Source organism: Pseudomonas sp. D8002, from assembly GCF_013385695.1.
In the GTDB taxonomy this organism is placed as follows: Bacteria; Pseudomonadota; Gammaproteobacteria; order Pseudomonadales; family Pseudomonadaceae; genus Aquipseudomonas.
On the sequence record NZ_JACAPM010000008.1, the window covers coordinates 57,502 to 113,984 of the forward strand.

A 56,483-nucleotide genomic window follows, 5' to 3' on the forward strand; every position below is an offset into this window, starting at 1 on the left:
CACCCGGCCCTTGCCGTCTTCACGGGAACGGTCCACCAGCAAACCGCCGACCCACGCCACCACGGTCAACACCATGTGCAGGAACAGGAACAGCGGGCTCAACCAGCCGTAGAACAGCCAGCTGCCGATCAACAGGATGACGTTGCGCCAGCCCGGACGGGCCAGCGCATAAATCAACAGGAAGGCCGGCAGGAACAGCGTGAGGAATTCCAGTGAGGCAAAGACCATGGTGGTGTCGGGCCCGATCAGTTAGCGAGCGTGTCGGAGGTAAACAGCAACCTCGAACCGGCGGCCGATGGCAGTGCGAGCACGCTGTAGCGTTCGCCGGCCTTGAGGGTGAAGGTCAGCGGCTGGCCCACCGGCGCGTTGGCGCACTTGAGCTGCACCGACAGTTCCACCGGGTTGATCATGCGGCGCGAAATCGAGCCTTCGGCGACCTTCTTGAACAGTTCGGCTTTTTGCGCCACGGCTTCCAGGCTCGCGTCGACGCAGGCGGCGTCGGCGTTGATAAAGGCCAGCGAGGCCTTCAGTGCGTTGAAGTCATCCGGCTGTTCGTGGATCACCAGTTGGCGCGTGCCGCCCTTGGCGTCCGGCACGGCCACTACGGTGGCGAACTCGCCCGGCGCGACGGTCACGGCCAGCTCGGAATCCTTGCCGCCCTGGCTCAACACACCCTTGATCGGGGTCTTGCCGCCCGACACCGGCAGGTAGTCAGACACCAGTTTGTCGCCACCCAACACCAGGCTGGCCTTGGAACCCTGGGGCAGCAATTTCAGCTCGCCGTCGGTGCCGTTGGCCAGGCGCAGGAAGGCCGAATCCTTCTCCGGGCCGGTGGGGTAAAGCGGGATGTCGGCGCTGTAGGCGCTGACGCTGGCGAGCAAGGTCGCCAGGCCCAGGGTAATCCGTTTCATTATTGCGCTCCTTTGCCCACGGCGGCCGGTGGCAACTTCGCCAGGGAGTCGCCGATCGCCTTGGCCCACTTCTGGTAGCCGTCGATGGTGAAGTGCTGGCCATCGGTGGTGATCCACTGGCCCGGCTTGGAGAAGGTCAGCGAGTCAACGTAGGTGCACGGCGCCACGTTGGTGGCGAGGAACTGCGACATCACCTTGGTGCGCGCATCATCCTTCTTGTACTGCGAACCGACCTTGCCCCACGCCGGCCCGACCCACACGCACTTGGTGCCGGTTTCGGTGATGGCCTTGGTCAGGGAAGTCACGCTTTTCCAGGCCCAGACTTTCGGGAACTGCGGCTCCGGGTACGAGGCCATGGTGTCGGCGATGATGATCACCACCAGGTCCGGCTTGTCCTTGGCGATCAGGTCTTTGATCGGGGTGGTGCTCATGGCGTTCTTGCCGAAAATCTCGGCCTTGCCAACCGGCAGGCGCTCGGCACCGCACTCGACTTTCTTCGGCACGATCCAGTCGGCTGCACCGGCGCCGCACGCGCCGATGGAGTGAACCTTGGCGCCCTGGGCGGTGAGGTTGTCCTGCAGCGGGTTGAGCAGTGAATCAGGAAAGCTCATGTGACTTTCGCCCAATACCAGCAGGGTCAGGCCGGCAATAGCAGAAGCGGAAACAGGCATGGATGACTCCTATCAAATCAATTCGAATAAGGGGAACGGTACGGACTGACCGGCAAGGGCATAGGCCCGCTCAGGTCTTCAAACAAGTAGCGCAGGTAGGCGTTACCGACGTACTGGCGATAGTCCTGGGCGTTGTCGAGACCGACTTCGCCACCCAGGTAAAAGCGCGAGCTGAGGCGGTATTCGGCGGCGGCGTTGAAGCTGTAGCCGATGCCGGTCTTGCTGCTGGAGTCGTATGCTTGATTACCCAGCTCTTTGTGGCCTGGAAAATAAGCGACGCCATCTTGCTCGATATGCTGCACACCCACCGAGCTTTTTATCTGGTAGCTGAAACGGTCAAAACTCTGGGCCCAACGCACCGGAACACCTAGAGAGAAGAAGCGTTGCGGACTGAAGTACCCGCCTTGGCGGTAGGTGTAGAAACCCTGGTTCTCACTGAAGCCCATAGCCGAGCCACTGATACCTAACGTCAGGGTGTCGGACGGGTTGTTGCGCAGGTACCAGTAGATGCCGCTCCCCAATTCCAGACGGGTGTTGTCATCGACATGATTGCCCAGCAATTCGTGCAACGAACCATAGCCGTACACACCAAGTTTCTGGTTGTCATAGCTCAACTCGCCACGGCCACCATTGGCGGTGACGCCGCCCCACTTATTCCCATCGCCGTCTTTAGAACCCGCAAAGGACGTCACGCTATCGGTGACCGGACGCCGGGATACGTTGACGCCATAACGGAAGTTCGAATTGGCTTCAAACGGTCGGGCCACACTGACGCCACCGACCACGGTACTGTAAGTAAAGCCCAGCGGACTAACGCCGACGTCAGCCTTGAGCCCCTTGTCCGGATCTTCCACCGCCACAGCGAGACCTACACCGGTGTCGCTCTGCGAGCCGGCCGGTTTCGGGGTGCCCTTGCCAAAACGTGACAAGGCATCGTCGCTTACGCTACCAGCGCTCAAGTGCACCGGCGTCACGCGCAGCGCAACGTTCAGATCCCCCACCGGCATCCGCGCTTCAAACGGCGCCTCGACGTCAGTGATTTTGCTCAAGCCGCTTTCGCCATTGTTGCTGCGAACGCTCAAGCCCTGCACCAGGTAACCGGTGCGATCCCGCAGGATCGTATCCAGCGCACGACGTGCCGGGCTGAGGTTGGCGGTGTCGAGTGCAGCAATGCTCGACGGTGGCTCGAACGGCTCGTTCCAGTTGTTCGACGCTGGACGCGCGGAGGCTGCCAGGGCATTGTCCGGCACGACATTGGTCGGTGCATCAATCGGCGGCGGCACGGCGCCCGCAACGGTCAGGTCGGTGACCTGGCGACGCTGGCCCGGCAAGCCGACGAAGGGGTTGTAAGGCACGCCCTGGGAGCCGGCCTGAGCCAATTGCGTCTGGCTCTTCTGGCTGTTCTCAATCGCCAACGCCTTGCGCAGCAGTGCAGCGGCTTCGTTGTTCTTGCCCAGCCCCTGATAGATGCGCGCAGCCGAGGTGAGGATCTCGGGGTTACCCGGCTCCAGGGACAGCGCCTTTTCACTGGCGCTTTCCGCCAGGCCACGATCACGGCCTTGCAGCGCGATATCCGCCAGGCCCAGTTGCAGGCGAGCGTTGTTCGGGTTCTGCTGAATCAGCGGCGCATAAAGCTCCATGGCCTTTTTGCTATTGCCGCTGGCCGCGTACATCCGCGCCAGGGCACCTACCGCCATAGCGTCGTTGGGACGCTGGGCAAGGGCCGGCGACAGCATGTCGTAGGCCGCGACCAGGTCGTTTTTCTCACGCAGGGCATCAGCCTGTTTGACCCGGTACAGGTAGATCAAATCGTCGTAACGCTGGCGACCGGTTTCACTCAGCGGCTTGCCCTGCACTTCACGCAGGATGTCGCCCGCCTCGGTGTAGTGGTTGGCCTTGAGCAGCACATTGGCGTACAGCAGTTTCTGGTCGACGGTCGGGTTCGGATTGTTATCCAGAACCTTCTGCATGATATCCAGGCCCTGCTGCGTCGCGCCGACTTCCACATAAGCGGCCGCCAGCACCGCCAGGCGCTCAGGCTTCTGCCGGGTCATGGCTTCACTGCGGCCCAGCAGCGCGAGGGCTTCCGGGCGTTGGCCACGGCGGGCGGTCTCGATGGCGATGTCGGTCTGCTTGTGCAGCGCGATATCGATACCCAGCTCGTTCATGTCAGCGGTACGTTGCCCCGCAGGGATACGCGCGAGGGTCTCTTCAGCCTTTTTCCACTCACCCAGCTCCGCCGACAGCAGCGTGCTGGTGTACAGCGCGTCCGGCTGGTTCGGCTGCTTGGCCAGCAAGCCGTCGATCAAGGCACGGGCGTTGCGAATCTGGCCGTCGCGCAGGTAAATGCGCGCCAGGGCGAAGCGTGTCCACGGGTTTTCCGGGTCGGCATCAAGGGCTTGTTTGTAGGCGGCTTGCGCGGCTTTCAAATCGCCCCGCTGCTCGGCCAGCTTGCCGACCTGGGTAGCGCGCAACGCGGTGATTTTCACACTCGGCGCGAACTTCGCGCGCTCGGCGGGCGACACCGAGTCGATCAGCTTCAAGGCTTCTTCCGGCTGCCCGGATTGGGACAGCACGTTGATCAAGCCGCTCAGCGCGTCCGGGTCGCCAGGATGACGGGCGAGCACTTTGCGGTAGCCGGCTTCGGCGGTGTCGAACTGATTGTCCTGGGCCTGGAAACCCGCCAGTGCCACGGCAGCGCCGGGCTGGCCAGGGTTCAAGCGTTCGGCCTGGGCCACCAGGTCGCGGGCCTGGCTGCCGCGCCCGCCACGCTGGGCGTCACGGGCCTGGTTGAGCAGGTTCCAGTAGCGCACATCATTGAGCGCCGACTGCCATGCCGCGCCACCCGGCAAACGGGTGGCCTGAACCAGGTAGCTTTCAGCCTCGCTGAAGCGCTGCTGCTGTTGACGCAGCACGCCCATGCCGCCGAGGGCATCGACGTCATTGGATTTTTCATTGAGGCGCGCCGCCAATAGCGGCTCGGCGGTTTTCAGGTCGCCGTCATCCAGCGCCTTGAACGCCTTGGTCATCTGCGGATCACGCTGCCAACCGGCGCCGGTCTTGCCTTGGGCAATGCCCTTGTTCATCAGCGCACGGATTTCGCTGTCGTCCGGATGCGCCGCCAGAAACTGCTGGAACAACGGCACCTGGTCGCTCTTCGGCGGGCCGAGCCAGATCAGCGCAAAGCGCCAGGTTTCATCGGCGTTGCCGCCCACGTCGTTGTTCGGGGCCAGCTTGGCCAGGGCGCGGATGCCGTCGGCGCGGGTGGCCGGGTTACGCGCCAGATGCTTGGCCAGGAACAGCGCCACAATCGGGTCGTTCGGCCGCTCGCGAGACAAACGCTGCAAGCCGGCGATGGCCTCGTTCGTGCCCTTGGGCGTGAAGCCCAGGGTGTTGTAATACTCGCGGGCAAGCAGGCCCTGGGGCTGGCGCCCCTGGAAGATCTGGCGATACAGCGCCACCGCTTGTTCGCGCTCTTCTTCAGGCTCGCCGAGTTCACGGGCCTGTTCCAGCAACTTGGCGTTGGCCGGGATGTTGACGGTGATGTCCTGCTCCAGCAGCAAGGCCTGGCGCGGTACCGGGCTCAACGCCTGCAGGCGGGCCAGGTACTTTTGCGCTTCGGCCGGACGCTGTTGTTGCACCTGGATCAAGCCGATGCCGTACAGCGCATCCGGCTGTTCGGGGCTCAGGCGCAGCAGTTTCTGCCAGGTCTCGAGGGCGCGTTCCGGGTTCTTTTTCGACTGCCAGTAATAGCCCTGCTCGATCAGCAGGCTTTGCGGGTCAGTGGTTTCGGCAAAGCTGGCGCTGGAAGCCAGGGCCGCCAGAATCGCAATGGCTAGCGTGTGACGGCGCATGCAGACTCCCAGGATAATTTCACCGTGCCGTCTTGTTCGAAACGGTACTTTTGATCAGCGAAGCCCTGGCCGAACAGGCTGAGCATGTAGTCGTAGTAAATCGGCTGGGCGCTGTCCGGGGCCGAAGGCGCGAGCGCCTTGGCGAGGGCGTCGTCGACTTTCTGCTTTTGCAATTGCGCCAGGGCGGTTTCGCCCCGGGCCTGGAAGAAGGCCATGGTGGAGGCCGAGAAACCCGTCGGCGTGTAGCCGTTGTTTTTCTCGACTTCACCGGTCAGCACGTGGACTTTCTCCGGCGGCAAACCGCTGACCGACGCAGCAGTGGCACGGGAAATCCCGCCCAAGGCCTTGAGCATCGGCGCGGCCAGCGGGTCGCTCTTGGCGGTCATGCCGGCCCAGAGGTAAGTGCGGATCGCGTCGTAGCTGCCCAGGTCATCGGAAAACGGGTCGACGATAAACAGCCCGGTGTTCGCGCTGGTGGCGCGATAACCGACCCAGTTGGCCGCCAGGCCATGGGGATTGCTCGGCAGGTCGGCGAGCATCTTCGCGTTGCTCTCGGCCACTTCGTTCCAGCCGGCGTTCGGGCGCTCTTTTGCAAAACGGCGCAGTTGCGGCAGTACTTGATAGCTGGGGTTGAAGCGCCACAGGCCACCCGCGTGTGCATAGCCTACCGGCCCCGGCAACAGCATCTTGCCCAGGCCCGGTACGCGCACGATCAGGTTGCGTTCAACGTTGGCCAACACCAGTTGCGCGTCGCTGCGGTACTGCGGTGCGTTCCACACACGCGCGGCTTCGAGCAACGCATAGGCCATCCACAAATCGGCGTCGCTGGCGGAGTTGCTGTCGATCGCGCCCCACTTGCCATCGTCACGCTTGCCCCACAGCCAGGCCGGCAGGTTCTGGCCGATGTCGGCGCCCGCCATGTTGGACTTGGTCCAGGTCCAGAGCTTGTCGAAGGTCGCCCGGTCGTTGCCCACCAGGGCAAAGAACATCGCGTACGACTGCCCTTCCGAGCTGCTTTCCGTCGGTTTCATTGACGAGTTCAACACCCGGCCATCGTCCTGGATAAAGCGCTTGGCATAGTTCTGCCACAGCGGCCAATCGCAGGTCTGTGCCTGGGCGGCACCGGCAAGCAATGTGCTGCCAATCACCGCCAGGATCGCGCTACGCAAAGGGCTCATGCCAACCGCCGTTTTGCACGGGCACGCAGTGCCAGGTAGATCAGGCAGGTCAGCACCAGCAGCCCCAGGAAGGTAATCGCCAGCATCCAGCCCAGGTTCTGGGACAGCTGCCATTGCATGAATTTGAAGTAGTTCAGGTCGCCGACGTAGTACTGCTGGTCCGCGACCAACGAGCTGATCTGCGTGCCCTGCACCACCGCCAGGCTGCCCTGGATCGAGTCTTTGTAGTCGTCACCGCCAATCAGCGCCGAGGTCGCTTCAAGCAGGCCCTGAGGCTGGTTGCTGGCGATCAGCACCACGCTGCGCCCGGCCTTGAGCGGCGATTGGAAGCCGGCGAACCAGGTGCTGTTGCTCAGGCCGCTGAAGGTGATGCCGGCATTGGCCGTATGCTGGTTGGCCGCGGCGTCCGGGCTGATCCAGCTGCGCACATAACGTGGCAGGTCAGACAACAGGAAGTGGTGCTGCAGGCCGTCACTGGTGGCCGGCAGGTATTGCTGCCATTGCTGCAGCAGCGGCTGGTTGCCGCCGGTGGCGAGCACCAGCAGGTCTTTGTCGGCAACGCTTTGCACGTCTTTGGCCTGCACCACTTTGACGGCGGTGGCCGGGTAGCCGGTGGACTCGCCGAAGCGGCCCATCACAGTCAGGTAAGCGCTCAATTCATCGGTGCCGACGTTGTCCGGCATCACCACCGCCGACTCCGAAAGGTCAGCCAGGCGGGTGAACGGGAAGCCGGAATCGTTAAACACGCCGAGGTTCGGCATGGCGATAAAGTGCTGGTAGCTGCTCAGGTCCAGGCTCGAGTCCGGGTCAATCGCACCGCGCATGTTGTCGACGATGATGTCCCGGCATTCGCCTTCTTTGATGTAGTCGTACATGAAGCGCAGTTGCAGCTTGGACTTGGGCGAAGCCGAGCTGATCGGCAACAGGGTCGTCACTTCACGGGGCAGGGTTTCGTCTTTCTTCAGCTGGTCCAGCAGGCTCTGCCCGCCGCCCAGGTTGCTCACCGACGGCAACGCGACAGACTTCATGAACTGGTCATTCAGGCCGATCAGCAAGGAGGAGTTGGTGGACACCTGCTGCGGCGTGTAGCGGTATTTGACGTTGAGCGGCACGCCCTCTTCACGCCAGTTGAACAGGTCGGGCGGCAGGCGCAGGTCGACGCTGATCGGGCCCGGGTTGTAGCCGGAGACGTTGAGTTTTTTCAGTTCTACCAGCTCGCCAAGGCGTACCGGACGGTTGCTGGGCAGCCAGTTCGGCGCGTCGTAAGGGCTGCGCGGGGCCAGGGTGTCGAGCCTGGTGATGACCACGCTGTTGCCGGTCAACACCGGGTTGCCCAGCACCACGGCGGTGGCGGCACGCTTGAGTTCGGCGCCATCACGGCCGGAGACGATCAGCAGCTTGCCGTTCGGGTCGTTGGGGTTGGTGATCAGGGTCAGGGTGGGCCCTTTAGGCTCAGGGACCGCCACACCGTGTACGTCCACGGCCTGGGTACTTTGCACCAGCACGATGGCGTTGCCCTTGGCCGGAATCTCGCCAAGGGTGGTCGGGAACGTCGCACCCCGGTAGCTGGCCAAGCCGCCTACCCACGACGACAGCGCACCGGCAGCTTCCAGCGCGGCATTGTCTGGCGCGCTGGCAAACACGAATGGCAGGCTGACCTGGCGCGCATCACGCTTGTCGAAGAACGGCAGCGGCAACACCGACAGGTCGTCTTTCAAGACGATCGGCTGCACCTGCACTTTCAGCTCACTGCTGTTGCTGATCTTGGCCCACAGGCTGCTGTGCAGCGGGTCTTCACAGGACATGGTGTAGTGGCCGATGAACTGCAGGCTCAAGCGGTTGAATTCGGTGATCAGGTGCGCCGGAATCTGCACCAGTTTTTCCTGCTGGATGCCTGCGCCCTCTTTGGGCAGCGGCAGGCTGGCGGCGACTTCGTCGTTGACCAGCACGTTGATCTGCGACAGGTCCGCCAGCAGCGCCGGCGAGTAGCTGTACTTGAGCAACAGTTGCGCGCCCTTCACCACTTCATCGGCACGGATGTCGAAGTTGACGCTGTCGGACGCTTCCACGCCTTGCAGGTTCATGGTGTCGCGACGGCCCAGTTGCTTGAGGGTCAGGCTGTAGCCGTCGTCAGTGCTCTGCACCGCAACAGCGGGTGCAGCGGCCTGTGCCTGCGAGCCCAGGCCCAGCAGCGAAGCGATCATCAGCGCGAGCACGCCGCGCGACTGCGGGCGGGCAAATAGTGTGGAAGTCATGGCTTGTCCATCAGCGTATCGAGCGGTTGTGAGGGAGTGCGGCGCAGGGCCAGACGCAATTCATGCAGCGTGGCGCGACCCAGGGTAAACAGGCCGCCGATGCCGATGGCACCGACTTCACGCAGGGCTGACAACGGTGTATCGGGCTGGCCGGCGCCCCAACTCGCGGCCCAGGTGTCGGCGCGGGAAAACGTCAGGCGTACCAGTTCGCTTTGTTGGCGCAGGGACAGTGCATCGAATTGCGCGCCAATCTGCGCGCCCTTGCTGAACACCACCCGCGCCTGGAACAGGCTGTCTTGTCCGTTGCGCGACAGCACCAACTGCAACTGTTCGCCCCGGGCAATCTGGTGCCCGTCGGCGAGGATCAGGCCGAAGCCGTTCTGCGAGAAATCCTGGGTCGTGCCTTTGAGCACACGACCGTCGGCGCAGATCACACTGACCGGCAATTTCGCGCTGACCCGCGGCTCGGAGCGCACTTGCCGCGCTTCGGAAGCCACCGCCACTGCAGCGCTGGTGATAATCAGGTTGTAGAGGGTCCAGGTCAGGTTGATCGCCACGGTGACCGCGGTGGACTCGTCGCCCCAGATCAACTGATAAAGACCGAAGCACAGCCCGACCAGGTTCACCGCCAGCAGTACCAGGTACGGCCGGGCGAGTTTCCAGTCGAAGAACTGCTTGTCGATGATCCCGCCCTTGTCGGTGACGTTGAAGCCGCCCGCCTTGGGGTTGACCAATGCAACCAATACCGGCGGCAGGATGTACCAGGCCAGTACGGTCTCGTAGACCTCGTTCCAGAACGAGTGGCGGAAGCGCCCCTGGATCCGCGAGTTGGTCAGGCTCGAATGCACGAGGTGGGGCAACACATAGGCGACAATCATCAGCGCCGAGGCGTGGAAAATCTGCGCGCCGAAAATCAGGTAGGCCAGCGGCGCGGTGAGGAACACCAGCCGCGGCAAGCCATAGAAGAAGTGCAGCATGGCGTTGGCGTAGCAGATGCGCTGGCCCCACTTCAGGCCTTTGCCCAGCAGCGGATTGTCGGTGCGGAAAATCTGCGCCATGCCCCGCGCCCAACGGATGCGCTGGTTGATGTGGCGTGACAGGCTTTCGGTGGCCAGGCCCGCGGCTTGCGGGATCGCCAGGTAAGCGGTGTTGTAGCCCAGGCGGTTGAGCTTGAGCGCGGTGTGGGCGTCTTCGGTGACGGTCTCGACGGCCACGCCGCCGATTTCCAGCAAGGGCTTGCGGCGGATCACCGCACACGAGCCGCAGAAGAACGTCGCGTTCCACAGGTCGTTGCCGTCCTGCACCAGGCCGTAGAACAACTCGCCCTCATTGGGCACGGCGCGGAAGGTGTCGAGGTTCTTTTCAAACGGGTCGGGTGAAAAGAAGAAGTGCGGCGTTTGCAGCATCGCCAGCTTGGGGTCCTTGAGGAACCAGCCGAGGCTGACTTGCAGGAAGGAACGGGTCGGCACGTGGTCGGCGTCGAACAGCGCGATGTACTCGCCGTCGGTGACCTTCAACGCTTCATTGAGGTTGCCGGCCTTGGCGTGGAAATTGTTGTCGCGGCGGATGTAGTTCACGCCGATCTTGCGGCAGAAATCGCGGAAGTCGTCGCGACGGCCATCGTCGAGCACGTGGACGCGCAACTTGTCCTTGGGCCAGTCCATCGCCTGGGCGGCGAAGATGGTCAGTTTGACGATGCTCAACGCCTCGTTGTAGGTCGGGATGAACACGTCGACCGTGGGCCACTCCGACGGTTCGGTCTTGAGCCACACCGGCTCGCGGCGCAGCGGCCAGGCGGTTTGCACGTAGCCGAAGATCAGCACCACCAGCGCGTACAGCTCGGCGAGCACCAGGCCGTAGCCGAACAGCATGTCGAGCCAGGTTTCAAAACCCAGGGTGGAAGTCAGCCGCCAGTACATGTAGCGCAGCGACGCCACCAGCGACAACACCACCAGCGCGAGGATCGCCATGCGCCCGGGAATCTTGCGCAGCAGCAGCACCGCAAGGAAGCACACGGCGGCAAACAGGCATTGGCTATAGAGGTCCAGCGGGGCGCTGACAATGCTCACCAACAGCAAGGTGCCGACCACACAACTGATCACCACCAGCACTTTGCGCAGCGTATCGGGCCAGCGATTGAAGCGCGAAATCGCGGCGTCCAGCCGCTGCTCGGCGCGCCCCGGAGTGTGGGGCGTAGAGGACGTAGTGTCGGTCATGGAAGGTCCGAATCGATGCGTTCGAGCAGCGTGCGGCACAGGGCGTGAATGTCCTGGCAGCCGAGACTGTTGACGGTAGGGTCGAGGGGATCGCGGCCGCAGGCCTGGGCTTCACTGAACACCGGGTCACGGTGGACCGTGCCGAGCAGTGCATCGCCGAGGCGAGCCTTGAACACTTCGGCCATGTCCAGGCTGAAGCGGTGGGCGCCGTCGAGTTGGTTGATCACGTAGTAACGCAGTGGCGGTTTTTCGCGCTCAAGGTACGGCGCCAGCACACTGTCCATCTGGGCCAGGGTGCTGAATGAGGAAACATCCGCCTGCACCGCCACCAACACCACGTCTGCCAGGGCCATGGCCTGGTGCAGGTACACCGTGTTGCCGGCGGGCACGTCGATCACCACCGTGTCCTGGCCATTCAACTGCAAACCGGCCAGGTGCCGGGGCAGCCATTGGGCGTCTTCGCCGAGCCAGCGATTGAGGTTTTTTTGCTGGTCGTTGTTGGTCTCACCGAAGGCCACCAGACGGCAACCGGCAAAGCCGCGCTCAGCCAGGCCTTCCCAGGACTCATTGCTCAAGCTCGTCGCGCCGATGCCGGGCAAATTCAGGCCCAGGCACAAGTGATGACGCAGGGCGTTTTGCGGGTCCAGGTCCAGCGCCACGGCCGGGTGGCCTTGACGCTGCAAGCCGCTGGCAATGGCCGCGGTCAGCGTGCTGCGACCGACACCGCCCTTGAGCGAGACCACCACGATCACCTTGGGTGACGATTGATCCGAGTACACCTCACCGGTCGGCCCTTCGACCACTTCGGGAGGTTGCAGGTGATCGGCTTCGCCCTGGGTCAGCTCTTCGAGCAAGCGCAGCAATGGCGCCGACGGCGGCTCATCCAGCGCGACGGTGCAAGCGGTTTGGGCCGGGATGGGCACGGCGTCGAAAGGCTCGACCACCACGTCATCCTCAAGATAATCGTGGACGGCGTACATCTCCCGGTAGCCATTTGGATTGGCGCCCAGCTTATTGAATAGTTTTGAAATATCGTCTGCGCGACTCACCCACGGCCCTCCCCGGTTATTACGCTTTAAAGGCGTTAAAAAGGTCAGCCCGTTGAGCTGACCTTGGTTTTTCTAGTTATGTGTTGGCTGGCGGCATTCTGTGATATCAGATTGATGGTGTCAGTATTTTGATGCTTTTGGATGAATTCTTTCCGACGAGCGGCTGAGTGCCGTATTTTTGACTTATTTGACGAGTTTTTATCATTTTCTTTCAGATCAGAAGCTTGCGGCGGCTTCTAACAATTTTTCTGGCCGCCTGGTCAGGAAAAATTGCTTAGCTGACGAATCAAATTACAACTTAGTAATTAACCGCCAACGTTCCGTAAACCGGGTTAAACGATTCCGCTATTTATATGACGTTTAATATTTCGAAACAGAATACGGTAAGACTCACCTTATTCAAGGGAAAAACGATGACCGTTATGTCGAAAACATCTAAGAGAAAGACCTTGAGGCACTAATACCTCTAATGGATATGTTTCTGTATCAAGTTGTATGCAATCCCCTTCTCAACACATGCCGAGGCAAAACGCCGGGTGCATGACACAGGCCGGATACCTCCCGGGCGCTCAATAGGCTCCAACGCAACACACACCCTATTGAACCTCAGAGGACACCACCATGAACCGCAACACCCTCATCGCCAGCAGCCTGTTTGCCTTGCTCAACGTTGCCGCCTTTTCGGCCCAGGCCAGCCCCAAGCTGGATGTACAGCAGGTACTGTCGACCGTGGACGATGGAGGCGCGGCGTGTGGCGTGGTGAATGCGCGGATGACCTACCTGGATTCCCACGGGCAGAAGCGGGTGTTTGAGTACAAGAAATTTGCTGATTCGTGTAACGAAGGCAGCTAACACGGTGAACAGCAAAACCTGTGGCAAGGGAGCTTGCTCCCGCTGGAGTGCGCAGCGCTCCCACTGTTTTGGGCCTGCTGCGCAGCCCAGCGGGAGCAAGCTCCCTCGCCACAAAACCTCATCTGAAGCTAAATGGCTTTAACCGCGAATACGGTGCTCGGTGAACTCATAATCCTCCTGGCAATCGCCAGTCGGGTCCGCCGCCACACCAGGTGCCGTTCTCGGTTTGAATCGGCTGGGTTTGCTGCGCATCGCGGAAAAACGTGATGGTGAAGCGGCCGCCGGGCTTGAGGTTATTGTTCCAGGACAGGAACTGGCACTTGCCGCTTTCTGCACGCAGGCCTTTCCAGTGATCCAGCGCATGGGATTGGCGGGGCTGGGGTGGCTGAAACGAGGCCGCGCAGAGAAAACCCGGTCGGTTGCAAAAATAGTCAGAATTCAGGGGTTTACAGATGCTTGCCAATCGCTATAATCGTCGCCCTAACACGCCGGTATAGCTCAGTTGGTAGAGCAACTGACTTGTAATCAGTAGGTCCCGGGTTCGACTCCTGGTGCCGGCACCATACAAAACGAAGCCCTCGCAGAAATGCGGGGGCTTTGTTGTTTCTGGGGTGTTCATATTCTGTCTACGCCTGGCGCCCCAACTGAACAAGCCGGTGAGCCTCCAGAAAGATCAATTCCTGTAGCGAAGTCCCGCCTTCAGCGTTTTATGCAGAATTATGGGTAGCCAATAATTATGGCGTATCCATAAAAAGAGCTAATTCATGAGCACATGCCGCTGCGGCCCCGAATTTTCGTACACCCATATCAGCTTGCCTCCCCATCCTCCACCCCGCTAACCTCCCCCAGTCGCTGCAAAATCAGCGGCCGGATGTGGAAGTCCGTACTATGGCTAAAGGCGCTCAAACGCCCATGAACACCTGCCGGCGTTTTTTTTCGCCTGTATTCTTGTGTTATGGCGGCTGTGTGCGGGGCACTTCGGTGCGCCGGGTTCCTTTAGCCCCGGTCTTCCACACCTGCGCACAGCTGCCACCCTCATGTGGAAGTGAGATTGGCAGTTCCTGAATCGCTAAAGGAGCTTCGCCATGTTCAAGGTCACACCCAACCCGCCTCAAGCCCCAATCGACGCCAAGCTTCATGCCGCCGCACAGCGGGCGATTGATCATTACTTGCACCCATCAGACGATGCAGAACCTGCGGCGCGTCCAGGCAGTAATCTGTTCTCCGTTTCGCCCGATGTGGATACCGAAACGCTGCTGGCCAATGCCGCAGAAACCCTCTCATCAGCCAACGAGATGGTCTCGAATCTGGCATTTGAGTTGGAAGGATCACAAAGGGCAGTGGCATTGGGGATTCAGCAACTGATTGAGTTGAGTTCAATGCTGGTAGATCGAGCGTTGGAACAAGTCGCGCCTGCAACCCGTTAATTTCGACAGGCCAACAAAAAACGCCCCGAACGATCACTGTCCGGGGCGTTTTTATTCAGCCGTATCGCTTAGTGCCCAGCACTCTGCCCACCGTCCACATGCAGAATTTCCCCGGTCACAAACCCAGCCGATTCCAGGTACACAATCGCCTGCGCTATATCCCGCGCTTCACCCATGTGCCCCACCGGATGCAGGCTGCCCAACGCCGCATGCGTCTCTTCCCCATGCATCGGCGTTTTGATAATCCCTGGGCTCACCGCGTTCACGCGAATGCCGCGCTTGGCGTATTCAATCGCCAGCGATTTGGTGGCCGAGTTCAGCCCGCCTTTGGTCAGCGAGGCCAGCACCGACGGCACGCCATCAATCGCGTGGTCCACCAGGCTGGTGGTGATGTTGACGATGTGCCCGGCGCCCTGTTTCAGCATCTCGGTAATCGCCAGTTGGGTGATGTAGAAGAACCCGTTCAGGTTCACCGCCAACACGTTTACGTAGTCTTCGTGGGTGTAGCTGGTGAACGGTTTGGCAACGAAGATCCCAGCGTTGTTGATCAGGCTGTCGATGCGGCCAAAACGCGCTACGCCTTCGCGGATGACGCGCTCGGCGGTGGCCGGGTCGGCGATGTCGCCGGCCACGGTGAGGATGTCCGGATCCGTCGACGGTTTGATCGAACGGGAGGTGGCAACCACGCGGTAATCCAGCTCGCGGTAAGCCTTCACTGCAGCAGCGCCCAGGCCTTGGGATGCGCCGGTGATCACAACGACTTTTTTCGAATTGCTCATGATGAAACCTCTATAGGGAAAATGGGATGGTTCAAGCAGCCGCGGCGGACATTTCCCGCAGCATCTGTTCGTAGTAACTGACGGATTGCGACCCGGAGACCAACTGGCGGCCATTGAGGACCATGGCCGGTACGGAGTTGATGCCGTGCTCGCGGTAGAACGCTTCCAGCTCGCGCACTTCATTGGCGTAGGCGGTAGAGCCCAGCACCCGTCGTGCGCCTTCAATGTCCAGCCCGGCCTCGGCGGCCAGACGCGCCAGGGTTTCGTGGTCGCTGACGTTCTGGCCATCGCTGAAATACCCGCGCAACAGCGCCTTTTTCAGCTCGAGCTGGCGCCCTTGCTGCAACGCCCAGAACAGCAACCGATGGGCGTCGAAGGTGTTGTAGAAGTGGCTGCGCTTTTCCAGGTCGAAGGTGAAGCCGATGGCCGCGCCTCGCTCCATCAACATCCTTTTGCCGCTGGCAACTTCTTCAGCGCTGCGCCCGTATTTGCGCATCATGTGGGCAACGGCGTTTTCGCCTTCGGCCGGCATGTCGGGGTTGAGTTCGAAGGGTTTGAAGGTCAGTTCAACCGTCACTTCACCCGCCAGGTTGTCGATGGCTTGTTCCAGGGCGGTGGCGCCGAGGGCGCACCACGGGCACACCACGTCGGAGATGAAGTCGATGGTGACAGGCGTGCTCATGACGGATTTTCCGCGAGCTGTTTGCGGTACTGGGTGGTGGTGATGCCGGCGTAGCCCCAGTTATCGGTGTCGACTTCTTCAATGACGATGTGGGTCAGGTCGGGGCGTTTGTTGAGGACGCGTTCGAGGGTTTCGGTGATCTCGGCAATGACCTGGGCTTTCTGCTCCGAGGTAACGCCGTCGCGGGTGATACGTACGCTGACAAATGGCATGACAAGGCTCCAGTGACTTGCCCATCGACATGGTGGGCAGGCAGTGAGGCCAATTTAAGAGGTTGCCTGAGGTGGATAAAGGTGGGGCGGAGTACTTCATTAGTGATGCCATGTAATCAATCGAGACGTCCGGCGCTGCGTTTTTTTTACTGCTCCCTGGAATAACCCCCCTCCCCGCGCGTCTTGCCTACATGCTTAAGGCAGGCTGCAAACGCCTTGAGTGCTGGCCGATAACCCCTCACTTACGGACGTGCCCCACATGCTTAAATCCACAGTCAAAACCCTGTTGCTGCCTACACTGATGGCCGCCGCGATGCTCACCGGCCAGGCCTATGCCGCCACCCCGGCGCTATCGGACACCACCGTGGTGCTGGTGCACGGCGCCTTTGCCGATGGCTCCAGCTGGAACAAGGTGATTCCGCTGTTGCAGGCCAAAGGCTTGAAGGTGGTGGCGGTGCAAAACCCGCTGACGTCCCTGGCCGATGATGTGGCCGCCGCCCAGCGGGTGATTGATGCCCAGAGTGGGCGAGTGGTTCTGGTGGGCCATTCGTGGGCCGGCAGTGTGATCACACAGGGCGGCACCAGCGACAAGGTCAAGGCACTGGTTTATGTGGCCGCGTTCGCGCCGTCCGAGGGCCAGAGCTCTGCCGAGCCCGAGAAAGGCTACCCAACCCCGCCGGGTATCGAGACCATCAGTGCCGACGCTTCCGGCTACTTGTATTTGCCCGCCGCGTCCGTGGCGAAAAACTTCGCCCAGGACTTGCCTGCCGACCAGGCCAACCTGATTGCCGTGACCCAGGGGCCGATTCTGGGCAAGGCGTTCGACGATAAAATCACGGTCGCCGCCTGGAAAACCAAACCCAACTATTACATCGTCGCCGCCAAGGACCGCATGATCGACCCGGGCCTGGAGCAGGCCTACGCGAAGAAAATCAATGCCACCACCACCGTGGTGCAAACCAGCCATGTGCCGATGCTGTCGCAGCCGCAAAAGGTCGCAGATGTGATCATCGCAGCCGCCAGCAAGCGCTGATCGCAGGCATAAAAAAACCCCGAACCAGTCGGGGTTTTTTATCGCCTTGAATCAGGCGCGACGCCGAATCAATTAGAAAACGTTGATTGGGTAGTCGGCGAACAGGCGGATCTCGTTACCACCCACGTTGTAGTTGCTGGCGTTGTTGGAAACGCGCAACCACGACGCACGGGCACGCAGGCTCAGGTCTTTGGCCGGGCCGCTCTGTACTACGTATTTGAACTGGTTGAAGATTTCACGCTCGGTGCCACTGCCGCGGTTGGAACCGTCGTCAATGTTGGTGCCGCGCACGTAGGCGATGTTGTAGGTCAGGCCAGGCACGCCGAAGGCGCTGAAGTCCAGGCCGTAGCCTGCTTGCCAGGAGCGCTCGTCCTTGCCGTTGAAGTCAGACCAGTAGGAGTTGGCCAGCAGGATGGTGTTGCCACCGTCGCCGATGCCGCCTGCGTTGCGGTAGCCGCCGTACAGGTAACCGGTGTCACCGGTGCTGCGCTGGTGAGCCACGGTGAAGCTGTGCGGGCCAACGGCCCACGTGGCGCCCAGGCTCCAGATTTTGTTGTCGCGAGCGTCGGCGTCACCTTGGTTTTCCAGGGCGAAGCTACGGTCGAGCTTGGTCTTGTAGCCGTTGAAGTCGAAGGTCAACGATTGCTTCTCTGGCAGGGCCAGCACGTAGTTGACGTTGACGTATTGCTTCTTCAGCACGTCCTGCATGTTGGAAGCGTAGAGCGCTGCCGACAGGCTTTCGGTGAATTTGTAGCTACCGCCGATGTAGTCGATGCTTTTCAGCGCGCCACTGTCGGAACCCTCGGCGCTCTTGCGAGCTTCCTTGGTGAAGTGACCAGCGTCCAGCTGCAGGCCGGCGATTTCCTTGGAGACGATCGAGGTACCGGTATAGGTTTCGGACAACAGGCGGGAGTTGTCGTATTCCAGGACCGGCACGGCTGGCATCTGATCACCGTACTTGATCACGGTGTTGGAGATGCGTGCCTTGACGGCAGCGCCGCCCTTGGCCAGGTCGTTGGCCGCTTCGCCGCTGTCGCCTTGCTTGAAGAAGTCGATACCGCCAGCGCCGCTGCGACCTTTACCACCATCCAGGCGAATGGCGTATTGGCCGATCACGTCCACACCCACACCAACGGTGCCTTGGGTGAAACCGGATTCGAACTTGCCGATGAAGCCCTGGCCCCATTCGGCTTTGTCTTGCTTGCCGTTTTTGTAGTCGCGGCTGATGTAAGCGTTGCGTGCCGCGATGTTCAGGTGGCTGTCTTCAACAAAACCCTTCGATTGGGATTGGTCGTCAGCCATTGCTTGCGTAGCGCTCAAAATCCCCAGAGCGATCAGCCCCATCCGTTGCTTCAACATTTTCTTATATTCCTTATTACTGGTTGAGTACGCGCTGTGACACCAGGCTCCGTGTTGCTTTTCTGGTGTCGACTTTCCCAGATAAAAAAAGGCCCGCGGACGACGTGAAATGCCGCGGGCCTTTTTTTATTGGGGAAGTCATGGCGGTTAGCCACAGGCGTTGGGGCGAATCCTATCCGCGCCCTTTACTGTGTGTCAATTTCGTGAATCTTCTGTATTTAGGCTAAAAAAGTCTAAGAACCATTAAATAGCCATCATTGCGCAAGGCTCTATCAAGCGCTTCCTGGATCTGCACACCCCTGCAGGCCACACATTGGTGCACTCGATTGGGTGGGTTGAATCGAAATTGCGACTCTTTGTCTCAGCCACTCAACGAAGGCTTCTGGCTTGCCCAACCAGGGGCTGATATCGAGCAATTGCAGCTGCCCATTCTGCTCCAGGGCCAGTGTGGGGAAGCCCTGGCCGCCGACCTTTGCCAGCCATTGGCGGCTGTCATTGATGTGCGCTTGAGTTGCTGCGCCAAGGATTTCACTGAAAGCGGCGGTGAAGGCTTGGGGATCCAAACCGATGGATTCGGCCAGGGTCAGCAGCACGTCCTTATCGGCAATTCTGCGACCTTCGACGTAGTGCGCCGTTTGCAGACGCGCCAATAATTCCAGCCCGCGACCGGCAATTTTTTCTGCCGCCAGCACGGCGCTGGTCGGCGGGGCTGAATCGAACACCGCAGTATGGTCCCGCAACAAACCTTCGAAATACGCCTCGCCAAACGGTTGCCCGGTGTACTCGGCGATGCGCCGGTCGTGGGGCATTACGTAGTCACGCAACTGCGGCGATACGGATTGGCGATTCGCGCCGGTCATCATGCCGCCGCCGTGCAACTGGATCGGTAACACGCTCCGGGCGGCGCTCAGCAGCGGCTCGGCGCCGTAACACCAACCGCACAGCGGGTCGTAAATGTAGTGAAGTGTGGCTGCCGACATGACGGGCTCCGATGGATGTTGATGACCGGCAGATTAGTCTTACGCACAATTGGGAAAAACCCCGGATCGGTTTTCAGACTGTTTCGAGAATCGGTCGAATACCCTTGCAAAACATACGCCGTAACATTTTTCAGAAAGGTCCGCCCAGGAATAGATAACCTGCGCAAATAGTAAGCATTACCATTAACGCGCTTTTATTCTGCCAACCTTTTTGGATACACACCCCGATGCCTGCCCTTCGCCTGACGCCCATGACCCTTGGGCTCTCTGTCCTGCTGTCTGCCGGATTTACCTGCGCTGCCACTGTCCTGCCGGAAACCTCCGTGAGCGCCGAAGCTGAAGAGGACGACCCGCGCGTCAAGGAAACCAGCACCGCCACTCGCACGGCCACACCCGTGCGTTATGTGCCCCAGGCCATCGACTCGGTAAAAACCGACAACCTGCGTTCCTACGGCACCAATGACCTGGGCCAGGCCTTGAGCGGTATACCCAACGTCAGCAGCGGCGCCGACACACGGTTCGACAGCCTGCGCATCCGTGGCTTCGACGCCAGCAACGATTTCTACCTGGACGGCGTTCGCGACGACAGCCAATACGTGCGCGACCTGCACAACATCGAACGCATCGAAGTACTCAAGGGCCCGGCAGCCGTGTTGTACGGCCGCGGCGGCCAGGGCGGCATCGTCAACCGTGTGAGCAAGCTGCCCCAGGCCGGTCGCGCCTCCAGCATCGAGGCCCAGGGCGGCAGCAATGATTTGCGCAGCCTGTACGCCGACCTCAGCACCGACCCCACCGACACCATCAGCCTGCGCCTGAACATGGGCAACCAGGACAACAACAGTTTCCGCGACGGCGTCAGCGGCAATCGCCAACTGTTTGCGCCGTCCATGAGCTGGCAACTGAGCCCCGACCTGAACTGGCTGGTGCAGTACGAATACAGCCGCTACAACCGCACGCCGGACCGGGGCATTCCCGGGGTCAATGGGCGGCCGGCGGATGTCAGCCGCGGCACCACTTATGGTGACAAGCGCGATTACATCGACGACACGTCCCAATCCCTGCGTTCGCGGCTTGCCTATGAGCTGAACGACAGTTGGCAACTGCGCCATACGTTGGGCGTGTTCACCCTAGACAGCGACTTCGATAACACCTACGCCGTCAGCTACGACCCAAAAACCGGCAAGGTCGGGCGCCAGCGCTGGCAGCAGGACTTGACCACCCGCAACATCCTCAACAACGTCGAACTGGAAGGCGGCTTCACCACCTTCGGCCTGGAGCATCGCTTGCTCACCGGAGTGGAATTGGGCAACCAGCGCCGTGACCCGAAACTCTATCGAGCGCCGCTCGCCGCTGTGCCGAGCGTGGATGTGTACAACCCCAACCCGGACCTGCGCCACTACGGTCGCCTGCCGGCATTCAGCAGCAGTCACACCGAAGCGCAAAGCCAGGGCCTGTATGTGCAGGACCAACTGCGCCTGAACGATCAATGGCAACTGCTCGCCGGTTTGCGCTATGACCGCTTTGATGTGGAGTCCACCAACAAGCTGACCAAGGCCTCGGAGCAGGTCGTGAGCCACAGCACCAGCCCGCGCGTGGGCCTGGTCTGGACGCCGCTGGAACACCATTCGTTCTATGCCTCGTGGAGCAAGACGTTCTCGCCGACCGGCGGCGGCCTGATCGGCATCACGCCCAATGCCACGGGCAACGCCAACGACCTGAGCCCGGAGCTGACCAAACAGAAGGAAATCGGGGTCAAGAGCGACTGGCTCGACGACCGCCTGAGCACCACCCTGGCGGTGTATGAACTGGAGCTCTACAACCGCCGCACCCGCGACCCGCTTGACCCGACCATCACCCTGCTCAGCGGCGAGCAGCGTTCCCGTGGCGTGGAGTTGACCGCTACCGGCAAGATCATCGGCAACTGGTACGTGCGCGGTGGCGTCGGCCTGCAGGACGCCACGGTGGTGAAAGACAACAATGGATTTGAAGGCAAGCGCATCAGCGACGTGGCCAAGCGCAACGCGAGCCTGTTCGTCACCTGGAAACCGGAGATGGGCTGGTACGCGGAAACCGGGCTGACGCTGGTGGGTGAGCGCTATGCGGATAACGCCAACACGGTATTGTTGCCGGGCTATGGGCGTTGGGACGCACTGGCCGGGTTCCGGCAGAAGGAATGGGATGTGCGGGCGGCGCTGAACAATATCAGCGACAAGACGTACTACGCGTCAGCGACGAGTGCGGCGCAGATTCAGTTCGGCGACCCGCGCAGTCTGGTGGTGACCGGAACCTACAGTTTCTAACAGGCTTGCGTGGCGAGGGAGCTTGCTCCCGCTGGGGTGCGAAGCGCCCCCAAAATAGGCGACTGTGTTTTTTCAGATAGAACTCGATGATCTGTTTTGGGGCTGCTGCGCAGCCCAGCGGGAGCAAGCTCCCTCACCACAAGGTCCAGTGCAACATTGAAAACAACCGTCAGCCTTGCATCAATTCACACAACGCCTGCACCTCGTCCTCGCTGAACAGCCCCGCCGGGTACCGTTCGCTCATCACCCGGCGCGGGTCGGGCGTCCTGATCTGCCGCGAACCGTTTGCCTTCAACCAGAGCGCCAGCGCGTGGATCGCGTCACCGTTCACCCGCAAAGGGTGGAACGTGCGCGTGTACATCAGGTTGATATCGGCATTCATTTCAGCGCTCTCTCCGACGGCATGAGCGGCTAACTTACTCAAGGTTTATGACAGAACCGCTTAGTCATACACCGTGCTGTGTGTCGCAACAGCGATACAAGAGCTATGCCAATGTGCCCGGTTTGTCGGCACTTGCACACAAAAAAGCCCGCGAACCTGACGGGCCGCGGGCTTGCTGTGAGCGCGCAAAACATGGCGCACTCGATTGCCGTTAAACCCGGCACCAGGCTGTTACAAGTGCACTCAGTTTTTGTGCGGGGCCGGCTGTTGCTGGGTCAGGCAGTGGATGTTGCCACCCCCCAGTAACAGTTCGCGGCCAGGCACCATCACCACTTCATGCTGCGGGAACAGGCTTTGCAGAATCTCCTTGGCGCGGCTGTCCAGCGGGTCGTCGAAGCTCGGCGCGATGATGCCGCCGTTGACGATCAGGAAGTTGACGTAGGAACCGGCCAACCGCACGGTGGGATTGCGCTCCTGGGTGCCGTCTACCGGGTCCACGCCTGCGCATTCTTCCTCGGTGGCGTACAGCGGCCCCGGGATCGGCATTTTATGCACTGTGAACGAGCGGCCCTGGGCGTCGGTGCTGCTTTGCAGTACGTCCATGGCGGCATGGCAGCGCGCATAGTTCGGGTCTTGCGGGTCGTCGGTCCAGGCCAGCAACACTTCGCCCGGGCGTACGTAGCAGCAGAAGTTATCCACATGCCCGTCGGTTTCGTCGTTGAACAGGCCATCCGGCAACCAGATGATCTTATCCACCGCCAGGTTTGCGCTGAGCACCGCTTCGATTTCCTCACGCTGCAGGTGCGGGTTGCGATTGCGGTTAAGCAGGCATTCTTCGGTGGTGATCAGGGTGCCTTCGCCGTCGACGTGGATCGAACCGCCTTCCAGCACAAACCCTTCGGTGCGATAACGCGGGCTGCGCTCGATCTCGAGGATCTTGCCGCCCACCTGGGAGTCGCGGTTCCACGGCGAGTACAAGCCACCATCAAAACCGCCCCAGGCGTTGAAGTCCCAGTTCACACCGCGCACTTCACCGCTGTTGTTGATCACGAAGGTCGGCCCGGTATCGCGGACCCAGGCGTCGTCGCTGGACATTTCCACCAGGCGAATATTCGGCACGTCCAGGCGCGCCCGGGCGTTTTCGTACTGGCCGGCCGAGACCGCCACGGTCACCGGTTCAAAACGTGCGATGGCCTTGGCCACCGCCACATGGGCGGCCTGCGCCGGCTTGCCGCCCAGGCGCCAGTTGTCCGGGCGTTCGGGCCAGATCATCCAGGTCTGGGTCTGTGGCGCCCATTCGGCAGGCATGTAGAAGCCGTCGGCGCGGGGGGTGCTGTGCAAAGTGGTCATGGCGATTCAGGACTCCAGGGAACCGTCGAGGGTTTTAAGCGCACCATACAGGTTCGGACGGCGGTCGCGGAACGAACCCCAGGCGCTGCGAATGTGTTCAAGTTCATCGAGATCGAAGCGGTGCACCAGGATGCCTTCTTCGGTTTCGTTGAGTTCTTCTACTTTCTCGCCGAACTGATTGGCAATGAAGGACGAGCCGTAGAAAGTGATGTCGTAGCCGTCTTGCTCCTCGTTACCGATGCGGTTGCTGGCGATCAGCGGCATCAGGTTGGCGCCGGCATGGCCTTGCTGTACCCGCTGCCAGTGGTCACGGGACGAAATTGTCTTGTCGTGGGGCTCGCTGCCGATGGCGGTCGGGTAGAACAGGATTTGCGCGCCTTGCAGCGCCATGCTGCGGGCGGCTTCCGGGAACCACTGGTCCCAGCAGATGCCCACGCCGATCTTCGCGTAGCGGGTGTTCCACACCTTGAAGCCGGTGTCGCCGGGGTTGAAGTAATACTTTTCATGGTAGCCCGGGCCGTCCGGGATGTGGCTTTTCCGATAAATCCCGAGGTTGGAGCCGTCCGCGTCGATGATCGCAATGCTGTTGAAACGCGCGCGGCCGGCCAGTTCATAGAAACTGATGGGCAACACCACCTGCAGTTCCCGGGCGACCTTCTGGAAGTGCTTGATCGCGACGTTATCTTCAACCGTGGTCGCCAGTTGCAGGTAGTCCGGGTTCGGCTTCTGGCAGAAGTACGGGGCCTCGAACAGCTCCTGGATCAGGATGATCTGCGCGCCCTTGGCGGCGGCCTCACGCACCAGCCTTTCAGCGGTTTCGAGATTGGCATCAAGGTCCCAGGAACAGGCCATCTGGGTCGCGGCAACGGTAACGATACGGCTCATGAATCATCTCCTCGGCGGCGGGCAAGTGGACGCCTTTATAGCGGATAAAAATCGGCTTTTGAAGCTAATAAATATCCGCTCATCGAAAAATGATCAAATTTTACCGATAACAATCGAGTTTATTGTTACAAGCCTTCCTCCAGAACCTTCGCCAGCATGTCGACGAAGAAATCCACACTGTGCCGTGAGGTGACCATCGGCGGCTTGATCTTGAGGATGTTCAGGTAGTCGCCGGTGGGCTGCATGAAGATCCCCAGCTCCCGCAGCCGGTCACACAGCAGCGCAGTCTCTTCGGTGGCCGGTTCCAGGGTCTGTCGATCGCGGACCAATTCCAGCCCCAGGTAAAACCCGGAACCATGCACAGCGCCCACCAATGGATACTGCTCGACCAGCGCCTCCAACCGCGCCTTGAAGTGTCCGCCTACCTCCTGGGCGTTTTCCCACAGCTTTTCTTCCTCCATCACATCCAGCACCGCCATGCCGATCCGGCAACTCACCGGGCTGCCTCCCGATGAGGAGAAGAAGTAACCCTCGGCCTCCAGCGCCTCGGCGATTTCCCGGCGGGTGATCACCGCGCCCAACGGCTGGCCATTGCCCATGCCCTTGGCCATGGTGATGATGTCCGGCACCACGCCCTGCTCTTCAAAGCCCCAGAAGAAATGCCCCATGCGGCCGTAGCCCACCTGCACTTCGTCGGCGATGCACACGCCGCCCTGCTCACGAACCAGCGCGTACACCTGCTGCAAATATCCCGGCGGCAAGGAAATCCCGCCGGCATTGCCATACACCGGCTCGCAAATGAAACCCGCCAGCTGGCGATTCTGCGCGGCGATTTTCGCCAGGTTGTGTTCCACGCTGCGTACGTAGTCGGGGGCGCTGTCCTGCCCGCGAAACTCGCCGCGATAGGTATTCGGCGCGGTCACCGGGTGCACCCAGTCCGGGCGGCTGCTCAAGGCTTGGGGGTTGTCGGCAATCGAGGTCGACACCGCATCCGCCGCCACCGACCAGCCGTGGTACGCCTCCAGCACGCTGAGCATGTCGCGCCCACCGCTGTAGGCCCAGGCCAGGCGAATCGCCAGGTCGTTGGCCTCGGTGCCGCTGTTGACCAGAAACACCCGGTCCATGGAGTCCGGCGCCAGCGCCAGCAAACGCTCGGAGAATTCGGCAATCGCCGCATAGTGGAAGCGCGAGTTGGTGTTGAGCAGCGACCATTGCCGCGCCGCCACCTCGGCCATGCGCGGGTGACCGTGGCCGAGGACGGCGACGTTGTTGAGCATGTCGAGGTAGGAACGGCCCTGCATGTCGATCAAATGGTTGCGCCAGCCGCGCTCGATGCGCGGCGGGTCGACGTAATAGTGCTTCTGCGAGCGGGCGAAACTGGCGTCCCGACGCGCCAGCAGGGCTTCGGGGTCCAGCTCCGGCTCGGCGTCGCAGGCTAGTCCCAGCAAGGTAGCCGGGGATGGGCAGAGCGTTTGCCATGCCGCCGCCCGGGAAGGCGAGCAGAACAGCGGCGGCTCAAGCTCGGCGCGGCACAGTTGTACTGTCAGCGGCGCGACCACGTCGCCGATTACCTGGCCTTTTACCACTGCGGCGCCGTGCTTCAACAAGGCGTTCACGCCCCACAACCGAACACTCAACTGGGCGCTATGCAGGCTCAGCAGGCCGTCGGCGCCATGGCGCAAGGTGCCGGCGAACGGTGCTTCCACCGTGGCGCCCAAGGGCATGTGCAGTTCTACGTGAAGCGCGAAGGTGTCCGGCTCCACGGCACTGTCTGGTTGGGTGCGGGACAGACGGTATTGACCATAACGACTGGCTGCCAGGCCATGGACCACGGCCGCTTGTTCCAGCAATCGGCGATCAATGCCCTCCTGCTCCCAGTTACCGGCCTCGAAATGCGGGCTGAGCACGCCCAGATCGATCAACGCGAATTCACGCCCAACGAGCCCCGGCAACAAAGGCGCGAAGCCTTCACCGACAATCGGCGGCAATTCGGCACCGACGCAGTTCAGGATCGCCGCCTCCATCAATTCAAAGGGCACCGAGGTGGCTACGTGGAAAATTTCCCACTCATGCTCGGCATTCTTCAACAGGTACGCGTTATCCGGGTCCAGGCGTTGCTGCTGTTCACTGCTCAGCACCAACACCGCGGCCCGCGCGACGATCAGCGGCCATAGCACCTGCAACTCCTCGTGCTGCAACGGCGTGATCCGGTGGCACGCCTGGATCGCCGGCAGGATTGCGAACGGATCACCCTCGGCATGATGCAGCAGCGCCGCGCAGGTCACCGACAGGTCGGCAATGCGCCAGGTGCGCACCAGGTCGCCAAAATCGATCACGCCTTCAATCTGCCAATTCCGCTGGGCATCACGCTGCCAGACCACGTTGTCATCGGTGATGTCCATGTGCACGGCTTGCCAGGGCAAGCGGTCGGCCAACGGCCGCAGACGCTGCCCGACCTGCTCCACCACGCGCTCCAGCCCGGCCCGATGCGGGAGGTTTTCGAGGGTCGACAGCAAATGAGTGATCAGCTCAAGGGCATGGCGTGGGTCCCATTGCAGGGTACGTTCCAGGCCCGGATGCTCGAAGTCGGCCAGCGCCTGGCTCATCCGCCCGCAGAGTTCGCCGAAGCCTGCGATCACCTCGCGCCCCAGATGGGGCAGATGGGTCAGCGGCTGGCCGTCGATGTAGTCCAGCAACCGCAGGTGCACGGTTTGCCCGGCGACGGTCTCGGTCAGCAGTTCTTCGCCAGCAAGCGACGAGATCACCTTGGGCACCCGTACACACGAATGGCCCTGCAGATGCTTCAAAGCGGCGTGCTGGGCCTGCAACTCGACGGCGGCGTAGTCGCCCCGGCAGATTTTCAGCACAAAGCGGCCACGCTCGCTGTCGATACGGTAATTGAGGTCTTGCTGGCTGCCGAGGGACTGCAACGCCCCACCCAGGCCGTAATGCTGCTCAAGTAGCTGCGTCGCAGGCACAGGCCCGACTTGCGGGCATGGCAGGCTGGCGCGATGAATCAACGTGGCGAGCAACATGTGAAGACCCCTGGTGTTTTTATCAGGCGCCTATATCGCCATTGTTGAAGGGGGTTACGCAACCCCTGCAAATACGGTGTTTCGGCACGCAAATTGCCATCGGGCCTTGCACCGTCTCGCGCCACAACTCAAGCTATGCTCCATTCGCTTAATGTCCGTCTAAGGAAAAGGGCTTCCGACATGCGCATTCTCATCACCGGCGGCGCCGGATTCATCGGTTCCGCTCTGATCCGGCACCTGATTCAACACACCGAGCACGAAGTGCTCAACCTGGACAAACTGACCTACGCAGGCAACCTTGAGTCGCTGACCAGCATCGCCAGCGATAGCCGTTATGAGTTCGTCCAGGCCGACATCATCGACCAGGCCACCGTCAGCGCCATACTGACGCGCTTTGAGCCCCACGCGATCATGCACCTGGCGGCCGAGTCCCATGTGGACCGTTCCATCGACGGCCCGTCGGATTTTATCCAGACCAATATCGTCGGCACCTACAGCCTGCTGGAGGCCGCACGCGGTTATTGGCAGAAGCTGGAAGAGCCGGCCAAGAGTGCCTTCCGCTTCCACCACATCTCCACCGATGAAGTGTATGGCGACCTGCACGGCGTCGATGACCTGTTCACCGAAACCACGCCCTACGCCCCAAGCTCGCCGTACTCGGCCAGCAAGGCCGCGTCCGATCACCTGGTACGCGCCTGGCAGCGCACTTACGGCCTGCCGGTGCTGTTGACCAACTGCTCGAACAACTACGGCCCGTTCCACTTCCCCGAGAAGCTGATCCCGCTGGTGATCCTCAACGCCCTGGCGGGCAAACCGTTGCCGGTGTACGGCGATGGCCTGCAAGTGCGCGACTGGCTGTTCGTCGAAGACCACGCCCGCGCGCTGTTCAAAGTGGTGACTGAAGGTGTGGTAGGCGAGACCTACAACATCGGCGGTCACAACGAGCAGAAGAATATCGATGTGGTGCGCAGCATCTGCGGCCTGCTGGAAGAGTTGGCGCCACAACGCCCGGCGGGCGTGGAGAAATTCACTGACCTGATCACCTTCGTCAAGGATCGCCCGGGCCACGACCAGCGCTACGCGATCGACGCCAGCAAGATCGAACGCGAGCTGGGCTGGGTGCCCGAAGAAACCTTTGAAACCGGCCTGCGCAAAACCGTGCAGTGGTACCTCGATAACCTGGAATGGTGCCGCAGGGTCCAGGACGGCAGTTATCAGGGTGAACGACTGGGTAACACTGACTTTAAGGATCTGATCGCATGATGAAGGGAATCGTATTGGCCGGTGGCTCCGGCACCCGTTTGCACCCCATTACACTGGGTGTTTCCAAGCAACTGCTGCCGGTGTATGACAAGCCGATGATCTACTACCCGATCTCGGTGCTGATGCTGGCCGGGATCAAGGAAATCCTCGTGATCTCAACCCCGGCAGACCTGCCGCAATACCGCAACCTGCTGGGCGATGGCAGCCAGTTTGGCGTGCGTTTTACCTACGCCGAACAACCGTCGCCGGACGGCCTGGCACAAGCGTTCTTGATTGGCGAAGAGTTCATCGGCGATGATCCGGTGTGCCTGATCCTGGGCGACAACATCTTCCACGGCCAGCATTTCGGCGACCAACTGCGCACTGCTGCAGAGCGCCCATCTGGTGCCACGGTGTTCGGTTACTGGGTGAAGGACCCGGAGCGTTTCGGCGTGATCGATTTCGACAGCGAAGGCCGCGCACTTTCCATTGAGGAAAAACCCGCCAAGCCAAAGTCAAGCTACGCGGTGACCGGCCTGTATTTCTACGACAACGACGTGATCAAGATCGCCAAGGCGGTCAAGCCATCGCCGCGCGGCGAATTGGAAATCACCGACGTCAACAACGCCTACCTCCAGCGCGGCGACCTGCACGTAGAACGCTTCGGCCGTGGCTTTGCCTGGCTGGACACCGGGACCCACGACAGCCTGCTGGAAGCCTCGACGTACGTTCAGACCATCGAACACCGCCAAGGCCTGAAAGTGGCGTGCCTGGAAGAAATCGCTTACGAGAACGGCTGGATCGACCGTGATCATTTACTGGAACGGGCCAAATATTTTGGCAAAACCGGCTATGGTCAGTACTTGTTCACTCTCGCTGGGGAAACTAAATGAATGTAACCGCCACTGAACTGCCCGGTGTATTGATCATCGAGCCGAAGGTTTTTGGCGATGAGCGCGGCTTTTTTTATGAAAGTTTCAACGCCCGGGCTTTCGCCCAGGCGACCGGTTTGCAACAAGAGTTTGTGCAGGACAACCATTCGCGCTCTCAAAAGGGTGTGCTGCGTGGCCTGCATTACCAAGTGGAACACGCTCAAGGCAAGCTGGTGCGTGTAACCGCCGGTGAAGTGCTGGACGTGGCGGTGGATATCCGTCGCGGCTCACCACTTTTCGGCAAATGGGCCAGCGTGCATTTATCCGCGGAGAATAATCGCCAGCTGTGGATTCCACCGGGATTTGCACATGGTTTTGTGGTGCTCAGCGACTACGCCGAGTTCCTCTACAAAACCACGGATTACTACACGCCCTCGGCAGAACGCTGCATTCGCTGGGACGATCCGGACCTCAACATCAACTGGCAACTGACCGGCACGCCAACCTTGTCCGCCAAGGACCAGAACGGTAAAAGCCTGAAAGAAGCCGACCTGTTCCCATGAACAGCCCGTTGAAAATCCTCATCAGCGGCCAACACGGCCAGGTCTCCCGGGAGCTGCAACAGCGCCTCCAGGGCCTGGGCGAGTTGGTCGTGTTGGGCCGCGACCAGCTTGACCTGACCCGTCCCGAGCAGGTCCGCGACCAAGTACGCGCCCATCGCCCGGGCCTGATCATCAACGCAGCCGCCCATACGGCCGTCGATCAAGCCGAGAGCGAGCCGGACGTGGCCTTCGCCATCAACGCCACCGCGCCCGGGATTTTTGCCGAGGAAGCCAAGGCACTGGGCATTCCGCTGATTCACTATTCCACCGACTACGTGTTCGACGGCAGCAAGGCCGCGCCCTACAACGAGGACGACGCAACCAACCCGCTGGGCGTCTATGGCGCAAGCAAGCTGGCGGGCGAACAGGCGATCGCGGCCGTCGGCGGTGAACACCTGATCCTGCGCACCAGCTGGGTCTACTCGACCCACGGCAAGAACTTCCTGCTGACCATGCAACGCCTGCTGCAGGAAAAACCGCAGATGCGCATCGTCGCCGACCAGATCGGCGCGCCGACCTGGGCCGGGACCATCGCCAACAGCACCCGTACACTGATCGAGCGCTGGCAGGCGGGCCAGGCCGGGGATTGGGGTGTCTACCACCTGACGGCCCAGGGCGAGACCTCGTGGTTCGGCTTTGCCCAGGCCATCGGCAAGCAACTACGGGCCAACGGTCGTGCCTGCGCCGAGCTGGAAGCGATTCCCTCCAGCGCCTATCCAACGCCGGCCAGGCGCCCGCTGAACTCGCGCCTCGATTGCAGCCGCCTGCAACAGCAATGGCATGTCTCGCAACCGCAGTGGCATGACGCATTGCGCGAGTGTCTTGCCGAGCAGCACTAGGCATAATGCGCCTGTACCCACAGGCGCATGACTCCCATGACTCCACCCCTTCCGCGAAGACCCCGCTGGCGCAGCCTGGCATTGCTGGCGCTATGCCTGGCACCGCTGTTGTGGCCGCTGGAGCACTTGGCCGAGCGTTATTACCGCAACGAACTGGCCGGCCAGAACCGCCAGACGCTGGACCTGTACGTCGCCAACCTGCTGGGCACCCTGCACCGCTACGAAGTGTTGCCGCAAATCCTCGGTGACCTGCCGGCCCTGCGCACCGCCATCGACGCGCCTCACGTCAGCACCAACCTGGTCAACGCCAACCACCTGCTCAAGGACGTCGCCGCCCAGGCCGGGGTGGAAGTGATGTACCTGATGGACACCACCGGCAAGACCCTCGCCGCGTCCAACTGGGACAAGCAGGACAGCTTCGTCGGGCGTAATTTTTCCTTTCGCCCCTACTTCAGCGAAGCCATGGCCGGGCGCCTCGGGCGCTTCTTCGGCCTGGGCACCACCTCGGCCAAACGCGGTTACTTCTTCGCCGCCGCTGTGCGAGATGGTGACAAGATCATCGGCGTGCTGGTGGTGAAGGTCGACCTGGACCACACCGAAAGCCTGTGGGGCAACACCCCCGAACAACTGCTGGTCACCGACCACAACGGCGTGGTGATCCTGACCTCGCGCCCGCAATGGCGCTTTCGTGCCACCCGGCCGCTGACGGATGAAGAACGCCGCGCCATCATCGCCATCCAGCCCTATCCGACCCGCGACCCGCAGCCGCTGAGCCTCAGCCCGACGGCGTGGGTGCGCCAATCCACCGACATCGCCGAAACCGGCTGGAAAGTCGAGATTCTCGCGCCGCGCACCTTGATCAGCCGCCCGGTGCGCACCGTGGTCGCGGTGGGTGGCGCCGCCTTGCTGGTGCTGATGCTGTTGCTCGGCCTGATGATGCAGCGCCGTCGTCACTACCTGGAACGCATCGCCTTCGAAGCCAAGGCCCGTCGCGAGCTGGAGATGCGCGTGATCGAGCGGACCAGCGACCTGGAAGGCCTCAACCGACGGCTGAAGCAGGAAGTGCTGGAACGCGAACATGCCCAGCAGGAACTGGTGCGCGCCCAGGACGACCTGGTGCAGGCCGGCAAGTTGTCGGCGCTGGGCACCATGTCGGCGAGTATCAGCCATGAACTCAACCAGCCGTTGGCGGCGATTCGCAGCTACGCGGAAAACGCCGGGATTTTGCTCGACCATGAGCGCACCGACGACGCCCGTGGCAACCTCAAACTGATCAGCGAACTGACCGGGCGCATGGCCTCGATCATCGCTCACTTGCGCGCCTTCGCCCGGCGCGACCGGCATGCGCCGGAAAGCGTGGCCCTGCAACCGGCCCTGGACGATGCCCTGGCGCTGCTGGCCAAGCGGCGGCGGGCAATGGAAGTGGAACTGATCCGCGACCTGCCCGAGGCCACCTTGTGGGTGGCGGCCGGCGAAACCCGCCTGCGCCAAGTGCTGGGCAACCTGTTGGCCAACGCTCTGGACGCCCTGACCGAAAAAGGCCCGCCGCGCAAACTCTGGCTGAGTGCCCAAACCACCGAACAGGGCGTCAACCTGTACATTCGCGACAACGGCCCGGGTTTCTGCATGGAAGCCCTGGGCCGCGCCAGCGAGCCCTTCTACACCACCAAGACCCGCACCCAGGGCCTGGGGCTGGGCCTGGCGATCTGCGACACCCTGATGCGCGCCTTTGGCGGTGAACTGTTGTTCGCCAACCACAAGGAAGGCGGCGCACTGTTAACCTTGAAACTGCGCGCCGGAGCACCGGGTGTCAGTCTGCAACCGTCCGAGGACCGCAGTGTATGAGTATCGATAACCAGATTCAGGTGGTGTTGATCGACGATGATCCACACCTGCGTCAGGCCCTCTGCCAGACCCTGGACCTGGCCGGGCTGAAAGTCCTGACCCTCGGCGAAGCCCAGGGCCTGACCGCGCGCCTGTCCCGGGATTGGCCGGGGGTTGTGGTGAGCGACATCCGCATGCCCGGCATGGACGGCCTGGAACTGTTGAAGGAACTCCACGCCCAGGACCCGGAGCTGCCGGTACTGCTGATCACCGGCCACGGCGACGTGCCACTGGCGGTGCAGGCGATGCGCACCGGCGCCTACGACTTCCTGGAAAAACCCTTCGCCAGTGACGCCCTGCTCGACAGCGTGCGCCGCGCCCTGGCCCTGCGCCGCTTGGTGCTGGACAACCGCAGCCTGCGCCTGGCCCTGAGCGACCGTCAGCAATTGAGTACACGCCTGGTGGGCCACTCCCCGCAAATGCTGCGCCTGCGCGAGCAGATTGGCGCGCTGGCGGCGACCAAGGCTGATGTGCTGATCCTCGGTGAAACCGGTGCCGGCAAGGAAGTGGTAGCGCGTGCGCTGCACGATCTGTCGAACCGCCGCAGCGGCCCGTTTGTGGCGATCAACGCCGGCGCCCTGGCCGAGTCGGTGGTGGAAAGCGAGTTGTTCGGGCATGAGCCCGGGGCCTTTACCGGCGCCCAGAAGCGGCGCATCGGCAAATTCGAATTCGCCAACGGCGGCACGCTGTTTCTCGACGAAATCGAAAGCATGAGCCTGGATGTGCAGGTCAAGCTGCTGCGGCTGTTGCAGGAGCGTGTGGTCGAGCGTCTGGGGGGCAACCAGCTGATCCCGCTGGATATCCGCATCATCGCCGCCACCAAGGAAGACCTGCGCCAGTCCGCCGACCAGGGGCGCTTCCGGGCGGACTTGTATTACCGCCTCAACGTTGCGCCGCTGCGCATTCCACCGCTGCGCGAACGGGGTGAGGATGCGCTGATGCTGTTCCAGCACTTTGCCGACGAAGCCAGCACGCGCCACGGGCTACCGATGAAAGAGCTGCAACCGGGCCAGCGCGCGCTGTTGTTGCGTCACAGCTGGCCGGGCAATGTGCGCGAGCTGCAAAACGCCGCCGAGCGTTTCGCCCTGGGCCTTGAACTGGCGCTGGACAGCACCCCGGACAGCCCTTCGCCGGGCATCCTCACCAGCACGCCCGGCGGCTTGAGCGAACAGGTCGAACAGTTTGAAAAAAGCCTGATCGCCGCCGAACTGGCGCGCACCCACAATTCCATGCGCAGCCTCGCCGAGGCATTGGGCGTGCCGCGTAAAACCCTGCACGACAAACTGCGCAAGCACGGGCTGAACTTCGCTGACAGCGGCAACAGTCACGCTGACGACGAATGACCCTTTTCCCCCTGCCACGAGGCCACCATGAGTCGCGATAGCCGTTACCTGGAATCGATCCTTCACCACGACATTCCCCTGACCCGGGAAATGGGCCTCAAGGTTATCGACTGGCAGGACCGGCAGCTGCAACTGCGCTTGCCTCTCGACGCCAACATCAACCACAAGAGCACCATGTTTGGCGGCAGCCTGTATTGCGGCGCCGTGCTGGCAGGTTGGGGCTGGCTGCATTTGCAGTTGCGCGAGGAAGGGATTGAAGACGGGCACATCGTGATTCAGGAAGGGCAGATCAGTTATCCGCTGCCGGTGACTACCGATGCGACGGCGATTTGCCAGGCGCCTGATGACAAGGTGTGGAAGCGATTCGTCGCCACCTACAAGCGTTATGGCCGGGCGCGCTTGGCGCTGGAGACGTGGATCGTCAACGAGGGCAGTGAAGAGCGGGCCGTGGCCTTTACCGGGCAGTACGTCCTGCACACATAACAAATGTGGGAGCGGGCTTGCTCGCGAAAGCGGCGGATCAGCCAATACATCTGGTGACTGACACACTGCCGTCGCGAGCAAGCCCGCTCCCACATTTTTGATCGGCGCTGTGCTTAAGACCGGGCCAGGGTCAGCAACCGCTCACGCCACTCCGCTTTAGCCGGCAATGCCAGGAAGAACGGGTTCAACAACGACGCCCGCGCCGGGTAACTGAAAGGCTGCCCATCCAGCTCCAGCACTTCCCCACCCGCCCCTTCCAGCACCCCTTGCGCGGCCGCCGTGTCCCACTGCGAGGTGGGCGCCAGGCGCGGATAGCAATCGGCGCTGCCCTCAGCCAACAGGCAAAACTTCAAAGAACTGCCGATATTGGCCAGCTTCAGCTCGCCCAATCCGGCACTCAAGCCAGCGAGCAAGCGATCCTGTTCAGGGCTCGTATGGCGACGACTGGCAACCACGGTAAATGCTTCACCGCTCGCCGGGGTCTGGCGCACCTGGATTTGCTTGGGCGCAGCACCTACATCGGAACGCCAGGCACCCAGCCCGGCACCCCCGAAGTAGCACCGACCGCTGGTAGGCATCGACACCACACCGAACACCACGCGACCTTTTTCGATCAGCGCGATGTTGACGGTGAACTCCTCGCTGCCGGAGATGAATTCCTTGGTGCCATCCAGCGGGTCCACCAGCCACCAGCGCTGCCAACCGGCGCGCACGCTCTGGTCAATGTCGGCGTCTTCCTCCGAGAGCACCGGAATGCTCGGGTCCAACGCAGTCAGCCCGGCGAGGATCAAGTGATGGGCAGCCAAGTCGGCGGCAGTGACCGGTGAATCATCGGTCTTGGTGGTGACGGCAACATCGGCGCGCCAATACGGCAGGATGACCTCGCCAGCCTGGCGGGCCAATTCGATCGCGGGGGCAATAAACGGGTGACCCAGGAACAGTTCGCTCATGGCTGGAACGCTCCACGTTGAGTCAACAGGTCGCGTACCAGGTACAGCGCGGCCAACGCGCGGCCCTCGCTGAACTGCTCGTTCTGCGCCAACTGCGAGAGCTCCCGCAGGTTGACCCGGTCGACGCGCATCGGCTCGGGCTCGTCGCCTTCCAGGCGCTCTTCATACAGTTCGGTGGCCAGCACCACCTGAATTTTCTGGCTCATGTAGCCGGGGGACAGCGACAGCTCGGTGATGTGCTCCAACTGGTGGGCGCCGAAACCGGCTTCTTCCTTGAGCTCACGGTCGGCTGCCGCCAACACGTCTTCGCCCGGTTCGATCAGGCCCTTGGGCAGTGACAGTTCATACTCGTCGGTGCCGCCGCAATATTCTTCGATCAGCAACGCATGGTCCGAGTCGATCATCGCCACGATCATCACCGCGCCATAACCGGCCCCCCTGCCCACCAGGCGCTCGTAGGTCCGCTCCACGCCATTGGAAAAGCGCAATTGCACTTCCTCCACGCGGAACAAACGGCTACTGGCGACTATTTCGCGGGCGAGGACGGTGGGTTTCTGGCGCATGAGCGGCTCCTTGGCGTGATCGGGTTACTATACCGTGGCTTTTCCGATTGTCTGTGTCGGATATCTTTTCTTACATGAGTGTTCTTTATGCCTCCATTGCCCTGGCACGCCATCGACACCGTCCTACTGGACATGGACGGCACCTTGCTCGACCTGCACTTCGACAACCATTTCTGGATGGAGCACCTGCCCCAGCGCTATGCCGAGTTGCATGGTGTGAGCCGGGCCATGGCCGAGATGGAGCTGCAGCCGCTGTTCGAGCGTAACGCCGGACAGTTGCAATGGTATTGCCTGGATTTCTGGAGCGCCGAACTCAAGATCCCGGTGCGCGAGCTCAAGCTGGAAACCGCACACCTGATTGCCTTGCGCCCGGATGCCGACACCTTCCTGGCGGCGATCAAACAGGCGGGCAAGCGGGTGATCCTGATCACCAACGCCCATCGGGATTCGCTGTCGTTGAAGCTGGAACGCATCGAGTTGGCGCCTTATTTCGAGCGACTGATCAGCTCCCATGACTATGGTTTCGCCAAGGAAAACCCGCAGTTCTGGGACGCCCTGCACGCCGACATCGCCTTCGACCCGGCCCGCAGCCTGTTTATCGACGACACCTTGCCGATCCTGCGCAGCGCCCGGGATTTTGGCGTGGGGCACTTGCTGGCGGTGAAGGAACCGGACAGCCGGAAGGGGCCCAAGGACACGGCGGAGTTTGCGGCGGTTGGGGATTACCGGGACTTGATCGTAGGTTTGTAACAACACTGAAGGTCCAATGTGGGAGCGGGCTTGCTCGCGAATACGGTGTGTCAGCCACTGAATATATTGACTGATCCACCGTATTCGCGAGCAAGCCCGCCCCCACATTGGGTCCGCGGATTACTCAGGAATACGCAGCGTCTGCCCTGGGTAGATTTTGTCCGGATGGGACAGCAGCGGCTTGTTGGCCTCGAAGATTTTGTTGTACTGGTTGGCGTTGCCATACACCGCCAGCGAAATAGCGCTCAGGGTGTCGCCCTTTTTCACCACGACAAAGCGGGCCGCCGCGACAGCAGGACCGGAAACGGTGATCTGGTCATCAACACTCGCAACGCCGGCGATGTTGCCCAGCGCCAGCAATATCTTCTCTTTCTCTTCCTGGCTGGCGACTTCACCTGTCACGGTCACCTTGTCACCGTCGACGGTGGTTTGCACATTGGGGTTACCCAATCCAACCTTGGCCACGTGCTCTTTTAACTGCTCGCTCGCGTTGGCATTACCCGGTGTCAACAGGTCAATCAACTTCTCGCCTGCTTCCTTAACAAAGCTTAAAAGACTCATGGTGCACTCTCCTTGGGATTTAATTTCCAGATGCCAAAGACTAGACCAGTCCTACAGAATTGGGTTCCAGCCTGACCAAAGACCCAAACACGCTAGAATCCCACCGCATTGGAATAAGCCCGGAGCGAAGATGGACATCAAACAGCTGAAATTCCTCATCGCCCTCGACGAAACCCGTCACTTCGGCCAGGCGGCGGCGCGCTGCCATATCACCCAGCCGACCCTGTCGATGCGCCTGCGCAGCCTGGAGGAAGAGCTGCAGTTGCCGCTGGTCAATCGCGGGCAGCGCTTCGAAGGCTTTACCGCCCCCGGCGAACGCGTGCTGGCCTGGGCACGCACGGTGCTGGCGGCCTATGACGGCTTGCAGGCCGAGGCCGCTGCGTGTCGCGGCAACCTGGTAGGCACGTTGCGCCTGGGGGTGGTGCCGTTGTCGAGCTTCGATCCGCTGGCGTTGATGCAGAAGCTGCACAAGGAACACCCCAGCCTGCGCTTTGAGTTGTCCGCGTTAAGCTCCGAGCAAATCCTTGAACAACTTGCCAGCAACCGCCTGGACCTCGGTGTGTCGTACCTCGAGCGCCTGGACGCCGAACGTTTCGACTCCCTGGCCCTGGGCGAAACCCGCATGGGCCTGCTGTACGACCAACGGTTCTTCAGCTTCGGCGACAAGCCCCTGAGTTGGGAGGCGCTGATCGAACTGCCCTTGGGCATGCTCACCAGCGGCATGCACTTTCGCCAGTCCATCGACCATAACTTCCACAGCCGTAGCCTCAACCCGCAGCCACTGTTGCAGACCGATGCCGTCCATCAATTGTTACAAGCGGTGCACGGCGGCCTGTGTTGCGCGGTGATGCCACTGGACGGCGGCCTCGACGCCCTCACCGAGCACCTGCGCCTGCAACCCATTGAAGATGCTCACACTTTGGCTCGCCTGGGGTTGATCATGCGCCGCAGTGCACCCCGTTCGGCCTTGGCGGAAGCGTGTTTTGCGCTGTATCAGAAATCGCTGATCGAGACTTGATCGACGGCATCTATCGGTAGATCAGTACTGACGATTAGACGCGACCCTTTGTCGCGCCTAGTCTTACAGCTGAATACTCCCGGTGGTAATGCCCAATGAACGCCCAGCGCCCAGTCTGCGCGGCGCCCGCCCTCGAAACGCCCGCGCCCGCCGCCAGCCAGAGCTACCAGTTTTGTAATCTCGAACACACCGAATCGGCCAGCACCGCGCTTGCCGAGGAAGTTGCGTTGGCGATTGCCTATAACGACATCAGCCAGGCGGTGATGCTGGTGACGCCGACCGACCTTGAAGACTTTATCGTCGGATTCAGCATCGGTAGCGGCATTATCGAAGACGTTAGCGACATTTATGACCTGAAAATCAGCGGTTCGGGCTCGACCCAATACGCTCAGGTGCAGATTTCCAGCCGCGCGTTCTGGAATATGAAGCAGCAGCGCCGGCAACTCGCCGGCACCAGCGGCTGTGGGCTGTGCGGCGTAGAAGCCGTGGAGCAGGCGCTGCCCAACCTCAAGGTGTTGCCCGGCGCGCCGTTGCCGCCTGCCGAATGGCTGGATGGCCTGCGCCAGCGCATCAGCGCGTTCCAACCGCTGGGCCAGTACAGCGGCGCGGTGCATGCGGCGGTGTTCATGAACAACCAGGGCGAATTGCTGCTGGGCCGTGAAGACATCGGCCGGCATAACGCCCTCGACAAGCTGATCGGTGCGCTGATCCGCCAAAAGATTCCGACCGACGGCGGCCTGGCGATTGTTACCAGTCGCTGCAGCCTCGAACTGATCCAGAAAGTCCTGCGTGCAGGCATCCAGACCCTGGTCAGCCTGTCGTCGCCCACCGGCCTGGCCCTGCAATGGGCTCGCCGGCACAACCTCAATCTCATCCACCTGCCGCAGAAAAGTGCGCCGCGGGTCTATAGCCCTGCGATGGAGAATCAAGCGTGAGTAATCATCATCAAGCCGACGACAAACCCACCCCGCGCTACAAGCCCTATAAAGGCCCGGCGGGTGGTTGGGGCGCACTGATCAGCGTGGCGCAAGCCTGGCTGACCAGCGACAACGCGCTGAAAAACATCCGCATGATGCTCAAGACCAACCAGAACGGCGGCTTCGACTGCCCGGGCTGCGCCTGGGGCGACTCGCCGGAAAGCGGCATGGTCAAGTTCTGCGAAAACGGTGCCAAGGCGGTCAACTGGGAAGCCACCAAGCGCCGGGTCGACGCGGCATTCTTCGCCAAGCACAGCGTCAGCGCGCTGCTGGAGCAGAGCGACTACTGGCTGGAGTACCAGGGCCGCCTGACCGAGCCGATGAGCTACGACGCCGAAACCGACCGTTACAAACCTATCAGTTGGGAATCGGCTTTCGACTTGATCGGCAAGCACCTCAATGCGCTGCCAAACTCGGACATGGCCGAGTTCTATACCTCGGGCCGGGCCAGCAACGAAGCGGCTTACCTCTATCAACTGTTTGTGCGCGCCTACGGCACCAACAACTTCCCGGACTGCTCGAACATGTGCCACGAAGCCAGCGGCGTCGCCCTGGCGCAAAGTGTGGGCGTGGGCAAAGGCACCGTGACCTTCGATGACTTCGAGCATGCGGACGCGATTTTCGTCTGGGGCCAGAACCCCGGCACCAACCACCCACGCATGCTGGAGCCACTGCGCGAAGCGGTAAAACGCGGCGCCCAGGTGGTGTGCATCAACCCGCTGAAAGAGCGTGGCCTGGAACGCTTCCAGCACCCGCAACACCCGCTGGAAATGCTCACCAACGGCGACAAGCCAACCAACACCGCCTACTTCCGCCCGGCGCTGGGAGGCGACATGGCCATCCTGCGGGGCATGGCCAAGTTCCTGCTGCTGTGGGAACGCCAGGCCCAGGCCGAAGGCAAGGAGGCCGTGTTCGACCACGACTTCCTCAACGAACACACCGCCAACGTGCTGGATTACCTGGGCAAGATCGACGACACCTCATGGGATGAAATCGTCGAGCAGTCCGGCCTGACCCTGGTAGAGATCGAGCAAGCGGCGCGCATGTACGCCAAAGGCAAGAACGTGATCATGTGCTGGGCGATGGGCATCACCCAGCATCGCCACTCGGTGCCGACCATCCAGGAAATCGCCAACCTGATGCTGCTGCGCGGCAACATCGGCCGCCCGGGCGCAGGCCTGTGCCCGGTGCGTGGCCACAGTAACGTGCAGGGCGACCGCACCATGGGCATCAACGAACGGCCACCGGTGGCGTTCCTCGATTCCCTGGAGCGTCGTTTCCAGTTCCAGGTACCGCGCGATAACGGCCACAACGTGGTGGAAGCGATTCACGCCATGCTCGAAGGCCGCTCCAAGGTCTTTATCGGCCTGGGCGGCAACTTCGCCCAAGCCACGCCGGACAGCCCACGCACCTTTGAAGCACTGCGCAATTGCGACCTGACCGTACAGATCAGCACCAAGCTCAACCGCAGCCACCTGATGCATGGCAAGGACGCGCTGATCCTGCCATGCCTGGGCCGCACCGACATCGACATCCAGGCCGAAGGTCCGCAAGCCGTGACCGTTGAAGACTCATTCAGCATGGTCCATGCCTCCAACGGCCAACTGCAGCCGCTGTCGAAACAGATGAAATCCGAGCCTGCGATTCTAGCGGGCATTGCCGCCGCCACCCTGGGCAGCAAGCCGGTGGACTGGAACTGGCTGGTGGCCGATTACGACCGTATTCGCGACCTGATCGCCGACACCATTCCGGGCTTCAAGGACTTCAACGAGCGCCTGAAAAACCCGGGCGGTTTCTACCTGGGCAACTCGGCTGGCGCCCGTCGCTGGAACACCCCGTCGGGCCGCGCCAACTTCCGCCCGAACATCCTGCCCAAGGACCTGGTGCACGAACGCACCCGCAACACCGGGCAATTGCCGGACCTGATCATGCAGTCGATGCGCTCCCACGATCAGTACAACACCACCATCTATGGCCTGGACGACCGCTATCGTGGGGTCAAGGGCCAGCGGGATGTGTTGTTCGTCAATGAAGCCGACATCATCCGCCTGGGCTTCAAGCCGGGGCAGAAGGCTGACATCGTGTCGATCTGGGACGACGGCCGTGAGCGTCGGGTGAAGGGCTTTACCTTGCTGGCATTTGATATTCCGGCGGGGCAGGCTGCGGCTTATTACCCGGAAGTGAATCCGCTGGTGCCGCTGGAAAGCACGGGGGATGGCAGCCATACGCCAACGTCGAAGTTTGTAGCGATCCGCCTGGAAGCAGCGAGTGCAACCGGCTTGATCATGGCGAAGTCGGCCTAAGCGACACCTCATTGTGGCGAGGGAGCAAGCTCCCTCGCCACAGACAGCACCCGAGTTTCTTACGGGCACAAAAAAGGCCGCTTTTGCATAAAAGCGGCCGTTCCGAAGTAACTAAAGACTCGCAAAACTCACTTAAGTTCCTCATACAAAACAGTAACTTAGAGAATTGTATACAACCCATACCACTGGTCGGGTTTCGATTGTCACCGTCTCGATACAACCTCAGGATCGCGCCGTCATCCTCTTGAGGTTCCTCTATGAAGTTCTCCTCGATTCTCTTGTTGTCCCTTGGCCTGGTCAGTGGCGCAGCCATGGCCGGTGGCACCACCGAAGCCGGTGTGGGCGGCGCATTGGGCGGGGTTCTAGGTTCTGTCGTAGGTCAGCAGTTGGGCGGTAACACTGGTTCAGCCATCGGTGCGGCTCTTGGCGGCGCAGGCGGCAGTGCGGTGGGCGCAGACAAGCGCAGCCGCGGTGAAGCAGCCATTGGCGGCGCATTGGGCGCGGCCGGCGGCAACGTGGTGGGTCGCAGTGTCGGCGGCAGCACCGGCAGCCTGATCGGCGCAGCAGCCGGCGGTGGCGCCGGTGGCGCACTGGGCAACTACATGGGCAACAAGAGCGATGACGATGATCGTCGTTACCGTGGGCGTGATAACCGCCGCTATGACCGCGACGACCATCGCGGGCGCGGCCATGCTTATGGGCATCGCAAAAACAAGCATCACTATCGCCACCACCGGTAACACGCGAATCGAAAGAACAACGCGGGTTTAATGTGGGAGCGGCGGTGCGACGATTCGACTTGCTCGCGAAGGCGGTGGATCAGTCGCCGGATGTATTGGCTGATACAACGCCTTCGCGAGCAAGTCGAATCGTCGCACCGCCGCTCCCACATTTGATTTTCATTGCTTCGCAGATCGTATTCAGATCACCAATCGCTGTAACGCCTCGCGCAACATCCCCGGGATCGTCACCGGCTGGTTCGACGCCCGATCCACAAACACATGCACAAACCTCCCCGCAGCACAGGCATCTTCTTCTCCCGCCTTGAACACCGCCAACTCATACTGCACCGAACTGTTGCCCAACTTGCCCACCCGCAGGCCGATCTCGATGCGGTCCGGAAAGGCAATCGAGGCGAAGTAGTCGCACGCCGAACTCACCACAAACCCAACCACTTCGCCGTCATGAATATCCAACCCGCCCTGCTCGATCAGGTAGGTATTCACCGCGGTGTCGAAGAAGCTGTAGTAGGTGACGTTATTCACATGGCCATATACATCGTTGTCGTGCCAGCGCGTGATGATCGGCTGGAAGTGGCGGTAATCGGCGCGTTGTGGCATGGCGTTGGTCATCGGTAAAACCCGGGCAGGAGGAGGCTCTCTTGATACTGGGTTCAAGCACTACCCGCAAGCCTAGGTTGGGCTTTGCTCAATCGTTTGCTGGACGCACGCCATACGCTTGAGCGCTTGATCCGTCTCGGCCGATTGCTGCAGGCACTGGCGATAGGCGGTGATATAGGTCTCGACTGCAGCGCTGGCCTGCTGCGGCGTGACCCGCGCCAGATACTCCACGAACGAACGCCGGCCGATCTGGAAGTGTTGGTAATCCAGCGGAAAATCCCAATAACCACCCCAGGTCAAAAAGCCGTGTTCGGCGAACAGGTCAATCACCTCTTCTGCCCGGCCAGGGCGCGCCGGCTTGCCGGGGCGGGCATCCAGGCGGTTAACGGCATTTGCGGTACTTGCCCTGGGCTCAACAGTGGCCTGGCCGGTGAATTCACCTCGCGGGTTACGCCCGAACAAAACGAATGGGTTTTGCAGAGGGTTAAGGTCAATTGCGGCGCCATAGGCGTGCAGCGACCACCCCGAAGCGCCACTGACCTGGCGCCCATTAAAACCACTGGTATTGTTGCGGGCCATCGAGACCTTGTCGTTGCCTCGATAGGTTTCCAGCCTGACCGCCTGATGCACCGGGAACCGACGTTGCAGCAACTGCCTGAAGATCTCCTCCACATGGGGCGCGATGGCATCCAGCACTACAAGCTGCCCGTTGTTATGCAGCACTCCGCCAAAGTCCACATAGCTGAACGTCACCCGCGCCAGGCGTGCGCAGGGCAATGGATTGGCGGCGGTGATGGTGTTGCGAAGCTGCATCTGCCGACAGTCATTCACGCTCAACGGGATGACCGAGGCCAGCGTGCCTTGTGCGACCAGCAACCCGGCGAACAGCAAGACGCCGGGGACAACACCACGAGAAAAACCAAAAGCCATGGGCAATTCCTTTGCAGAAGAAGTGAAGCGTCAAACCTTCTCACCTGCGGGCACGGTCCGGCTGTCGGCGGCGTCTGCCACTGGAAGGGAAAGCGCGACCCTCCAGGCCGGAAATCAGAGTGCCTCCAACCCTGCCTCCGCCCATTCACGAACCTCTGCATAGGGATACTCCTCCAGTACCGCGAAACCTGGAATCCCTCGTGCCTTCAGCTTGGTAAACAACGGCACGCTGAGACCGCATAAAAACCGTGTCAGCCGCTCCGCGCTCGGCAAGTCGCCGCTGTATTCATGGTGGCTGTGGATAAATTCACCGCACAGCGCGAGAAAGTTTTTATCCACAAGCGGCGGCAAGCTCGGCGGCGCCGGCAAGTGGGCGACGTTACCGTGGCACACCGAGCAGTGCCCGCACTGCCGGGGCGCGTTTTCATCGCCGAAATAGTGCGCCAGGCGGTAACCCAGGCACTCCTGTGTCGCGAACAGATCCAGCATGGCGTGAATTCGCGCCACCTCCGTCACCTCATGCTGCTTGAAGCCTGTGTATAACTCCGTGCTCAGCGCCTGTGGATCGAAGTCGGTATACAGCAGGGCGTAAACCTCGGTCATCTGCCGGCTTTCCATCTCGATCAGGCCTTGTTCCTGAAAGTAATCCAGGGCCTTCACCACCCGGCTGCGCTCGGCCTGGTGCTGTTGATACAGCGCGTCGAAGTCCACCGTCGCCCAGGTTTTCGCCCGTTTGCAGACCTGGATAATCGCTTCGACAAACTGCTGCCGCTCGCCGGTAAAACGCGCCAGCAATGCCTCTGGTTCAATCAAATACTTGAAGCGGTATTCGGCATAAAACGCGTAGCGCGGCGCAATCACACCCTTGAGTTCAAGCTGCACGAGCAAGGTCTTCAGCGGTAGTTCACGGATGTTGCTGTGGTCCGACAGTGACCGGAGCATAAACTCCCACTGTCCATCGGCACGGACCGCCTGTATTTCCTCCAGGACTCGGCGAATACCTTCCTGTTCCGGCGTATCGCCGTACACAAAGTTTTCCAGGATATTCAGGCTGTCGCGGTTGGCCAGAACCAGACACTCAGACGGCTGCCCGTCACGCCCGGCGCGGCCGATTTCCTGGCTGTAGTTCTCGATGGATTTGGGCAGGTCGAAGTGCACCACGTTGCGGATATCGCTTTTGTCGATGCCCATGCCGAAGGCAATGGTGGCGACGATGCAGTTGGACTGCCCGCCCATGAATCGCTTCTGAATGGCCTCCCGCTTATCGTGAGCCAGGCCCGCGTGATAAGCCTCGGCCTGGATTCCATTGCGATTCAAATGCTCGGCAATCTGCTCCGCGGTTTTTTGCAGCGTGACGTAGACGATGCTTGGCTGATTGGCTCGCTCCTGCATCCACGTCACCAGCCGTCGTCGCTTGTCCTGGCCACTGACGGGCTCAACCAGCAGGTTGAGGTTGGAGCGGTAGAAGCCGGTGGTGATCACATCGTCAGGTGCAATGGCGAACTTGGCCTGCATGTCGGCGATCACCTTGGGCGTCGCCGTGGCGGTCAGCAGCAGCGCCTGGGGGATGCGGAACTGGCGTTGGTAATCCGGCAGCTTCAGGTAGTCCGGGCGAAAGTTATGGCCCCATTCGGAAATGCAGTGAGCCTCATCCACCACCAGCAGCGAGATCGGCACGCTTTGCAGGAAGTTGCGAAAGCGCTCGTTCTTCAAGCGCTCCACGGAAACCATCAGGATCTTCAGCTCGCCCGAACGCGCCCGGGCCATGACGTCATTGGCATCATCGCGGCTCTGGGCCGAGTCGATGCTGCCCGCCGAGATACCGTGGCGCTGCAGGAAACCCAACTGGTCCTGCATCAGCGCCAGCAATGGCGACACCACCAGCGTCAGGTGCGGCAGCAACACGGCGGAAAGTTGATAACACAGGGACTTGCCGGAACCGGTGGGAAAAATCGCCGCCGCCGAACGGCCGGCCAGCACGGCACTGACCACCGCCTCCTGGCCCAAACGAAACTGTGGATAACCAAAGACCTGTTGGAGGGTGTTGTGCATAAGCTGTCACTCCATTGACCGCTGAACGAGCCCAAAACATAGACCAGCGCATTCAGCGAATCGAGAAAGGTCGCAAGGAAAAAAGAGTCTGGATGATACACAGCCTGGGAAGTGGAGTAGGCACCCGTAAGAATCGTTCCAACCTTACGCGGGACGCATCTCGAAACTCATTGCGCTACAATCAACCTTCGCACCGAGAGGACGCTGTCATGGCCGAACTGACGTTTGAGCAAAAGCAGGATCACTACGACAAGATCCGTCGTTCCAACTACCTGGCCAGCCTGCGCCTGGAAGGGTTCGACACCCAGCCCGCCGACGTCGACAAACCCCTGCCGACCCGCGAAGCCGTCCTCGCCAAGTACCGCAACACCCCACGCTGATGCTCGACAAATATGGCGTGGGCCAGGACCCGTACTGCTACCCCGGTAGCAGCGTCCTGCGTAACCGCCTCGATTTGTTTGACGAAGAACGCCTGCACCAGGCCGAGCGGGAACTGTCTGAAATCGCTGTCGGCAGCCTTCCGCTGTATCCCCCGCCCTACGACCTGGAACGCCTGCAACACATCCACCGCACCCTGTTCGCAGACATTTACGAATGGGCCGGGGAACTGCGTACGGTCAACATCCAGAAAGGCGACACGCTGTTCTGCACACCGGAGCGTATCCCGCCTGAGGCGAGCAAGATCATCCAGCACATGGCGCAGGCCAACTGGTTTGTCGGGGTTACCCAGGCAGAGTTGGTGACGCAAATTGCCGAGGCCTATGGCGACCTCAACGTGATCCACCCGTTTCGCGAAGGGAATGGCCGGGCGCAGCGGATTCTGTTCGAGCAGATCATCGTGAATGCCGGGTTTTCAGTGAACTGGTGGCTGGTGAAGAACGCAGCGTGGATACCGGCGAACATCGATGCGGTGGCGTGCGATTATCGGGGGTTGGAGGCGATTTTCGAGCGGTGTATCAGCACCCCGCGCTAGCCCCGATCGTTCCCTACGCTCCGCGTGGGAATGCCGCCAGGGACGCTCCGCGTCCCGTCATCCGCGCACGACCCAAGCCATGAACACTGGTGACGCGGAGCGTCACGGGATGCATTCCCACGCGGAGCGTGGGAACGATCAAATGTGGGAGCTGGCTTGCCTGCGATAGCGGAGTGTCAGACAACACCTTTACCACTGAAACACCGCCATCGCGGGCAAGCCCGCCTCCCACATTTGACCAGTTTCGTTTGAAGGATCGCGGTGCCATCGATAAAGTCGGTCGCCTCCACCCACTCTCGCGTAACCACCATGAACCTGGCCCCCAACTTCCCCGAAGACATCGCGATGCAGCAGCTCCTGCAACTGCTGCATGAAGAAATTGGCCTGCCCGAACATAAGACGTTGCGCCTTGAAACCGCCATCAACCTCGAACTGGGCTGCGACGGCACCGAAGCCAATCAATTGATGGAAGCTCTGGAGCAAGACTTCGCTGTCGACTTGAACGACTACGACGCTTATCGTTATTTCCAACCTCCCGTCTTCGATGTCTTCCTGAAGCACAGAGCCAAAGGCCGCGGCGACAAAATCCCGCTGACCATCGGCATGCTTTACCTGGCTATCAAGGCCCAACGCTGGGACACGCAAACCCTGGAAAACCTGTAGGAGCGAGCTTGCTCGCGAAAAACCTGAGAGCGCCGCGTTCCCCCTGAAAGCCCGCATTATCGTTAACGACCTTCGCGAGCAAGCTCGCACCTACAACCAAGGACCTTACATGGACGTAATAATGGGCCTGCTGGCCGCCCTGCTCTGGGGCGGCACGGACTTCCTCGTGGGCCTCAACGCCCGAGCTGTCGGCGTCAAACGCGCGGTGTACTTCGGCCAGGCGCTGGGCTTCCTGATCATGACCCTGCTGCTGGTCATATTCCCGGCCTTCCTCGTCAAATCCCTCGCGGCGCCTTTGAGTGTGTGGCTCCTGGGAGCCGCAGCAGCCCTGCTGACCGTCTCCGGCGCCCTTGCGCTGTCCAAGGCCTTCTCGCTGGGCAAAGCGGCGATTGTCGCGCCGCTGGTGACGTCCTACGGTGTCGTGACTACTTTGCTGTCATGGGCCAGCGGCGAACACATCAGCCTGATCCAACTCGGCTGCATCGCTCTCTGCGTAATTGGCGTGATCCTGTCCAGCATTCACAAGGACAATGGCGTCCCTCACAACAGTTCCAGCCGCTCAATCGCCTACGCGATGCTCGCAGCGTTGCTCTACGGCACAAGCTTTTGGGTGCAGGGCCGCTACACCCTGCCGACGCTTGGCCCGGTCACGATGCTTTGGCTTGGGTATTTGGTTGGCCTGTGCGTCCTGGTGTTGATGGTGCTTAAGATCAAAGACGGCCTGAAAATCCCACCGCTGAAAAACTGCGCAACGCTGACCAGCGCGAGCCTGATGAACCTGGGTGGGTTCTCGGCGTTCTCGTGGGGCGCAATGGCGGGGTCGGTTTCCGTGGTGACGGTGATCAGCACCCTGTCCGGTGGGATCGCCGCGATTCTGGGGTTTGTGTTTTTCAAGGAGCGGCTGTCAGCGGTGCAAGTGACCGGTGTGGTGCTGGTGTTAGTGGGAGCCGTGGTTCTGCACCTCGTCGACTGATCCTTCGCCCACAAAAAAGCCGCCCACTAGGGGCGGCTTTTTCACAACGGCCGAATCTTACAACTTCGGACCCGCAGCCTTGATCGCATCGCTCACTTCAAACTTCTTGAAGTTCTCGATGAACAGACCCGCCAGCGCTTTCGCCGCTTCATCGTAGGCAGCCTTGTCAGCCCAGGTGTTACGTGGGTTCAACAGGCCAGTCTCGACGCCCGGTACAGCCAATGGCACGTCCAGGTTGATGGTGTCCAGGTGCTCGGTCTCGGCACCAATCAACGCACCGCTCTGGATCGCTGCAATCACGCCACGGGTGGTCGGGATGTTGAAGCGCTTGCCAACGCCGTAGCCGCCGCCGGTCCAGCCGGTGTTGACCAGGTAGACCTTGGAGCCGAAGCCGCGCACGCGCTTGATCAGCAGTTCTGCGTATTCACCAGCCGGGCGTGGGAAGAATGGCGCGCCGAAGCAGGTGGAGAAGGTCGACTTGATGCCGCCGCCCGAACCCATTTCGGTCGAGCCCACCAGAGCGGTGTAGCCGGACAGGAAGTGGTAGGCCGCTTGTTCTTCGCTGAGGATCGACACGGGCGGCAGTACGCCGGTCAGGTCGCAGGTCAGGAAGATCACAGCGTTTGGCTCGCCACCGAGGTTTTTCTCGGAACGCTTGGCCACGTGCTCCAGCGGGTAGGCGGCGCGGCTGTTCTGGGTCAGGCTGACGTTGGTGTAGTCGGCGTGCTTGGCATCGTCGATCACCACGTTTTCGAGCACGGTGCCGTGCTTGATGGCTTTCCAGATCACCGGCTCGTTCTTCTCGGACAGGTCGATGCACTTGGCATAGCAACCGCCTTCGATGTTGAACACCACACCTTCGCCCCAGCCGTGTTCGTCGTCGCCGATCAGGTAGCGGCTTTCGTCGGCGGACAGGGTGGTTTTACCGGTGCCCGACAGACCGAAGAACAGGGTCACGTCGCCGGCTTCGCCGATGTTGGCTGCGCAGTGCATCGGCAGCACGTCGGAGGCCGGCAGCAGGAAGTTCTGCACCGAGAACATGGCTTTTTTCATCTCACCGGCGTAACGCATGCCGGCGATCAGGACTTTTTTCTGGGCGAAGTTGAGGATCACGCAACCGTCGGAGTTGGTGCCGTCACGCTCTGGCACGCATTCGAAGTTGGCCACGTTGAGCACTTGCCACTCTTCACGACCGGCCGGGTTGTACTGGGCCGGGTTGATGAACAGGCAACGACCGAACAGGTTCTGCCAGGCAGTCTGGGTGGTCATTTTCACGGCCAGGTAGTGGTCTTCTGCAGCCCCTACGTGAACGTGGGAAACGAAATGCTCTTGCGCGTTGTTGAATGCCTCGACGCGAGCCCACAGGGCATCGAACTTGTCGGCCGGGAACTTGCGGTTGATCGGGCCCCAGGCAATGGCAGCCTGGGTGGAAGGCTCTTCAACGATGAAGCGGTCGACTGGCGAACGGCCGGTACGGTGACCGGTTTCTACGACCAGCGCACCGGTATCGGCAAGCACGCCTTCACCGCGCTGCAGGGCTTCTTTGACCAGATCGTCAACACTCAGATCGGTGTATACGGCGTTATTGGCTTGCGTCATGAGGTTCCCCGTCGGCCAGTGGCCGAGTGCTCCAAACGTTTTGTAGTAGAAAGTTGCGCACTACTACCGCGAAAAAAGTGGGCCGGATTATGCCAGAAAAGCCCAAAAAGAGTAGGGCCCTCCGGTCAGAACGGCGGAAATCCGGCGTTTGTCAGGTGATTTACCTGTGCTTAAACGTTTTAGTGGCGGGTGCCTGAAGGGGTGTCTACGCCCGCGCCGGCGAATAATTGAGCAATATCGGCGGCGTCGAACAGGTAGCGCTGGTTACAGAACTGGCAGTCGATCTCGATGTTGCCACCGTGTTCCACCACCAGGTCCTGCGCATCTTCCAGGCCCAGGCTGACCAGGGCCGTGGCCGAGCGTTCGCGGGAGCAGCTGCAGTGGAAGCGCAGGGACTGCACGTCGAACAGGCGCACGGCCTCTTCGTGGTAGAGGCGGTGCAGGATGGTTTCGTTATCCAGGCCCAGCAACTCTTCGGCTTTCAGGGTGCCGGCCAGGGCGGTGATGTGGGCCCAGCTGTCGGCGCGGTCTTCTTCGTCCTTGATGCGGTCGGCCGGCAGTTGTTGCAGCAGCAGGCCACGGGCGCGCTTGCCGTCGGCGTTGAGCCAGAAGCGGGTGCCCACTTGCTGGGACATCACGAAATAATTGGTGAAGCAGTCGGACAGGGTTTCGCCGTCGAGGTCGACGATACCCTGGTAACGCTGGCCTACCGTCGGGTCGACGGTCAGGGCCAGCACGCCGCCTGGCATCAGGTCAGCCAGGGTCGCATCGGCGGCGATGCGGTCCGCGTCGTAGCGGGCCAGCCCACGGATTTCGCGCTCGCTGGAGCATTCGATCATCAGCAGCGGGATCGGGCCTTCGGAGCGGGCCTGCAGGATCAGCAAGCCATCGAACTTCAGGGTGCCCACCAGCAGCGAGGCAGCCGCCATCAGTTCGCCGAGCAATTGCGCGACCGGCTCCGGATAGGGGTGCTTGGCGAGGACTTCGGCATAGCTGCGCTCCAGGGCGACCAGTTCGCCGCGGGCGTCGCTGTCGTCGAAGATGAAGCGTTGGGTGAAGTCGGTATCCGGTAGATCAGTCATAGGTCTGGGTATCTGAATTGATGACAAAAAGATGACAAGGTTTATAGAATTACACGCTTTAGCACCGTTTTGGTGCGGCCTTCTGCGGGAAAACGAAGCGCTTTAAAGCTAAGAGGAAACAGTTTATGAACAATCCGGGTTTGTTCCAAGCCAGGTGGGACCTCGGTCGATTGGCCCTGTGTAATTTACTCGCTGTGGGGCTGCTGTGTTTTTGGCTCTGGCCGGCGGGCCAGGCGCTCTGCACGGTTTTCGACGAGTGGCTGTTTCATCTGCTCAATGACCCGCTGGCAAGCAGCTCCGCGTGGCTGCATGTGTGGGCGGTGGCCAGTTTGCGGCCGTTTGACGCGGTGGTCGGGGTGATTCTGCTGACGCTGTTGATCCGTGGCGACTGGGTGTTCAAGGCGATTGAAGTGCGCCAGGCGTTTTTCGGCTTCCTGGGCATTCTGCTGCTGTTGCTGTTTATCCGCATGCTGTTTTCCAAGCTGGCGGCGCAGATGGGCTGGCAACACCATAGCCCGTCGATGGTGATCAGCGGCGCGATTCAGATGAGCGACTATTTCCCGGGCCTGGAGAAGACATGGGAGTTGAAGGACCGCTCCAGCCAGAGCTTCCCGGGGGATCATGCATCGGTATTGCTGATCTGGGGCATGTTCATGACCGTGTTTGCCAAGCGGATCGGGCAGGTGCTGGTGATCTGGGGCTTGGCGCTGCTGTTCATGATGCCGCGGCTGGTGGCCGGTGCGCATTGGGGGCAGGACGATTATATCGGTGGGGTGTTGCTGGCGCTGTTGGCGTTGGGCTGGGGTTACTACACGCCCTTTGCAGCGAAGGTTTCGCGGGGGCTGGTGCGAGTGACGAGCCCGGTGTTTGAGTTGTTTCGGCGAGTACCGCTGGTTAAGCGCTTGAGCGTGATTCGCAGCGTTTGAGTTGAAATAGCAGGAGCCGACCTGGCTCCTGCGGTCTGCCGATTAATCATCATTGCCACTGCCGCGAAACTTGAACAGGTCACGCCGCTGTTTCTTGCTTGGCTTGCCGTCGGTGGTCATGCCCAGGGACCCCGCCTTGCGCATGGCCGCCGCGTTTTCGCGCTTGGCGATGCTGGCTTCGGTCTCGGTATACAACGCCTGCGCCTCGGGAGCGCCCCTTCGCACAATTGAAAGCGCCTGGACCACGACGGTTCGTTCATCAAACCCGGCACGGATCTGGAACTCATCGCCGATGCGCGGCTCCTTGCCGGGCTTGCAACGCTCGCCGCGCCAATGCACCTTGCCACTCTCGATCGCCGCCTTGGCCAACGCACGGGTCTTGAAGAAACGCGCCGCCCACAACCACTTGTCCAAACGGACTTTTTCTTCCTCTTCCTGCTTCTGAGCCACTTGAATTCCTCGCTCTGAAAAATGTCGCAACTTTACCGCTGAAACCCTTCAACGCATAAACCCTTGAGCTCACCTAAGATACGCCAGGTAGCATCCTGTTTTCGCGAGGTTAACGTGTGACCGACTTTCCCATTTCACTGACCTCGCCCAAACAAGCCTGTGCGGGCTGCCAGCAAAGTGAGCCGCTGGGCTTTGAGTTCGCCTTTGCGTATCAGCCTATCGTGGACCTGCGTGACCAGTCGGTCTTTGCCCATGAAGCCTTGGTGCGCGGCGTCAACGGTGAGGGCGCGTTGACGGTGCTGGATCAGGTCAACGACAGCAATCGCTACCGTTTCGACCAGCAATGCCGCACCCGCGCGATCGCCACCGCTTCGACACTCAACATGCAGACGCACCTTTCAATCAACTTCATGCCCAATGCGGTCTATCGACCAGAACTGTGCATCCGCAGCACCCTGGAGGCGGCCCGGGCGCATAATTTTCCGTTGGATCGGCTGATTTTCGAGACCCTGGAAAGCGAGCATGTAGATAACTATCGCCATTTGACGAATATTCTGCGTGAATACCGCGAATTCGGCTTCAAGACCGCCATCGACGATTTCGGGGCGGGCTATTCGGGGCTGAATCTGCTGGCCGATTTCCAACCTGACCTGATCAAACTCGACATGGCGCTGATCCGCGATGTCGACCGTGATCGTGTCCGTCAGGTGATCGTCCGGGGGATTGTCACAATCTGTGAGCAGTTGGGCGTTACTGTCATCGCCGAGGGCATCGAAAGCGCCGGCGAGCGGGACTTTCTCGCCGACTGTGGAATATTTCTGATGCAGGGCTACTGGTTCGCCAAGCCTGCATTCAAAGCCCTGGCCGAGGTATCACCCGCCGCCTGGGCGAATTAATTGCCGGTTATTCATATTGAAGACATTTGACCATTTGACCGTTGTGGGTCTGCGTGAGTGGGTGGCACTTCCCGACTTGGGAGTGGCAGGCCTGCGCGCCAAGATCGACACCGGCGCCAGTACCTCAAGCCTGCATGCCACCGAGATCGAGCCATTTGAGCGCGACGGTGCAAAGTGGGTGCGCTTCACCGCGCACCTGGGCAGCGTGGTGCAACTGCGTCACCGGCGCTGCGAAGCACCGCTGGTGGCGATGAAAACCATTAAAAGCTCCAACGGCCAGGCCCAGGTGCGGTATGTGATCAGCACCACCCTGGCCCTGGGCGATCGGGTATGGCGGGTGGAATTCACCCTCGCCTGCCGCAAGGCCATGCGTTACCGCCTGTTGCTGGGCTCCAAGGCCCTGATTGACGGCCAACTGGTGGTCAGTCCCGGCGTCAAATACGTTCAAGACAAGCCGGTGTTCCCGGTCTCTACTACCTCTGCCACAGGTGCTGCATGAAGATCGCTGTGCTGTCGCGTAACCCGCGTCTGTATTCCACCCGTCGCCTGGTCGAGGCCGGCACCGAACGTGGCCATGAGATGGTGGTGATCGATACGTTGCGCGCCTATATGAACATTGCCAGTCATAAGCCGCAGATCCACTACCGGGGCAAACCGCTGGAAGGCTTCGATGCGGTGATCCCGCGTATCGGTGCTTCCGTGACGTTCTATGGCTGCGCGGTACTGCGCCAGTTTGAAATGATGGGGGTGTCTCCCCTCAATGAATCGGTGGCTATCGCCCGTTCGCGGGACAAGCTGCGCTCGCTGCAGTTGCTGTCGCGCCGTGGCATTGGCTTGCCGGTCACCGGCTTTGCGCACTCCCCGGATGACATTCCCGACCTGATCGAGATGGTCAACGGCGCGCCGCTGGTGATCAAGGTGCTGGAAGGCACCCAGGGCATCGGCGTGGTGCTGTGTGAAACCGCGACTGCGGCCGAGTCGGTGATCGAGGCGTTCATGGGCCTCAAACAGAACATCATGGTGCAGGAGTACATCAAGGAAGCCGGCGGTGCGGATATCCGCTGCTTCGTGGTGGGCGACAAGGTGATTGCCGCGATGAAGCGCCAGGCCAAGCCGGGTGAGTTTCGGTCCAACCTGCACCGTGGCGGCAGTGCCAGCCTGATCAAGATCACCCCGGAAGAACGCATGACCGCACTGCGGGCAGCCAAGGTCATGGGGTTGAGCGTGGCGGGTGTGGATATATTGCGCTCCAACCACGGGCCGCTGGTGATGGAGGTGAACTCGTCACCGGGCCTGGAAGGAATTGAGACCACCACCGGCAAGGATGTGGCGGGGATCATCATTCAGCATCTGGAGAAGAGTGGTGGGCCGAATATGACGCGCACCAAAGGCAAGGGCTGAATACACCCGACCTATAAAGCACCGCAAAACCAGTGTGGGAGCGGGCTTGCTCGCGAAGGCGGTGGATCAGTCGACATTTCTATGGACTGACCCACCGCCTTCGCGAGCAAGCCCGCTCCCACATTTAGACCGCGTCCCTGGGCAACATCAGCCCCAACGGCAAGCGCACTCGCGCTTCCAGGCCGCCATCCGGCCGGTTGCGCAATTCGACATTGCCGCCATGCATCGAAGCAATCCGCCGCACAATCGCCAGCCCCAGGCCCGTGCCTTTGCCACCCCGGGCACGGTCGCCGCGGGTGAACGGGTTGAAGATACCTTCCAGTTCCGCCGGATCGATGCCGGCACCACGGTCCATGACACTCAGCACCACGTAAGGCGCACTGGTATCCCCGGAAACGTAGGCTGCTACTTCCACATCGGAACCAGCGTGATGCAGCGCGTTACCAATCAGGTTATTCAGCAGGCGCTTCATCGAAACCCGACGCAACGCGAACGGCTGGATCGGTTCCAGGCGCATCCGCACCTGCTCGCCGTTCTGGTTGTAGGGCGCCACCACCTCACGTACCAGGTCCGTCAGGTCGACCTCTTCCACCACCTCGTCCCGGCCATCGCGGATAAACGCCAGGAACTGGTCGAGAATCGCGTCCATGTCCTCGATGTCTCGAACCATGTCGTCGGTAAGGTCGGTGTGGTTACCCATCAGTTCCAGGGAAAGCCGCAGACGCGTCAGCGGCGTGCGCAGGTCATGGGACACCCCCGCCAGCATCAGCTCGCGCTCGCGCCCCGCCTGTTCGACATCCTCGGCCATCTGGTTGAACGCGCTGTACACCTCGGTCATTTCACTCGGCGTATCGCTGATGGGCAGGCGCACACTGCGGCCCTGGCCCAGCTGGCGTGCCGCAAATACCAGGCGCTTGAGCGGCTGGTTGAGCTGGCGCACGAAAATCCAGGCAGACGCGGTGGAAAGCAAGCCAATCGCCAGGAACCAGCCCAGCACGTTCCAGATCTTCTGCCCCCGCAACGGATGCGGATACAGCGGCACTTTCAGCCAGTCCTCCCCCAGGCTCGGCGCTCGCACCCACAGCGCCGGCGACACATGCATGCGCAGCCGCACCTCGGTGTCGTCACCCAGTTCGGCCTGCATCTGGCGCTGGTAGATTTCGCTGTAGGGCCAATGTTGCTCGCCCTCGGGCACGCCCGCGCCCGCGACCCGGACCAGGGTAGCGGCCTTGGCGATCTTCTCGCGGTTCTCGGGGTCTGCGGCCCAGTAGGCGCGCAAGGTCAGCGCGACACCATGGCTGTACTGCCGGTCCACCAGCACGTCTTCGTTCATCAACAGATAAACCAGTGTCAGGGCCTTGGAAAACAGTACGACGATGAGCACCAGCCAAAGGGTGCGTG

The 56,483-nt window shown here is 61.2% G+C and carries 52 protein-coding genes, 1 tRNA gene and 1 pseudogene (2 of these 54 only partly in view); 26 read left to right on the forward strand and 28 right to left on the reverse strand.

Annotated features, from left to right (window positions below; translation table 11 throughout):
* The 8 genes in view from HX807_RS05350 to bcsQ are tightly spaced (at most 17 nt apart) and all read right to left on the reverse strand, a layout consistent with a single transcriptional unit that may run on beyond the window.
* Positions 1-228: the beginning of an MBOAT family protein gene (locus tag HX807_RS05350; RefSeq protein WP_003218070.1), read on the reverse strand. It extends 1,188 nt beyond the left edge of the window; the window shows 228 of its 1,416 coding nt (coding positions 1-228); it begins with the start codon at positions 226-228; its stop codon lies beyond the left edge, outside the window.
* A gap of 17 nt (positions 229-245) precedes the next feature.
* Positions 246-911, reverse strand: coding sequence for an alginate O-acetyltransferase AlgF (locus tag HX807_RS05355; RefSeq protein ID WP_177049453.1), 666 nt, complete (start codon positions 909-911; stop codon positions 246-248).
* A complete protein-coding gene (locus HX807_RS05360; RefSeq protein WP_003218072.1) occupies positions 911-1,582 on the reverse strand; it encodes an SGNH/GDSL hydrolase family protein in 672 nt (223 codons plus the stop codon). Before HX807_RS05360 ends, HX807_RS05355 begins: the two co-directional genes overlap by 1 nt.
* Before the next feature lie 17 nt (positions 1,583-1,599).
* Positions 1,600-5,436, reverse strand: a complete 3,837-nt coding sequence (locus HX807_RS05365) for a cellulose biosynthesis protein BcsC (RefSeq protein WP_134325576.1) — start codon at positions 5,434-5,436, stop codon at positions 1,600-1,602.
* Positions 5,418-6,614: a cellulose synthase complex periplasmic endoglucanase BcsZ gene (gene bcsZ / locus HX807_RS05370; RefSeq protein ID WP_008435713.1), complete on the reverse strand. Its 1,197-nt coding sequence runs from the start codon at positions 6,612-6,614 to the stop codon at positions 5,418-5,420. The genes HX807_RS05365 and bcsZ overlap by 19 nt, the downstream gene beginning before the upstream one ends.
* Positions 6,611-8,869 carry a cellulose biosynthesis cyclic di-GMP-binding regulatory protein BcsB gene (gene bcsB, locus HX807_RS05375; RefSeq protein WP_008435714.1) on the reverse strand — a complete coding sequence of 753 codons (2,259 nt, stop codon included), beginning with the start codon at positions 8,867-8,869 and terminating at the stop codon, positions 6,611-6,613. Before bcsB ends, bcsZ begins: the two co-directional genes overlap by 4 nt.
* On the reverse strand, positions 8,866-11,085 hold the full coding sequence (gene bcsA / locus HX807_RS05380) for a UDP-forming cellulose synthase catalytic subunit (RefSeq protein WP_003218076.1): 2,220 nt from the start codon (positions 11,083-11,085) through the stop codon (positions 8,866-8,868). Before bcsA ends, bcsB begins: the two co-directional genes overlap by 4 nt.
* Positions 11,082-12,065 carry a cellulose biosynthesis protein BcsQ gene (gene bcsQ / locus HX807_RS05385; protein ID WP_177036553.1) on the reverse strand — a complete coding sequence of 328 codons (984 nt, stop codon included), beginning with the start codon at positions 12,063-12,065 and terminating at the stop codon, positions 11,082-11,084. Before bcsQ ends, bcsA begins: the two co-directional genes overlap by 4 nt.
* Positions 12,066-12,755: 690 nt before the next feature.
* Here bcsQ and HX807_RS05390 point away from each other — a divergent pair.
* The 4 genes from HX807_RS05390 (at position 12,756) to HX807_RS05405 (ending at position 14,413) form a co-directional block, all read left to right on the forward strand.
* Positions 12,756-12,986: a DUF2790 domain-containing protein gene (locus HX807_RS05390; protein ID WP_003218078.1), complete on the forward strand. Its 231-nt coding sequence runs from the start codon at positions 12,756-12,758 to the stop codon at positions 12,984-12,986.
* Between the two features lie 226 nt (positions 12,987-13,212).
* On the forward strand, positions 13,213-13,458 hold the full coding sequence (locus HX807_RS31920; protein ID WP_166742135.1) for a hypothetical protein: 246 nt from the start codon (positions 13,213-13,215) through the stop codon (positions 13,456-13,458).
* Between the two features lie 15 nt (positions 13,459-13,473).
* A tRNA-Thr gene (locus tag HX807_RS05400) sits at positions 13,474-13,549 on the forward strand.
* A 522-nt stretch (positions 13,550-14,071) separates the two neighbouring features.
* On the forward strand, positions 14,072-14,413 hold the full coding sequence (locus HX807_RS05405; protein ID WP_003218106.1) for a DUF6124 family protein: 342 nt from the start codon (positions 14,072-14,074) through the stop codon (positions 14,411-14,413).
* A gap of 68 nt (positions 14,414-14,481) precedes the next feature.
* On the opposite strand, the gene HX807_RS05410 is transcribed toward HX807_RS05405, so the two are convergent.
* Genes HX807_RS05410 through HX807_RS05420 form a run of 3 tightly spaced genes read right to left on the reverse strand, consistent with a single transcriptional unit; the run spans position 14,482 to position 16,086 of the window.
* Entirely contained in the window at positions 14,482-15,192 is a 711-nt protein-coding gene (locus tag HX807_RS05410; protein ID WP_003218108.1) for an SDR family NAD(P)-dependent oxidoreductase, read from the reverse strand.
* Positions 15,193-15,223: 31 nt separating this feature from the next.
* Positions 15,224-15,874 carry a DsbA family oxidoreductase gene (locus HX807_RS05415; protein WP_177049454.1) on the reverse strand — a complete coding sequence of 217 codons (651 nt, stop codon included), beginning with the start codon at positions 15,872-15,874 and terminating at the stop codon, positions 15,224-15,226.
* Entirely contained in the window at positions 15,871-16,086 is a 216-nt protein-coding gene (locus HX807_RS05420; protein ID WP_003218111.1) for a 4-oxalocrotonate tautomerase family protein, read from the reverse strand. The genes HX807_RS05415 and HX807_RS05420 overlap by 4 nt, the downstream gene beginning before the upstream one ends.
* Positions 16,087-16,345: 259 nt before the next feature.
* On the opposite strand from HX807_RS05420, the gene HX807_RS05425 reads away from it, so the two are divergent.
* Entirely contained in the window at positions 16,346-17,119 is a 774-nt protein-coding gene (locus tag HX807_RS05425; RefSeq protein ID WP_177049455.1) for an alpha/beta fold hydrolase, read from the forward strand.
* A 72-nt stretch (positions 17,120-17,191) separates the two neighbouring features.
* On the opposite strand, the gene HX807_RS05430 is transcribed toward HX807_RS05425, so the two are convergent.
* Together HX807_RS05430 and HX807_RS05435 are read right to left on the reverse strand one after the other, a co-directional pair.
* Entirely contained in the window at positions 17,192-18,478 is a 1,287-nt protein-coding gene (locus HX807_RS05430; protein WP_003218115.1) for an OprD family porin, read from the reverse strand.
* A gap of 272 nt (positions 18,479-18,750) precedes the next feature.
* Positions 18,751-19,458, reverse strand: coding sequence for a DsbA family protein (locus HX807_RS05435; protein WP_003213244.1), 708 nt, complete (start codon positions 19,456-19,458; stop codon positions 18,751-18,753).
* Between the two features lie 227 nt (positions 19,459-19,685).
* Here HX807_RS05435 and HX807_RS05440 point away from each other — a divergent pair, with 227 nt between their 5' ends.
* Positions 19,686-21,758 (forward strand): TonB-dependent siderophore receptor, encoded by a 2,073-nt coding sequence (locus tag HX807_RS05440; RefSeq protein WP_177049456.1) that lies wholly within the window; start codon positions 19,686-19,688, stop codon positions 21,756-21,758.
* A gap of 169 nt (positions 21,759-21,927) precedes the next feature.
* On the opposite strand, the gene HX807_RS05445 is transcribed toward HX807_RS05440, so the two are convergent.
* From HX807_RS05445 to HX807_RS05460, 4 genes are all read right to left on the reverse strand, one after another.
* Positions 21,928-22,140, reverse strand: a complete 213-nt coding sequence (locus HX807_RS05445) for a hypothetical protein (protein ID WP_003213240.1) — start codon at positions 22,138-22,140, stop codon at positions 21,928-21,930.
* 243 nt (positions 22,141-22,383) lie between these two features.
* Positions 22,384-23,490 carry an agmatine deiminase gene (aguA, locus tag HX807_RS05450; RefSeq protein WP_102604451.1) on the reverse strand — a complete coding sequence of 369 codons (1,107 nt, stop codon included), beginning with the start codon at positions 23,488-23,490 and terminating at the stop codon, positions 22,384-22,386.
* Between the two features lie 6 nt (positions 23,491-23,496).
* On the reverse strand, positions 23,497-24,375 hold the full coding sequence (gene aguB / locus HX807_RS05455; protein ID WP_177036533.1) for an N-carbamoylputrescine amidase: 879 nt from the start codon (positions 24,373-24,375) through the stop codon (positions 23,497-23,499).
* Between the two features lie 125 nt (positions 24,376-24,500).
* The gene (locus HX807_RS05460) at positions 24,501-27,410 is read right to left on the reverse strand and encodes an aminotransferase (RefSeq protein ID WP_177049457.1); all 2,910 of its coding nucleotides are present in this window, start codon (positions 27,408-27,410) and stop codon (positions 24,501-24,503) included.
* Between the two features lie 180 nt (positions 27,411-27,590).
* On the opposite strand from HX807_RS05460, the gene rfbB reads away from it, so the two are divergent.
* From rfbB to HX807_RS05495, 7 genes are read left to right on the forward strand one after another with little or no spacing between them, the layout of a single operon-like run.
* Positions 27,591-28,673 (forward strand): dTDP-glucose 4,6-dehydratase, encoded by a 1,083-nt coding sequence (gene rfbB, locus HX807_RS05465; RefSeq protein WP_003213232.1) that lies wholly within the window; start codon positions 27,591-27,593, stop codon positions 28,671-28,673.
* Positions 28,670-29,545, forward strand: coding sequence for a glucose-1-phosphate thymidylyltransferase RfbA (gene rfbA / locus HX807_RS05470; RefSeq protein WP_003213231.1), 876 nt, complete (start codon positions 28,670-28,672; stop codon positions 29,543-29,545). The genes rfbB and rfbA overlap by 4 nt, the downstream gene beginning before the upstream one ends.
* Positions 29,542-30,087 carry a dTDP-4-dehydrorhamnose 3,5-epimerase gene (gene rfbC, locus HX807_RS05475; protein WP_003213229.1) on the forward strand — a complete coding sequence of 182 codons (546 nt, stop codon included), beginning with the start codon at positions 29,542-29,544 and terminating at the stop codon, positions 30,085-30,087. The genes rfbA and rfbC overlap by 4 nt, the downstream gene beginning before the upstream one ends.
* Complete coding sequence (gene rfbD, locus HX807_RS05480; RefSeq protein ID WP_134325556.1) at positions 30,084-30,965, forward strand: dTDP-4-dehydrorhamnose reductase; 882 nt, start codon at positions 30,084-30,086, stop codon at positions 30,963-30,965. The genes rfbC and rfbD overlap by 4 nt, the downstream gene beginning before the upstream one ends.
* Positions 30,966-31,001: 36 nt before the next feature.
* Positions 31,002-32,810: an ATP-binding protein gene (locus HX807_RS05485; protein WP_023659335.1), complete on the forward strand. Its 1,809-nt coding sequence runs from the start codon at positions 31,002-31,004 to the stop codon at positions 32,808-32,810.
* Positions 32,807-34,192, forward strand: coding sequence for a sigma-54 dependent transcriptional regulator (locus HX807_RS05490; RefSeq protein WP_003213224.1), 1,386 nt, complete (start codon positions 32,807-32,809; stop codon positions 34,190-34,192). The genes HX807_RS05485 and HX807_RS05490 overlap by 4 nt, the downstream gene beginning before the upstream one ends.
* A 27-nt stretch (positions 34,193-34,219) precedes the next feature.
* Positions 34,220-34,675 (forward strand): YiiD C-terminal domain-containing protein, encoded by a 456-nt coding sequence (locus HX807_RS05495; protein ID WP_003213222.1) that lies wholly within the window; start codon positions 34,220-34,222, stop codon positions 34,673-34,675.
* A 113-nt stretch (positions 34,676-34,788) separates the two neighbouring features.
* Here the strand turns inward: HX807_RS05495 and cysQ are convergent, their stop codons facing one another.
* The gene (cysQ, locus tag HX807_RS05500) at positions 34,789-35,625 is read right to left on the reverse strand and encodes a 3'(2'),5'-bisphosphate nucleotidase CysQ (protein ID WP_008435771.1); all 837 of its coding nucleotides are present in this window, start codon (positions 35,623-35,625) and stop codon (positions 34,789-34,791) included.
* Positions 35,622-36,188 carry an ADP compounds hydrolase NudE gene (gene nudE / locus HX807_RS05505; RefSeq protein WP_076018169.1) on the reverse strand — a complete coding sequence of 189 codons (567 nt, stop codon included), beginning with the start codon at positions 36,186-36,188 and terminating at the stop codon, positions 35,622-35,624. Before nudE ends, cysQ begins: the two co-directional genes overlap by 4 nt.
* Positions 36,189-36,275: 87 nt before the next feature.
* On the opposite strand from nudE, the gene yrfG reads away from it, so the two are divergent.
* A complete protein-coding gene (gene yrfG / locus HX807_RS05510; protein ID WP_003213217.1) occupies positions 36,276-36,938 on the forward strand; it encodes a GMP/IMP nucleotidase in 663 nt (220 codons plus the stop codon).
* Positions 36,939-37,058: 120 nt separating this feature from the next.
* On the opposite strand, the gene lysM is transcribed toward yrfG, so the two are convergent.
* Positions 37,059-37,499 (reverse strand): peptidoglycan-binding protein LysM, encoded by a 441-nt coding sequence (lysM, locus tag HX807_RS05515; protein WP_003213215.1) that lies wholly within the window; start codon positions 37,497-37,499, stop codon positions 37,059-37,061.
* 130 nt (positions 37,500-37,629) lie between these two features.
* On the opposite strand from lysM, the gene HX807_RS05520 reads away from it, so the two are divergent.
* The 4 genes from HX807_RS05520 (at position 37,630) to HX807_RS05535 (ending at position 42,537) form a co-directional block, all read left to right on the forward strand.
* A complete protein-coding gene (locus tag HX807_RS05520) occupies positions 37,630-38,517 on the forward strand; it encodes a LysR family transcriptional regulator (protein ID WP_177049458.1) in 888 nt (295 codons plus the stop codon).
* A 95-nt stretch (positions 38,518-38,612) separates the two neighbouring features.
* Positions 38,613-39,452, forward strand: a complete 840-nt coding sequence (gene fdhD, locus HX807_RS05525; protein WP_008435774.1) for a formate dehydrogenase accessory sulfurtransferase FdhD — start codon at positions 38,613-38,615, stop codon at positions 39,450-39,452.
* Positions 39,449-41,797, forward strand: coding sequence for an FdhF/YdeP family oxidoreductase (locus HX807_RS05530; protein WP_177049459.1), 2,349 nt, complete (start codon positions 39,449-39,451; stop codon positions 41,795-41,797). Before fdhD ends, HX807_RS05530 begins: the two co-directional genes overlap by 4 nt.
* 257 nt (positions 41,798-42,054) lie before the next feature.
* On the forward strand, positions 42,055-42,537 hold the full coding sequence (locus tag HX807_RS05535; protein WP_008435777.1) for a glycine zipper domain-containing protein: 483 nt from the start codon (positions 42,055-42,057) through the stop codon (positions 42,535-42,537).
* A gap of 180 nt (positions 42,538-42,717) precedes the next feature.
* Here HX807_RS05535 and HX807_RS05540 read toward each other — a convergent pair whose 3' ends face one another.
* The 3 genes from HX807_RS05540 to HX807_RS05550 form a co-directional block, all read right to left on the reverse strand.
* Positions 42,718-43,149, reverse strand: coding sequence for a thioesterase family protein (locus HX807_RS05540; protein WP_003213207.1), 432 nt, complete (start codon positions 43,147-43,149; stop codon positions 42,718-42,720).
* Between the two features lie 60 nt (positions 43,150-43,209).
* Positions 43,210-44,067 (reverse strand): M15 family metallopeptidase, encoded by an 858-nt coding sequence (locus tag HX807_RS05545; RefSeq protein WP_003213205.1) that lies wholly within the window; start codon positions 44,065-44,067, stop codon positions 43,210-43,212.
* A gap of 114 nt (positions 44,068-44,181) precedes the next feature.
* Complete coding sequence (locus HX807_RS05550; RefSeq protein ID WP_177049460.1) at positions 44,182-46,119, reverse strand: ATP-dependent DNA helicase RecQ; 1,938 nt, start codon at positions 46,117-46,119, stop codon at positions 44,182-44,184.
* Positions 46,120-46,328: 209 nt separating this feature from the next.
* Between HX807_RS05550 and HX807_RS05555 the strand changes: the two genes are divergently transcribed.
* The 3 genes from HX807_RS05555 (at position 46,329) to HX807_RS05565 (ending at position 47,755) form a co-directional block, all read left to right on the forward strand.
* The gene (locus HX807_RS05555; protein WP_003213201.1) at positions 46,329-46,499 is read left to right on the forward strand and encodes a YhfG family protein; all 171 of its coding nucleotides are present in this window, start codon (positions 46,329-46,331) and stop codon (positions 46,497-46,499) included.
* Positions 46,499-47,092, forward strand: coding sequence for a putative adenosine monophosphate-protein transferase Fic (locus HX807_RS05560; protein ID WP_003213199.1), 594 nt, complete (start codon positions 46,499-46,501; stop codon positions 47,090-47,092). The genes HX807_RS05555 and HX807_RS05560 overlap by 1 nt, the downstream gene beginning before the upstream one ends.
* Positions 47,093-47,401: 309 nt before the next feature.
* Positions 47,402-47,755, forward strand: coding sequence for a DUF1493 family protein (locus HX807_RS05565; RefSeq protein WP_134325549.1), 354 nt, complete (start codon positions 47,402-47,404; stop codon positions 47,753-47,755).
* On the opposite strand, the pseudogene HX807_RS31595 reads toward HX807_RS05565, so the two are convergent.
* Positions 47,733-47,855 (reverse strand): annotated as a pseudogene (locus tag HX807_RS31595) (outer membrane lipoprotein carrier protein LolA); the annotation flags it as partial. The gene HX807_RS05565 and the pseudogene HX807_RS31595 overlap by 23 nt on opposite strands.
* Before the next feature lie 21 nt (positions 47,856-47,876).
* Here HX807_RS31595 and HX807_RS05570 point away from each other — a divergent pair.
* Positions 47,877-48,728 carry a DMT family transporter gene (locus tag HX807_RS05570; RefSeq protein WP_087692724.1) on the forward strand — a complete coding sequence of 284 codons (852 nt, stop codon included), beginning with the start codon at positions 47,877-47,879 and terminating at the stop codon, positions 48,726-48,728.
* 57 nt (positions 48,729-48,785) lie between these two features.
* Here the strand turns inward: HX807_RS05570 and HX807_RS05575 are convergent, their stop codons facing one another.
* The gene (locus HX807_RS05575) at positions 48,786-50,327 is read right to left on the reverse strand and encodes a phosphoenolpyruvate carboxykinase (RefSeq protein ID WP_003213191.1); all 1,542 of its coding nucleotides are present in this window, start codon (positions 50,325-50,327) and stop codon (positions 48,786-48,788) included.
* A 179-nt stretch (positions 50,328-50,506) separates the two neighbouring features.
* On the reverse strand, positions 50,507-51,409 hold the full coding sequence (hslO, locus tag HX807_RS05580; protein ID WP_177049462.1) for an Hsp33 family molecular chaperone HslO: 903 nt from the start codon (positions 51,407-51,409) through the stop codon (positions 50,507-50,509).
* A gap of 125 nt (positions 51,410-51,534) precedes the next feature.
* On the opposite strand from hslO, the gene HX807_RS05585 reads away from it, so the two are divergent.
* A complete protein-coding gene (locus tag HX807_RS05585) occupies positions 51,535-52,335 on the forward strand; it encodes a phosphatase PAP2 family protein (protein ID WP_177049463.1) in 801 nt (266 codons plus the stop codon).
* 42 nt (positions 52,336-52,377) lie between these two features.
* Here the strand turns inward: HX807_RS05585 and HX807_RS05590 are convergent, their stop codons facing one another.
* Positions 52,378-52,785, reverse strand: coding sequence for an RNA-binding S4 domain-containing protein (locus tag HX807_RS05590; protein WP_003213184.1), 408 nt, complete (start codon positions 52,783-52,785; stop codon positions 52,378-52,380).
* Positions 52,786-52,901: 116 nt separating this feature from the next.
* On the opposite strand from HX807_RS05590, the gene HX807_RS05595 reads away from it, so the two are divergent.
* Genes HX807_RS05595 through rimK form a run of 3 tightly spaced genes read left to right on the forward strand, consistent with a single transcriptional unit; the run spans position 52,902 to position 55,082 of the window.
* A complete protein-coding gene (locus HX807_RS05595) occupies positions 52,902-53,681 on the forward strand; it encodes an EAL domain-containing protein (protein ID WP_003213183.1) in 780 nt (259 codons plus the stop codon).
* Positions 53,682-53,715: 34 nt separating this feature from the next.
* Complete coding sequence (locus HX807_RS05600) at positions 53,716-54,180, forward strand: ATP-dependent zinc protease (RefSeq protein WP_371132397.1); 465 nt, start codon at positions 53,716-53,718, stop codon at positions 54,178-54,180.
* Positions 54,177-55,082, forward strand: a complete 906-nt coding sequence (gene rimK / locus HX807_RS05605; RefSeq protein WP_003213178.1) for a 30S ribosomal protein S6--L-glutamate ligase — start codon at positions 54,177-54,179, stop codon at positions 55,080-55,082. Before HX807_RS05600 ends, rimK begins: the two co-directional genes overlap by 4 nt.
* 124 nt (positions 55,083-55,206) lie before the next feature.
* On the opposite strand, the gene HX807_RS05610 is transcribed toward rimK, so the two are convergent.
* A protein-coding gene (locus HX807_RS05610) for an ATP-binding protein (RefSeq protein WP_177049464.1) crosses the window boundary here: on the reverse strand, positions 55,207-56,483 show its 3' portion. It continues 37 nt past the right edge of the window; the window shows 1,277 of its 1,314 coding nt (coding positions 38-1,314); its start codon lies beyond the right edge, outside the window — the gene reads right to left on this strand; it ends in the stop codon at positions 55,207-55,209.

Coding starts and splice junctions, on each gene's coding strand:
- HX807_RS05355 (WP_177049453.1), bottom strand. CDS start 911: ATGAAACGGATTACCCTGGGCCTGGCGACCTTGCTCGCCAGCGTCAGC.
- HX807_RS05360 (WP_003218072.1), bottom strand. CDS start 1,582: ATGCCTGTTTCCGCTTCTGCTATTGCCGGCCTGACCCTGCTGGTATTG.
- HX807_RS05365 (WP_134325576.1), bottom strand. CDS start 5,436: ATGCGCCGTCACACGCTAGCCATTGCGATTCTGGCGGCCCTGGCTTCC.
- bcsZ (WP_008435713.1), bottom strand. CDS start 6,614: ATGAGCCCTTTGCGTAGCGCGATCCTGGCGGTGATTGGCAGCACATTG.
- bcsB (WP_008435714.1), bottom strand. CDS start 8,869: ATGACTTCCACACTATTTGCCCGCCCGCAGTCGCGCGGCGTGCTCGCG.
- bcsA (WP_003218076.1), bottom strand. CDS start 11,085: ATGACCGACACTACGTCCTCTACGCCCCACACTCCGGGGCGCGCCGAG.
- bcsQ (WP_177036553.1), bottom strand. CDS start 12,065: ATGTACGCCGTCCACGATTATCTTGAGGATGACGTGGTGGTCGAGCCT.
- HX807_RS05390 (WP_003218078.1), top strand. CDS start 12,756: ATGAACCGCAACACCCTCATCGCCAGCAGCCTGTTTGCCTTGCTCAAC.
- HX807_RS05405 (WP_003218106.1), top strand. CDS start 14,072: ATGTTCAAGGTCACACCCAACCCGCCTCAAGCCCCAATCGACGCCAAG.
- HX807_RS05410 (WP_003218108.1), bottom strand. CDS start 15,192: ATGAGCAATTCGAAAAAAGTCGTTGTGATCACCGGCGCATCCCAAGGC.
- HX807_RS05415 (WP_177049454.1), bottom strand. CDS start 15,874: ATGAGCACGCCTGTCACCATCGACTTCATCTCCGACGTGGTGTGCCCG.
- HX807_RS05420 (WP_003218111.1), bottom strand. CDS start 16,086: ATGCCATTTGTCAGCGTACGTATCACCCGCGACGGCGTTACCTCGGAG.
- HX807_RS05425 (WP_177049455.1), top strand. CDS start 16,346: ATGCTTAAATCCACAGTCAAAACCCTGTTGCTGCCTACACTGATGGCC.
- HX807_RS05430 (WP_003218115.1), bottom strand. CDS start 18,478: ATGTTGAAGCAACGGATGGGGCTGATCGCTCTGGGGATTTTGAGCGCT.
- HX807_RS05435 (WP_003213244.1), bottom strand. CDS start 19,458: ATGTCGGCAGCCACACTTCACTACATTTACGACCCGCTGTGCGGTTGG.
- HX807_RS05440 (WP_177049456.1), top strand. CDS start 19,686: ATGCCTGCCCTTCGCCTGACGCCCATGACCCTTGGGCTCTCTGTCCTG.
- HX807_RS05445 (WP_003213240.1), bottom strand. CDS start 22,140: ATGAATGCCGATATCAACCTGATGTACACGCGCACGTTCCACCCTTTG.
- aguA (WP_102604451.1), bottom strand. CDS start 23,490: ATGACCACTTTGCACAGCACCCCCCGCGCCGACGGCTTCTACATGCCT.
- aguB (WP_177036533.1), bottom strand. CDS start 24,375: ATGAGCCGTATCGTTACCGTTGCCGCGACCCAGATGGCCTGTTCCTGG.
- HX807_RS05460 (WP_177049457.1), bottom strand. CDS start 27,410: ATGTTGCTCGCCACGTTGATTCATCGCGCCAGCCTGCCATGCCCGCAA.
- rfbB (WP_003213232.1), top strand. CDS start 27,591: ATGCGCATTCTCATCACCGGCGGCGCCGGATTCATCGGTTCCGCTCTG.
- rfbA (WP_003213231.1), top strand. CDS start 28,670: ATGATGAAGGGAATCGTATTGGCCGGTGGCTCCGGCACCCGTTTGCAC.
- rfbC (WP_003213229.1), top strand. CDS start 29,542: ATGAATGTAACCGCCACTGAACTGCCCGGTGTATTGATCATCGAGCCG.
- rfbD (WP_134325556.1), top strand. CDS start 30,084: ATGAACAGCCCGTTGAAAATCCTCATCAGCGGCCAACACGGCCAGGTC.
- HX807_RS05485 (WP_023659335.1), top strand. CDS start 31,002: ATGACTCCACCCCTTCCGCGAAGACCCCGCTGGCGCAGCCTGGCATTG.
- HX807_RS05490 (WP_003213224.1), top strand. CDS start 32,807: ATGAGTATCGATAACCAGATTCAGGTGGTGTTGATCGACGATGATCCA.
- HX807_RS05495 (WP_003213222.1), top strand. CDS start 34,220: ATGAGTCGCGATAGCCGTTACCTGGAATCGATCCTTCACCACGACATT.
- cysQ (WP_008435771.1), bottom strand. CDS start 35,625: ATGAGCGAACTGTTCCTGGGTCACCCGTTTATTGCCCCCGCGATCGAA.
- nudE (WP_076018169.1), bottom strand. CDS start 36,188: ATGCGCCAGAAACCCACCGTCCTCGCCCGCGAAATAGTCGCCAGTAGC.
- yrfG (WP_003213217.1), top strand. CDS start 36,276: ATGCCTCCATTGCCCTGGCACGCCATCGACACCGTCCTACTGGACATG.
- lysM (WP_003213215.1), bottom strand. CDS start 37,499: ATGAGTCTTTTAAGCTTTGTTAAGGAAGCAGGCGAGAAGTTGATTGAC.
- HX807_RS05520 (WP_177049458.1), top strand. CDS start 37,630: ATGGACATCAAACAGCTGAAATTCCTCATCGCCCTCGACGAAACCCGT.
- fdhD (WP_008435774.1), top strand. CDS start 38,613: ATGAACGCCCAGCGCCCAGTCTGCGCGGCGCCCGCCCTCGAAACGCCC.
- HX807_RS05535 (WP_008435777.1), top strand. CDS start 42,055: ATGAAGTTCTCCTCGATTCTCTTGTTGTCCCTTGGCCTGGTCAGTGGC.
- HX807_RS05540 (WP_003213207.1), bottom strand. CDS start 43,149: ATGACCAACGCCATGCCACAACGCGCCGATTACCGCCACTTCCAGCCG.
- HX807_RS05545 (WP_003213205.1), bottom strand. CDS start 44,067: ATGGCTTTTGGTTTTTCTCGTGGTGTTGTCCCCGGCGTCTTGCTGTTC.
- HX807_RS05550 (WP_177049460.1), bottom strand. CDS start 46,119: ATGCACAACACCCTCCAACAGGTCTTTGGTTATCCACAGTTTCGTTTG.
- HX807_RS05555 (WP_003213201.1), top strand. CDS start 46,329: ATGGCCGAACTGACGTTTGAGCAAAAGCAGGATCACTACGACAAGATC.
- HX807_RS05560 (WP_003213199.1), top strand. CDS start 46,499: ATGCTCGACAAATATGGCGTGGGCCAGGACCCGTACTGCTACCCCGGT.
- HX807_RS05565 (WP_134325549.1), top strand. CDS start 47,402: ATGAACCTGGCCCCCAACTTCCCCGAAGACATCGCGATGCAGCAGCTC.
- HX807_RS05570 (WP_087692724.1), top strand. CDS start 47,877: ATGGGCCTGCTGGCCGCCCTGCTCTGGGGCGGCACGGACTTCCTCGTG.
- HX807_RS05575 (WP_003213191.1), bottom strand. CDS start 50,327: ATGACGCAAGCCAATAACGCCGTATACACCGATCTGAGTGTTGACGAT.
- hslO (WP_177049462.1), bottom strand. CDS start 51,409: ATGACTGATCTACCGGATACCGACTTCACCCAACGCTTCATCTTCGAC.
- HX807_RS05585 (WP_177049463.1), top strand. CDS start 51,535: ATGAACAATCCGGGTTTGTTCCAAGCCAGGTGGGACCTCGGTCGATTG.
- rimK (WP_003213178.1), top strand. CDS start 54,177: ATGAAGATCGCTGTGCTGTCGCGTAACCCGCGTCTGTATTCCACCCGT.